The sequence below is a fragment of the Bacillus cereus group sp. BfR-BA-01350 genome, from assembly GCF_022663775.1.
Classification (GTDB): domain Bacteria; phylum Bacillota; class Bacilli; order Bacillales; family Bacillaceae_G; genus Bacillus_A; species Bacillus_A paranthracis.
The window spans coordinates 1-57671 of record NZ_JAKUGD010000016.1 but is presented as its reverse complement, the minus strand read 5'-3'; the positions used below and the strand labels follow the sequence as shown (position 1 = coordinate 57671).

Sequence of the window (57671 nt, the reverse complement as noted above, 5' to 3'; positions counted from 1 at the left end):
ATGTTTCCATTCTTCCGTTTCATACGCTACTTCCCAGTCGCCTTCTAAATCAAACTCTTCTAAAATCTCTTCTTTACTCCACCATAATAAATTTCGTGCTTCATTATTAGTAGCAAGCATACGCATGAAATATGTTGGATAAGACTCTATCGTTTGTATTTCTATTCCATGATTCACATAATCTTCTTCTGTAAATTGATATTCAAAATGATGCTCGCGAATTTTCACACTGTCATTATAAATATTTGGCATAAATTCACCTTCATCATCAAACAACTCATACTCTCCATCATTTAATTGTAAAATTCCATCATCACCAATTGAATGGTTTATTCTATCTCCATATACTTGAATATCATTACATACACCTAATGAACCTACACCGACAACTTGAAACACCATTAACCAATCCTTATTCTCTTTAAAGAAAAGAGAGAATTTCACTTGTGAAATATCCATATAATCATTATCAAAAGCAGGAAATTCATACTTACTTTGCTTTTTATCTAATAGTTTCAAAATATCTGTTTGCATCTGTAGCGTCTTCACCTCTATATAAACTTTTCAAATTTACTAGAGTATAACATAACTATACTTACCTCTGACATTATAATAATCCTACTTAAAAATAGCAGAATGGTCTATTTGCATCCTCTAGTTATTTTTAGATACAATTAAGAAAAGAAGCACCTTCATATAAGGGAGAGGGCATACTTTGTTCAACCAACAATTAGTGAATTTACGCATTGATTTTGCATTTAAACAATTGTTTGGTACGAATGGTAGTGAAGATATTCTCATTGCCTTTTTAAACGCGATGTTACAAGAGTCTTTAGAGTCACCTATTGCTTCTCTACAATTAGAAGATCCACATTTACACCGAGAACACGCAAATGATAAATTATCAATTCTAGATATTTCAGCAACATTAGACACAGGGACAAAAGTAAATGTAGAAATACAGCTTAATAATAATCACGATATGATGAAACGCAGTTTATATTATTGGGGATAATTATACACATCTCAGTTACAAAAAGGGATGCCCTACAGTGCACTTCGTAAAACCATCACCATTAATTTATTGAACTTCATCATGTTTTTAGATCACAAAGAATTTCATACTACACATAATCCCAATTAATATAAGACTAACAACGAGTAGCATACCTCTCACTCCTCCCCTTTAAATTTTACCATAAAATAACAAACCCGATTCTCTCATCGAGAATCGGGTTTATATTTACAATCCTAACTTTTCCTTTGCACCGTCAGGAATTTTATCTATCGTTACTTGCACTTTGTCATGTAAAACCTTTCCTCTTGTCAGCACATGCCAATACGAACCTTTTTGTAATTCACCTACTCCATCAATCGTTACTTCTTTTTCTTTTCCATCCTTATCATAAGCTTTCACCGTATATTCACGGCCTTTATTTCCGCCTAATTCTTTTCCATCATTATCAATAATTGCGTAATGATTCTCTATATCAAGAAATGGGTTCATCTGATCTAATAGCTTACTCCCACTTAATAAATATGTCGCTCCTGCGACGATAACAATCATTGCTCCAAAAATAAATCTTTTCATCTATATTCCGCCTTTCATTATGTTTTCTTGAGAACATTTCTAAGTATAGAGCGCATTTCTTAATAAAAACTCGTACAGTTTCTTAACTTTTTCTTAATGTAGAAGAAATGTGGCGTTACATCCAGGTACATGAAATTATATCGACGATTTTTCGAATATATCGAACACAACTCAAAATATATCAACGATTTTTCGAATATATCGACGTTTCGACAAGGAATATCGACTTACCGACAAAAACTGACAGTAGAAACAACAAAAAAGGCTGTCCAAAATGGATTTTGGAACAGCCTCCGCTACTTACTCATTACTGCACTTCTTTTTACATAAAACAAACTACCAATTAAAACGACAATTACGCCAAAATATACGCCATACTCTATCGCAACTGCTACAATTCTTTCAATATGTTGTCCGAATAAAGAACCGAGCACGAAATAAATGAGTGTCCAAACAAATCCTGTCGTATAGGAATACAAAGCATATATCCGAAATGACATGTTATTCATTCCAACTAAATACGGTACGATATGTCTTACAACTGGTATGAAGTAACTTGTAACTAACGCATAATGACCATATTTCTCTACCATTTGTTGAGATTTCAAAAGATATTTTGCCTTTTTCTTTTTCATTAGTTTATGAAGTACTTTTGTACCAAATATTTTCCCTAGTATATAACCTAAAGAAAGTCCGGATACAACTCCTAAATACGTTAATAAAAATGCAGGAATGATACTTAATATCCCTAGTGAAGAGACAAATCCGCCACTCATTACAATCATTTCGTCTGGAATTGGCATACCGATAATACCTAACCATAAACAGAAAAATAACGCCCAATAACCATACTGCTCAATATAAGATAATAATTCATGCAATTCCATTATGCATATACTCTCCTTAGCTCTTTTTTACAACTAAAGACGTACGCTGGCGGAAAATTGAGCCACACTTTTTCTAATGTAATTTGAGGAAAGAAATGCTGTATAAATCCTTTTTTCACAAGTGAATATTGAAATGTTATGAATTCCCCATTCTCATGTATTGCTTCCATTGCATTATTTAAAATGCGTTTTGAAACTTCTTCTGGTAAAGAGGTAAAAGGTAATCCCGATAAGACATAATCCACGCATTCTATATGGAACTCTTCCATATACTTCTTTATATTTTCAGCTGAACCATGCACAACAATGACGTTCTGCTCATCTTTAAACTTTCTCTTTAGCTCTTTGCAAAACACTTCATTTATTTCAATAAGAAGAAATATTGTTTCCTGTTTCTTTCTCTTCATAATTTCTTTCGTAAAGACTCCTGTACCAGGCCCTAACTCTACAATGCATTTTGCTTTATTAAAATCAATTACATCTACCATTTTCTTTGCTAATATTTTTGAACTTGGCGCAACTGCACCAGTATGTTTCGGATGTTTAATAAATTCATGTAAGAATGTTATGAGCTGCATGTAAACTTCTCCCCATTCGTTCAATAGTTTTTAACTTGTTTCTAAGTATAACTATCGTTTCTTAACAAAAATTGAGGAGATTTCTTAAGATTTTATGAAGAATGTATCATTTGCTCTTATATATAAATATCCCTTTTATATTTATTAATTCGGTATAATGGATATAAAAATAAATTTTATGAAAGGTACCATCACATCTGCAGAAATAAATCTGTCAATTACCTTTCATTATTATCCAACATATGTAATTATTTTGTATGAGCAAAGAAATCCCAATAATAAGAAATTTATATTTTGTAGAAACGAATGTAGATTTAAATATATTTCAAAACGATTTAAAAGGAGAAGATCATGAATAATTATATCGACATACAGCACTTATGTGACCTTGTACATAGTACTTTTCATGTACCCGTTCAATTCTTAGCTACTAATAAAAAAATTGTATATGAATCTACTTCTCATACGATTGGTAGTCCTTTTTATACTTCTAAAGAAGAACATCTGAATGAACTTTATCAAGAAAATGCTCCTTGTAATTTTCCAATTTTCAAAGGGAATAAGTACCTTGAGAATTTCATTAGCATTCATATAACTGATCATGAACATATAAAAGGAACAATTATACTCGGGCCTACTACTTATCCAAAAGTATCAGATGAAATGGCTATTAAACTTATGAAGTATTTCAACTGTAATCATAAAATGCAGCAAGGAATAGACTACTATCAATTTCTACCAGAGATTAAAAAAAGTACGCTAATTGATATAAGTATTTGGTTACATTACGTCATTTTCAATGAAAAATTAGATCGCGATATTGTTTGGAAAAAAAATAAATTGCTCGAAGATGTTTCTTATAAAATCGTAAATCCTGATTTATACATTTCAAAACGTCGCCGGCATGACCCGCAAAATTATGACATATCATTGGAACGTAAATTTTTTTCAGCCATTAAAGAAGGCAATAAAGAAAAGGTCATACAATATGCCTATTCCTTCCCACAAGAAGACGCAGCAATTTCATCTAAAGGAGATCAACTGAGAAACCAAAAAAATAACGGTATTATCGCCATTACACTAGCTACTCGATATGCGATAGATGGTAATCTCCCATCACATATTGCTTTTTCACTCGGCACTTTATATATCCAAACCATTGAAAAGCTAGACAACATGTATTCCGTAAATAGATTAATTGAAGATGCATTATGTACTTTTGCAGAACGTGTAAAAGAATATAATAATCAAGCATATTCTAATGCCATTACTACATGCTTAAATCATATTCACAAACATATTTACGATGAAATAACTCTTAATGACCTTGCTAACCTTTTACATATTTCCCCTACTTATTTATCAAAATTATTTAAAAAAGAAGTGGGAATTCCTTTAAGTGAATATATCCAGAGGGAACGAGTAGAAGAAGCAAAAAAATTATTAACATTAACGACTTATCCACTATCAGATATTTGTGCCTGGCTCAACTTTAATGATCAAAGCTATTTCACGAGAGTTTTCAAAAAAATCACTAACATGACTCCTAGACACTATCGTGAAAATCATACTGTTATATAAAAACGCTTTCTTAATAGAGGGTGAGATAGTTGCCATACTTGCTCACCTTCCTCGATTTGATTTCCTCTCCTTCATCCAAAATAAAGTTTTAATCCTCTTCAAAAAAGTACAAGAATGACAAATAAATTACTATAAATAAGTGAATGAATTTGATAATTTTTTAGTACTAAGCAAATTCAGCTCCAAATCAGACATAATAAAACTAACACAAGGTACTTCGGAATGATCAGCAGTAGTTACTTCCATAGTGATTAACCTTCCTATATAGAAAATATATTGTTAGGAGAATAGAAAGCATGAGTAGTACAAATATATCAAAATCAGTTCAATTGACTATTATGTCTAAACAATCTGCTCACATGAAAGAATCGCGAAAAGTATCACCATACGATGATAGAGAAAGAATTGAAGACACTTTATTACGCTCATTCATTTCAGAAAAAGAAATATTAATCACTTATTATAAAGATAGTTATTTCCCTACAAGTTATATGACTGTAATTGAATTAAACCCTTTGAAACGTTCTTTAATATGTATAGATACCTTTGGCCGTAAACATACTTTTAGTTTTATAGACATAATCGATGCGCGTTAATTATTGCTACACAAAAAAGCCACTCACCTCATAAAAATTAGGTAAATGGCTTTTTCCTTCCTCACAGCTTCACTTATTATTTCGCACTCACAATCTTATAATAAGAGCGAACTGTTAAGAAGTAATATCCGATATAAATAGCGCCGTATACTCCAATACTAATTAGGAGTGGGATCATGATTTCATACGGTAATATGTTCCCTAAACCTTTTAGTGCAAACAAGCTGTGCAAGATTCCGATTACTAACGGGATCGCAAAGATAAAGCTTACTTGTTTTGCGATAGCTTTCTTCATCTCTTGCTTCGTTACACCGACTTTATGAAGAACGACGTAACGATCACGGTCAGCACTTGCTTCTGTAAGCTGCTTGAAGTAAATGATTGAACCTGTCGCTAATAGGAATACTAATCCTAAAAATAGTCCGATGAACATCATTAAACCTGTCGTTTCAAGTCCCGTTTGGAATCCTGTATAGAAATCATGAAATGGTTTTAAAATTTCTGATTCACCAGCTGGCATAACGCTTGCCAATTTCGCTGTTAACTCTTTACTATTTCGCTCACCTTTTACATCAATATTTTTTACAATGCGCGTTTCGTTTACTTGTTTCGCCTGCTCATATGTTTGATCTGGAACGATTACAAATAGTTCATTTAAGTTTGTAACACTTCTACTATTTACACCTTTAATCTTTAACTCTTTCGATTCATTTCCAACAGGGAATACAGCTGTATTTCCTGTGTAAAGAGGACCAAAATCAAGTGTTTCAATATATAGGCTATCATATACAAAAGCTTCATTCGCATTTAAATTTACAGGTTCTATATCTAAATGTTTCGCGATTGTATTAAAATTTGATTGAGAAATAAGCTGGTACTGCTTCGTCACATTATAGTGTGTGTTCAGAACTTGATCCGCTCTTTCACCTTTAAATGTTCCTTTCACAGGAATCATTTCAAATTCTGATTCATATGTCACTGGATGATTATTCTTTTCTCCAGCAAGTATTTCATTTACTTTTTTATCTAATGCTTCGTCTTTTTTCTCATATGAATAACTATACGGCGCAGCAACTTTTGATTGCGTAAATGTATTGTAATACATCGTAACTGACGTACCAACCGCCGTTAATGTTACTGCACTTAAAATCGCAATTGTCGCAAGTGATTTCGCATTTCCTTTAATACGATATAGTAACTGCGATGTCGTTACCATATTCATACCGTTATAAAACGCTGATTTATTATTTCTCGCACGTTTCAATATAAATACTGTGAAGAACATGAACAATAAATAAGTTCCTGCTACTGTCGCTAATAAAATGTATAATGCAACGACCATAAAGTCTGCATACATAACTGCTTTCATGTACATTAACGCTAAGAAATAACCTGAACCGATTAAGAAAACTGAAATTAATGCCATAATAACAGAGCCCTTCGGCATTGCTTCTCCTTCACGTTCTGCACGGAAAAGTTCAATTAGCTTGAATCGATAAATTAGACGATATCCTTGAAGTGATGTATATAAAATAATCACAAAGAAAATAATTGCTGTATCAATAATGGCAGCCATCGGTACTTCAAAATGAACATTTAAATTTAATCCCATCATATTTACTAATAACTCAAGGAATAATTTTGAAAGGACACTACCAATCGCAATCCCGATTACTAATGACATTAATCCCATTAACATATTTTCATAAAAGAGCATTTTACCAATCTGTCTTTTACGAATACCTAATAAAGAATATAACCCAACTTCTTTTTTACGTTTTCTTGTAAAGAAACCGTTCGAATATATAATAAACACCGCTACGAAAATAATAAGCATCACACTGGAAACTTGGAATGCCCCACTAATTTTTTTAGAAGCTTCCGCTGCTTTTTCCATTTGTGAATTATATTGCAGTGCTTTAAATGTAAAGTAAATAACGATACTAAAAATCATAGATGCAAAATATACAAAGTAGTCTTTAAAGTTCCGCTGTATGTTGCGGAGGGCAATGCTAGATAAGGTCATCAGCCATACCTCCGGAAATAGAAGACATTACATCAACGACTTGTTGGAAGAACTGTTTACGCGTTAACTCGCCGCGGTGCAATTCTTTATATAACTCACCATCTTTAATGAAAATAACTCGCTTACAGTAACTTGCTGCAAATGCATCGTGCGTTACCATTAAGATTGTTGAGTTATCATACTCATTTAGCGACTTCATACTTTCAAGTAAATCTGTCGCTGATTTAGAATCAAGTGCTCCCGTTGGCTCGTCCCCGAAAATCATACTTGGATTTGTAACGATTGCACGTGATGCCGCACATCTTTGCTTCTGTCCACCAGATACTTGATATGGGAACTGACTTAAAATATGATCAATACCGAACTTTTTCGAGATTTCAAGAACGCGGCGATCAATTTCATTTGCCTTTACTTTCGATAACGCAAGAGGTAACGCAATGTTCTCTTTTACCGTTAACGTATCTAATAAGTTATAATCTTGGAAAATGAAACCTAAATGATCGCGGCGGAATAACGCTAACTTATCATCATTCATTTTTACGATATCTTTTCCATCAATTAAAATCTCACCGTTCGTCGCATTATCAATTGTAGAAAGAACGTTTAGTAAAGTCGTCTTACCCGAACCAGAAGGTCCCATAATTCCAACGAACTCACCTTCTTTTACTTGTAAGTTAATACCTTTTAACGCTGCAAATTTATTACCACCCGTGTCATACACTTTTTCAATATTTTTTGCTTCTAATACTGTTTTCATCTCGACATCCCTCATTTCATCTATTCTCTATTTTCACTATATACATTCTCTACTTTTTCCACTATCGATGTTTCTTACACAAACATGACAGTTATGTAAGGCCGGTAAGCAAAGAAATCAAAATTTAACCTAATGAATCAAAGTACTTTGTTACTATAACATTGGGATATCATGCCATCCATTCATTCTCCTTACAGGAACATTACAATTTTGTAAGGTTAAAAATATACCCTACAAAGTTGTGCATGAAATGTCGGATGGAGCTATTTTTTTCCTGCTATTCTATTTAACAAGGAGGTTATGGTTATGGATTCACTTAAAAACATGAATGAAGCAATGCAGTATATTGAAGAAAACCTTACACATGAAATTGATTTTAAGGAAGTCGCAAAAATAGCTTACTGCTCCGAGTATCATTTCAAAAGAATGTTTTCTTTCCTAGCTGGCATATCACTATCAGAATATATTCGCTGTAGACGTCTTACTCTCGCTGCTTTTGAACTAAAAAATAGCGATGCAAAAGTTATTGATGTCGCTATAAAATATGGCTACAATTCACCCGATTCATTCTCTCGTGCCTTTCAAAACTTGCACGGCATAACACCTTCAGAGGCCCGAAATAGTAGCCATTCTTTAAAAGCCTATTCACCCATGACCTTCCAATTATCCATCCAAGGAGGAAATGAAATGAATTATCGAATTGAAGAAAAAGAGCCATTTCGAATTATAGGTATTACAAAACGCGTACCGATTGTATTTAGCGGTGTAAATGAAGAAATTGCTTCTATGTGGAAAAGTTTAAATCCAGAGGCTATTCAAACATTAAAGTCCCTTTCAAACATGGAACCTACTGGAATCATTAGTGCTTCTACTAACTTTTCTGAAGGAAGAATGGAGGAAAAAGGAGAACTGGATCACTATATTGGCGTAGCCACAACAAAGGATTGTCCAGAGCAGTTTAAACAGCTTGAAGTTGCAACTTCAACGTGGGCTGTATTTGAAGCTGTCGGTCCATTTCCTGAAACATTACAAAATGTATGGGGACGCATTTATTCCGAATGGTTTCCTTCCTCAAACTATGAACTAGCGGAAGGACCAGAAATATTATGGAATGAACAGAAAGATATATCTTCTCCAAACTTTAAAAGTGAAATTTGGATACCGGTTTTGAAGAAATGATACAAAATAAAGCAGCTCTTCCTTAAAAGGAAAAGCTGCTTTATTTACATTTTCAACTCTTCTTTATAAATGCTATATGACTTTATTGTTGATACGATAATGCATATTAATATCATTCCAATCCCCATAAAAATATTAAACGGATCTGGAAGCAAAGCCCCGGCATATATACAAAGTGAACCTATTACAAATACCCTCGAAGCAAATCGGTGTGTTTTTCTCCAAACTATAGGATTTTCTAATGTCCAGTCCATTCGAATACCTACTAACCCGTTCGGCTTCGTTTGTTGCATGTAATTACCTAATACAAGAAACAATGTTCCAAGTCCAAAATTAAATGCAATGGAGCCCGATGCAATATAATTAGATACTGCTAATAGTGCAAATATGTTACATCCAAATCCGATAAAGAGAATAGCATAATTAATCGCTGAAAGAACTTTGGATTGCTGTATAGACTTATCTTTTATGAATCCAAAAACTAGCCATATTATATAGAGCACTACCATACTACCTATCGAGAATGAACTTGCTTCTATTTTAGAAAAATATCCATCTACTACTCCTGCTGCATTATAATGGCGTGGAATTTGTTCTGGTAAATACGGCCATACAATATACCACCCAATTGCAACTCCAATTATTAAACTCCATGGTAATACGTGTCTTCTCATCCTCTCTCCCCCATATTTTTTATTAAGTCCCTATCTCTTTCTTATAAGTAACATAGGAATACACCATCGTACCAACAACCAATACAGCAACAACACTTAACAAACTAATCACTTTCCACATTCCCGGTAGAAACGCCGAAATCATAATTACAATACCACCAATCATCATAATCTTTGATCCTAACCGATGTGTTTTTCTCCACACTTCCTCATTACTTAACGTCCACGGCGTTTTAATACCTATGAAGAAATTTGGTTTACATTGTTGCATATAATTGCCGAGTACAACAAAAAGGATACCGACCATTACGTTCACAAAAATTCCAATTGGAACGTTATACCCTAAAGCATTTGCTAGTGTCATCATATTAATAGTAAATAAGAAAAATAAAATTGCTCCATTAATCCTTCCAAGTGCTTTAGGAAATTTTTTATAGTTCTCATACTTTGGATCTATCTTAGGCAATACAGTTACTAATACATATATAAAAATCATAATTGCTACATCAAAAATCAACATTCCCATTTTTGACATATGTCCATTTACTTCACCATCAATGTTCCAATGACTCGGAACCTCTCCCGGTAAATACGGCCATGCAGCGCACCATGCAATAATCGTTAAAGCAATTAATAATAACGGAAATACATGCTTTCTCATTTCCCCTCTTCCCCCTTATTCGTAAATGTAAACACCCAAGTCAACAAATCTTGAAAGACCGTTGTGTTTAAAGAGTACAAAACGAATTGCCCTTTCTTTTCATCTTGAATAAGTTCAGCATTTTTAAGTGCGTTTAAGTGATGTGAAATACTTGGTTTTGTCATATTGAAATGTTCAGCGATCTCACCAGCGGTTAGATCACCTTCTTTTAATAAGTCCAAAATTTTTCTCCTTGTTGGATCTGCTAATGCTTTGAATGCTTGATTCAATGTCTTTCTTCCTTTCACTAATTAGACATTTAGATATTTATCTAAATGTTAAAACAATTACTATCATTTGTCAATTATATCCAGCACCCTTTTTACTTTTTACGCTTTTGCCCTATACTGTTTATTAGCTTATCTTTCAACATAATGAAAAGACTTGAAACACATGATACACTATATCTACAATTGTTTTTTAGGAGGAATATACATATGTATAAAATTTTAATCGTTGAAGACGATCCAAATATTTCATCATTACTACAATCTCACATTCAAAAATATGGCTATGAAGCTGTTGTTGCAGAGAATTTCGATGATATTATGGAATCGTTTAACGCTGTGAAACCACATCTTGTTTTACTTGATGTAAACTTACCGAAATTCGATGGGTTCTACTGGTGCCGCCAAATTCGTCATGAATCTACTTGCCCTATTATTTTCATTTCAGCTCGTGCTGGTGAGATGGAGCAAATTATGGCGATTGAAAGCGGTGCGGATGATTATATTACAAAACCGTTCCACTATGACGTTGTAATGGCAAAAATTAAAGGTCAATTACGCCGTATTTACGGTGATTATGCGCCAAATATTTCTGAACGTATCGTTGAAGTAGAAGGCTTAAAACTATTCCCAGAACGTCCAGAAATTCATTTTGGATCTGAACAAGTTCTTTTAACGAAGAAAGAGGCTATTTTAGCAGAAATGTTATTATCTAAATTCCCTCGTACAGCGAGCCGTGAAGATTTATTAGCTGCTCTTTGGGATGACGAGAGCTTCGTTGAAGAAAACACATTAAACGTAAACATTACGCGTCTTCGTAAAAAGTTCAATGAGCTTGGTATTGAAAATGCTATTGAAACAGTGCGCGGACTTGGGTATCGTTTTAACGCAACTTGGAGTGAATAAGCATGAAGCTATTTTTACGTGATCATTTTGCATTTTTTCTACTGTACATATTAAACTTCGGTATCATCTTCGTTCTCTATGATGCAGTAGATGGATTCCAAAATAATAAATTTTACTTCGTCGTTTTAAGTTTATACTTATTTATTTGTTTCCTCGCTTATCGTTACGTTCGCAATCGTAGAATGTACCATAGATTAAGTGAACAACCAGAAAAAATGGAAGATGCGTTTATTGAAAGAGCAACTGCTCCGATGCCTCACGGTGTAAATGAACTCGTGCGCACGCAGTATCGTCTCTTCCAAAAAGAACTACAATCGTATGAAGTAAAACAACAAGAACATCAATTATTCATTAACCACTGGGTGCATCAAATGAAAACGCCCGTTTCTGTTATGCAACTTATGGTGCTTGAAATGGAAGATGAACATTTAATTCCGAAATTCAAAAAAGAATTAGAACGTCTAAACCAAGGGCTTGATATGGCTTTATACATGGCAAGGTTAAATAACTTCCATGAAGACTTCCATGTTGAGACGATTTCATTAAAAGATACGGTAACGAAAAATATTAATGGATTAAAAGAACTATTTATCCGAAACGGAGTCTTCCCTGTTTTAGAAGTTCATTCTGATTTAAAAGTTGCTTCTGATGCGAAATGGCTAAAATTTATCATCTATCAGTTAATGACAAATGCCGTTCGTTACTCTGGTGAGCGCGGAAAGAAAGTATTCTTATCCGCTTATCGAAACGGAAAAGATATTATTTTAGAAGTTCGTGATGAAGGTGTTGGTATTCCGCAAGAAGATATTCGACGAGTATTCGAACCGTTTTACACTGGGAAAAATGGTCGTACATTCGGAGAATCAACTGGTATGGGACTTTATATCGTAAGTAAAATTTGTGATTATTTAGGTCACTCTGTCAAACTAGATTCTGAAGTTGGTAAAGGAACGACGATTAAAATCATCTTCCATAACGCTGCAAATAATCAATCAGAACAAACGGAGAAGGTGACCGAAGCATGATCGTGACATATGCAAGCAAAATGTATGAGAACTCACTCTCATACATTTTTTGCAATAAAACTACTTCTATATCTTCTAACCGGAGGTATAATTTATGACCTTTTGGCAGTTTGCCTTTAAAAATGTAACACGTAATTCTAGAGCTTATTTTGCTTACTTTGTAAGTAGTTCTTTTTCGATTGCCGTTTTCTTTTCATTTGCTGTTTACTTATTCCATCCGAAATTACAAAAATTTGGCATGGTCTCTGAAATTTCAGGATTAATGATATTTTCAGAAGTAGTAATTGTATTTTTCTCTTTCTTCTTTTTACTATATTCCATTGGCACTTTTTTAAAAGTTAGAAAAAAACAATTCGGCGTTTTGACCGTTTTAGGAATATCTAGAAAACAATTACATCGTCTTGTTTTTATGGAGAATATGTTAATCGGTATTTTATCTATCTTTTTCGGTATGCAGTTTGGACTTGTCTTCTCGCAATTTTTCTTATTAGTGACAGCAAAAATTACGCACGTACCGGGCATATATTTATACTTACCTATTAACGCATTTATTTTAACGACAATCGTCTTCCTTAGTCTTTTTATCGTTGTATCTACATTGACACCGATGCTCATTCGTACAAAAAAAGCGGTACACCTTTTAAAAACAAATAGTAAAAAACGAAAAGAAAGAAAACCGTCCATACTTATTTCTTTATTTGGTGCGATTTGTTTATTTGGTGGCTATGCGTTAGCTGGAAATCCTAAATATTTCGTATCAGTAAGCCCACAAATTGGTGTTATATATATGGTTTCAAGTATTTTCGTCATTCCAGCGCTTGTTACAATCGGTACATATTTCTTCTTTTCACAAATTAGTTTCTTACTTATTTATATTTTAAAGAAAAGAAGAAAGTTTTATATGAAACAGATTAATATGCTTTGGATTTCTGATTTAGCAAACCGTATTCGAACGAATATTAATATGCTTTTTATTGTAGCAATGCTATCTACTATCGCTTTCACAATGATTACGTTCCTATATGGGTTCGGAAAATTTATTAAGCTAGACGTTAATCGAACTTCACCTTTCCCAATTTCTTATTTTTCTTATGATGCGAATCCTTTTGTTACAGAGCATTTAAATTGGCTTGAGCAACAATTACAAAAAGAGCATTTTCCTTATGAGAAAATAACAGCTGATATATATGAAACACCGCTAGAAGAAGATAAAGGTATAGCTATTTATAATGACGTATACACAATTAAGCAAAGTGACTATAACAAACTTGCGGATTCTTTACGAATGAAACAACTATTTATGAATGATAACGAGGCATATGTTTTAACGGGGACGTCTTATATCACTATATTTAATGAATTTGAGCAAAGCTACAAAAGAGATTACATTACACTCTCTAGTACAAATACGAAATTAAAAGTAAAAGGCTATGAACAGATCCATGCAATTCCATCTAATTTTTCATATCAAACGATAGTTTTGCCTGATATTATCGTGAACAACTTACCTAACACGGTAAAGCATATATCGGCATATAATTACAAAATCCAGAACTGGGAACAGACATATGAAATTGCTAATACTTTTATAGAAAAAGTGCAAAAAAATCGAAATAAATCTCAGTATGAAGAACCTCTTATTCGCTCCTTTGAATCAGCAGGATCATTATACAGAATAACATCTGGTAGTGCTGCATACTTCCTAATTGGAACATTTTTAGGAGTTATTTTCTTCATTGGAGCCGGTAGCGTTCTTTACTTTAGAATGTATACCGATTTGACGAACGAACAAGAGAAATATATAACGATTTCTAAAATCGGTATAACAGGTGCAGAGATGAAACGATCTGCAACCATTCAACTTAGTATTTTATTTTTCGTTCCGTACATTATGGCATCCATTCATACAATGTTCGCAACGAAAATGCTACAAGATGTAATTGGCTTATCTTTGTTCAAAGAAGTTTCAGCCGTTCTTATTATTTTTGGATTCGTTGAAATCGTATTTTTCTTATTCATTCGTTCACTTTATATGCAAAAGCTATCACAATATACTAATACACATTAAAAAGGTTATTACATGAAAAAGGTGTGATCTCTTCCCTCCTTTTTCATGCCCATTATATTAGGAGGTTTAGGTGAATGACATTTTGGCAGTTTGCATTTAAAAACGTCACACGGAACGCCAGAGCTTATTTCGCCTATTTTGTAAGCAGCGCGTTTTCTATTGCAATTTTTTTCTCGTTTGCAGTTTACTTATTTCATCCTAAATTGCATATGACAGATGTAAATGTTGCTCTGAACATATTAATGACAATTTCAGAAATTGTCATCGTATTCTTTTCGTTTTTCTTTTTACTATATTCAATCGGTACTTTCTTAAAAGTACGAAAAAAGCAATTTGGGATTTTAACAGTACTTGGCATATCCCAAAAACAATTAAAGAGACTCGTATTTCTAGAAAACATGCTAATTGGTGTTCTTTCCATCTTTTTTGGCATTCAACTTGGACTTGTTTTCTCGCAGTTCTTTTTATTAGTTACCGCCAAGATTACACATGTTCCTGGTTTATATTTATATTGGCCAACAGCTGCCATTATTTTAACTATGATCATTTTTCTAGGACTCTTCATTCTCGTCTCATCGTTTACGCCGATGCTCATTCGGACGAGAAAGGCTGTACGTCTTTTAAAAGAAGGAACAAAACAAAAAGAAAGAAAAGCATCTGTGCTCATCTCTCTATTTGGTGCGATATGTTTAATATCTGGATACGTACTAGCAGCCAATCCGCTATATTTCATGTCGCTCGGCGACGTAGTTGGGCTTTTGTACGCCGCCACCAGTATATTTCTCATTCCGTCACTTGTTACAGCTGGAACATACTTTTTCTTTTCACAAATTAGTTTTTTACTCATTCGTATATTAAAAACGCGAAGAACATTTTATATGAAGCGAATTAATATGCTTTGGATTTCTGATTTAGCAGCGCGCATTCGGACAAACATTAACATGCTCTTTATTGTAGCGATGCTATCAACACTTGCTTTTACTATGATTACATTCTTATATGGATTTGGTAAATTTATGAAGTTCGATACAGTAAGAGAAAATCCTTTTCCTTTTACATATTTATCACATACTGAAAATACGTTGGCGGATGAACATTTAAACTGGTTAGAACAAAAATTTAATGAAGAGCACTTTACTTATACAAAATTTAAAACGGATATATATGAAGTATCTTCAGCTGAAAATAATACGCAGCTCTATTATGCCATTAAACAAAGTGACTATAATGTACTTGCTAAGGCTTTAAATTGGGAGACACTCACGGTAAATAAGAATGAATCTTATATTCTTATGAAAGACTTAGATGATCAAGTTATTGGAACACTTCACAATAAAGACAAGAAAAATACTCTTACACTTACGCAAAACAATTTACAACTACAAGTGAAAGAATATAAAAGTTATAATCCATTCCCAAATCGCTTAATATACCAATTACTCATACTATCTGATGAAAATGTAGAAGCATTATCCACTGTTTCAAAACAGATGAGTGTATATAGCTTTAAAGTTAAGAACTGGGAAAAAGCTAATAACATCGGCGCGGTATTCATAGACAAAATTAATACCGACGGGAACAACATTCAAGCAGAGCACCCTCCTTTCCATGCAAGTGAAGCGAGCGATTCTCTATACACAACAAAACAAAATGTCGCTTCGTTCTTCTTAATTGGTACTTTCTTAGGTGTTATTTTCTTTATTGGTGCTGGCAGTGTTCTTTACTTCAGGATGCATACAGATTTAACAAATGAACAAGAAAAGTATGTAACGATTACAAAAATTGGTTTAACAGAAGCCGAAATGAAACGATCTGCTACAATTCAACTTGCGATTCTATTCTTTGTCCCGTACATTATGGCATCAATTCATACGATGTTTGCGACAAAGATGCTGCAAGAAGTTTTACATCTCTCGTTCTTCGCTGAGATTACAGTCGTACTGATGATTTTTGGAACAGTTGAAGTTTTATTTTTCCTTTTAATTCGTTCCTTCTATATGCAAAAATTATCACACCATATTAAGTTTTAAAGGATAGAAAGGTGATTATTATGGAAGAAGTATTACACATTAAAAATGTCTCAAAAGTGTATGAAGGAAAGGTCCCTCATACTGCTTTAAAAAATATAAATTTACATGTAGATAAAGGTGAATTCGTTGCGATTATGGGACCATCTGGTAGCGGTAAATCTACATTTTTAAACGTTATTTCTACCATTGATTCTCCGACTGCTGGTGATGTCGTGATTAATGGAAAAAAACCACACACATTTCGTAGAGAGAAGTTAGCTATTTTCCGCCGCCAAGAGCTAGGATTTGTTTTCCAAAACTTTAACCTACTAGATACACTAACAATCGGTGAAAATATCGTACTACCTTTAACATTAGATAATGTTCCTTTAAAAGAAATGGATGAAAAGCTTGATAACATTTCAAAGAAACTTGGAATTGATCATATTTTAGACAAGCGTATCTTTGAAGTGTCAGGAGGACAAGCACAGCGTACCGCAGTAGCACGTGCTGTTATTCATCATCCGTCACTTTTACTTGCCGATGAACCGACAGGAAATTTAGATTCAAAAGCGGCAATTGACGTGATGGAACTATTTACGAAATTGAACAAAGAAGAAGATGCAACAATTTTAATGGTTACACACGATCCATTCGCAGCAAGTTATTGTAACCGCGTCATTTTCATTAAAGATGGCGAACTTTACAATGAACTACACCGCGGATTGTACCGTGAGAAATTTTATCAAGAAATATTAGATGTTTTAGCATTACTAGGAGGAAGACGTGGATGACATTTTGGCAATTCGCATTTAAAAATGTCTCGCGTAATTCGAAAGCATATTTCGCTTATTTTGTGAGTAGCGCGTTTTCTATCATGGTTTTCTTTTCGTTTACTGTATACGCGTATCATCCGCGCTTACAAATTATGAATAAATTACAGGAACAAGATCCATTGATGAACTTAGCCGGCATGGCACAGTTTGTTATCGTTTTGTTCTCGTTCTTCTTTCTCTTATATTCTATTGGGACATTTTTAAATGTACGGAAGCAACAATTTGGCGTTTTAACTGTTCTCGGTATATCTCAAAAACAATTAAAACGTCTTTTGTTTACTGAAAATATGATCATTGGAATGCTTGCTATCTTTGCTGGTATTCAAGGCGGTCTTGTTTTTTCTAACTTTTTCTTACTCGTTACTTCTAAATTAACAAACGCAAAAGGCCTCTATTTATATTGGCCAACAGAAGCTATTATCGTAACAACAATAACTTTTATTATTTTATTTCTTATCGTATCTACGTTTACACCGATGTTCATTCGTACTCGGAAAACAACTCGATTAATTAAAAATAATAAAAAAGAAAAAAACGAAAAAAGACCGTCTATACTCATCTCATTATTTGCTTTAATTTGTTTAGCACTATGCTATTATATAGCTGGTTATCCGCAAGGCTATATAACAGAAAAAAATGCACAAAATGGATCTGTATTCTTAATTATGCTATCTATTTTACCGCTCGTAGTGGTGGGAACATATTTATTCTTTTCACAAACGTTTCTTCTCTTTATCTTTATTTTGAAAAAGCGGAGAAAGTTTTATATGAAGCAAATAAATATGTTATGGATCTCAGATTTAGCTAACCGTACTCGTAGTAATATTAATGTACTCTTTATCGTTTCTATGCTATCTGCACTTGCATTTACGATTATTATCGGATTATTTGCTACTAATAATAATACGAAAGCAATGATATTAGAACGCCGTCCTTTCCCCTTCACATATACGTCTACAGGGGAAAATTCACTTGAACAAAAACATATTGCTACAATTGAAACGGAGCTTACAAATGCTAATTTTCAATACAACAAACATAAGTCTACATTGTTAAAAGATACCGCTTTAAAAGAAGACATTGCTCTTATGAAAATGAGTGATTATAACACGCTTGCGAAACAATTAAGAAGACCAGAAATACATCTTGATTCTACACAAGTTTATATTATTTCTCGTTACTCACCAGAGCTCTTAAATCTTGTATCAAATCCATTTGCAAAACAAAATACAATTACAATCGGATCTAATAAAAAAGAATTTCATATTAAAGGATTTATTAATAAATCAATTGAACCAGCCTTCGTATTCCCTTATTTAATAATTGTACAAGATGATGTATTCAATAATATGATTCCTCATATTGAAACAACCATAGTGTATAATTACTTCGTTGAAAACTGGGAAAATACGATTGCTCCTACGAAAAATATATTAAAACATATTAGAAATGATACAGATAACTTCTATGAGGCACACAAAGATGCGGAAGCTGATTTTCACCCCCCATTTAATATTTACACAGCGGCCGATGACCTAAAATACAGCAAAGGAAATTCAATTGCTACTTTCTTTATTTGGGCATTTCTCGGTTTTATTTTCTTTATCGGTGCAGCTAGTGTTTTATACTTCCGTATGTATAACGACTTAACAAATGAAAAACAAAAATACATTACCATTACAAAGCTTGGTTTAACAGAATCAGAAATGTTTCGCTCCGCAACGATTCAATTAGGAATTTTATTTTTCGTTCCTTACATCGTTGCTGGTATTCACACATTATTTGCGGTTAAATTTTTACAAAGCATGTTCGCTTTTTCTTTACTAAAAGAGTTATTAATTGTACTCACCTTTTTCGGGATTATCGAGATCATTTTCTTCTTCTTAATCCGTTCTCTGTACATTAATAAGTTATCACAGCATATCAAAATATGAATAAAATGGCCTTGTGCGTATTGCACAAGGCCATTTTCAATAGTTTTTAATTAGCAGCAATATCCGCCGTAGCCGCCGCCATAACCGCCGTAACCACCATAACCACAACCGCCGCCTCCACCGAAGCAGCTAGCACCGATGATAATTAATAAAATAAACAATACGATTAGAAGCGCAAAACCGCCTCCGCACCCATGTCTGCGGTTACAATCATCATGTCTGTGTTCACACTTTTCGCTCATTACTCTATTCCTCCTTTAGTATCATTCATAACAAGTTCACCTTGCTCTAAATGAGGGGATTCCATTTATAGTATGTTTTCAGGGCGAATAGGAAGCTTGGCTTACTTAAAAACGGGCTTGTTTTAGGAATTGAGCTTGATCAAAAAAAAGATACCAGTTAAGGTATCTCCTAAAGAAACATATTCAATAAAAGCGCAAAACCAAATGCGATAAATGATAACAATGTCTCCAGTACCGTCCACGTTTTAAACGTTTCCTTCACCGTCAAACCTAAATACTCTTTTACAAGCCAGAATCCTGCATCATTTACGTGAGAAAACATTAATGAACCTGCTCCAGTTGCTATAACGAGCAATTCTAAATTCACACCAGACATGTGCTGAATAACTGGTGAAACAATTCCTGCTGCTGTCGTTAATGCTACTGTCGCTGAACCTGTTGCAATTCGAATTAATCCAGCTACCATGAAAGCTAATACGATTGGTGATAACGATATATGTTCTGCCATTTGCGCGATCGCCGTTCCAACACCGCTTTCAATTAATATTTGTTTAAATCCACCGCCTGCACCGATAATTAAAATAATGGAACCGACCGGTAATAAACTTTCGTCTGTTAATTTTTTAATCATCTTTTTATTAATTCCTTGTCTTATTCCAAGTAAATAAAATGCTGCGAAACATGAAATAAGTAAAGCAATTACTGGACTTCCGATAAATACAAAAAATTCAGTCATCTTTTTCGGTAATGAAATATATGGTGCAACGACCGATAAAATCATCAATACAACTGGTAATAAAATAATAAAGAATGAAACTTTACGACTCGGTAAATCAGTTGAGACAGTCGTAACTCGAATAAGCTCTGGTTCATTTTCAGGTATAACCCTTTTATGTACCCACTTTGCAAATATCGGTCCTGCGATAATAGCTGTTGGTAACGCGATAAGTAATGAATATAAAAGTACTTTTCCTAAGTTCGCGTTATAAATACCGATTGCTGTCATCGCCCCTGGATGTGGTGGCACGAGCCCGTGAACAATAGATAACCCAGCAATGACAGGTAAAGCAATTAATAATATGTTTTGTTTCGTTGTTTTTCGAATTGAAATAACAAGTGGTAATAAAATGACAATCCCTACTTCAAAAAAGACGGGAATTCCTATAACAAACCCTGCAAATAACATAGCCCAAGGTAATTTTTTTACGCCGAAAAATCGAATAAAGAAATCTGCCACTTGCATGCCGGCCCCTGAATCGGACATCATTTTTCCTAAAATTGTACCGAGAGCTAAAATACCAACTAAATGCCCTAGTACACTACCAACACCAGTTTCATAGGCAGTTACTATCTTCGTTAAGTTCAGTCCAGACATAATAGCTAAAAATAAACTCGCAACTGTTAAACTAATAAATGCATGCCATTTCCACCATGATACCCCTAAAATAACAATCGCAATTGCAAGTAACGTGACGATTAATAAGTATATATCCATTTTTCATTCCCCTTACTTTATAAAAAAAGAGGGCGAATACCCTCTTTTTATACGTCATAATTCACTACATAATGCTGCATTTCTGTATTGTAGTAGCCCTCGCTATATTCAATTACTTCGCCAACTTCATCGTAAGAATAGCGCATACGTTTTAATAGCGCTCTCCCCTCTTTTTCACCTAACGCTTCGGCAACGAAACTAGGCGCAAGGCCAACAGCAAATTCATCTCTGAAGTTTTCTAAATGAATGCCCCGGTCCTCGACTAAATCGTAAAGCGATTGCAAATCAAAATCCGATAAATCTGTACTTGCCATGTGTGCTGAGAAATAGTGCGTATAATGAATGTACGGTGCATCATTTAACGTATATAAACGTTCAATACGAAAACTCTCTTTACCGAATAATCGAAATGGCACTGTTCCTTCTTCATTCTGAACGATTTCTGCTGTTAGCAATTTCTTTTGTACTTTATATCCTTCTTCCACTAACACTTCAGTAAATTTCTTACCCTTTGACAGTTTTGTCGCAGAAGTGTTACGGATAACTTTCGTTCCTTTACCGCTTTTCTTTTCCAAATATCCTTCTTGAGCGAGTTCTTTAATCGCATTTCGTACTGTAATTTTGCTCACTTTGAACTCTTCTTCTAACTGTGGTTCGGAAGGAATATTTGTATGAATTGCATATACACCATGCAATATTCGATCACGAATAATGTTTTTTATTTGTAAATATAATGGTCCTTTTTTCCTCGTTACGTTCACCGTTACACCCACTACCTTTCTACATCACCTACTGATGCCGTCATTGCCCGAAGTATATCCTTCTCTGATGACATTGGCGTATCACCGACGATTGTATGTGCAAGCATTCCAGCTGCTGACGCAAATGAAACAGCTTTCTCTGGTGCAAACTCTTCTATCTCGCCATGAATAATCCCGCTCGTATAAGCATCTCCAGCACCTATTCTATCATATACAGAAAACGTAAGTGTTTTTGCAAAAGTGAACGTACCATCTTTACATATAAATCCGCGAAGCGAGTGTGTATTATCGCTATTAATAGAGCGATGTGTACCAGCAATTGTAGCGATATGATACGTTTCAGCAACTTGTGGAATAAGGTCCACAAGTTGCTCCTCTCGCTCTGTCTCTTCTGTTTTCATCCCAAGAACGAACATCGCATCTTTTTCGTTCATCATAACGATATCAGCAAGAGCCAGCATTTCTTCATAATGCGGTTTCGCCTGTTCATATCCGTCTTCTCCCCAAAGAGATGGACGATAGTTACAATCAAAAACGACAGTGCCTCCGTTTTCTTTAACAGCTTTCGCTAAAGATTTCATATGATGGCGCACCGTGTCATTCATCGCAAGTGTAATCCCACAAAAATGAACAATATCAATTTCCTTCGCGATTTCTTCAAATTGATACATTTCTTCACATGCCGTATTAAAGCTACTTTCTAATCGATTCGAATATGTAACGCGGCTTGCACGTGCGCCAAATCCATTTTCTAAAAAGTACATGCCGACATATTTACCGCCTCTTGAAACAAGCGAGGTTTGCACGCCTAATTTTTGAATGTAAGATAATGCAGCATCTCCAACCGAATTTTCCGGTAAAGTTGAAATAAGAAGCCCTTCATGCCCGAGATGAGAAAGTGCTGCAGCAACGTTCACACCTGTACCAGAAAATGAGTATTTTAATGTATTAGCTTGCGATAACAATTCATATCCTGGTACTTGCAGGCGCATCATTACTTCGCCGAATGCTGCAATTTTCTTACGCATATTGATCAACTAACTTCTTCACGACTGCTAATAATTCACGCACATCTTCTACTTTCGTGTTACCAGTTTCTTTATCAATAATAGAAGAGTACACGTGCGGGATCACTTGCTCCACGTTAGCTTCAAGCGCAATACGTAAAATTGTTTCAAAGTTTTCTTTATCGATTCCGCCCGTTGGTTCTAATGCGAATCCTTCTTCTGCACAAGCTTTCGCAACTGCACGATATTCTTCTTCATGGGCTAGCCCTTTCATTGGGAAGTATTTCAATGAATTTCCGCCCATATCACGTACAAGTGCGATCGCTGTTTTAATTGGAACGATTGCTTTTTCTTCTCCAGCTGCACTAATTGGACCAGTAGAAATATTTACGTACCCTACTTTTCCTGTTGGCGATACTAAACTATTAATCCAGCTATCTTTTCCGCCAAGATTTGCACGTGTCGCTCCAACTGAAGGGAACACTTGGTTAATATGGCTACCAGAATAATGTTTCGCAATTTCAGCTACAACTGCTGCTTGGCGATTATCTCCTGCTCCTAGTCCGATCGATACAGCGTCATCAATTTCTTTTCCGTATGCTTTCATCGCTGTAACTGCTTCTTCTACTGTTGGATAATCTTTTGATAATACGCCTACTACTACATAACCTTCTGCTGCTTCAAAAATATCTTTTGCATTTTCGATATTGTTCGCTAATACATTTAATGCTACGCGGCCTTTATAAAAACGCTTTTGAATGTTTGTCATTTTAGTTTCCCCCTACAATTTCTCTCAATTTTTCTTCGATCACATGTATGTCATCACCTTGAAGTGGACGTGGATCAATATCAAAGAATCCTTGTCTTACTCCGTAATCACGTGTATAAATCGCGATTTCCCCGTCGCGTAATGCCGCCACAACGTCTTTTGCCGATTTATTTAACTCTTTTTCGTTAATATGAATACGTGCTCTAAAGATTGCTCTTCCCGCTTCATCTTGAACGATCGTTACATTTACACCGTTTAATTCTTTTAGCGGCATAAGTACTTGTAACAACTCTTTTTCTTGCTCGCTCTTATCTTCTTTTACTCCGTACTCATCAAGCGCTTGAAGTAAACCAAATGTTGTTTCTTTCCCAACTTTCATACTTCTTCCGATGCAATGTAATTGCACTTTCAGCCACTCAATATATTTTCGTTTCCCGCCAACAATACCAGAAGTAGGTCCTTCAATTGCTTTTGAACCGCTATAAATGGCAAGGTCTGAATACTTCACATATTTTTGAATATCTTCTTCAGCTGCCGCATCGACGATAAGTGGTACATTATTTCGCTGCGCAACTTCCCATGCTTCTTCAACAGAAATCATATTTTTTTGCACGGCATGATGTGATTTTACATAAAGAATGGCTGCTGTATTTTCACCAATTGCATCTTCAATATGCTCTGCTTTCCCTTCATTTGCGTAGCCAACTTCTACAAGTTTTCCTCCGCCTAAGTAAATCATCGTTTCAACAGGAGCACCATACTGAACGTTATGACCTTTTAACATAATTACTTCGTTTTTCGCGATGACCTCTTGATGAAGTCTTTCACTTTTACGACGATTTCCTTCTGTCACAATTGCTGCGATAGAAAGCGCAATTCCGCTCGATGCTGAATTCACAACAACCGCTGCCTCTGCATCTAGAATTCTCGCAATATGGTCTCCTGCTTTATCTACTAAATCAGCAATTTCCACATAATTTTGTCCCCCATGTTTCATTGCATCCATAACTGTATCTGTCGGAGCGGATACACCTAAAATACTCATTCTACCGCTCGCATTAATCACTCTTTTTAATCCGTACTTAGCATTCAATGAATGACCCATTGATTACAACCCCTTTCGTATCAATCCTTCTTTCAGCAACGCGCTGATCCCCTTCTGAATCAATTAACGTAATCTTCTCATCTTTCACCGTAAATAAAGTTAAATTTGCAATATCTCCTTCTTGAATGCGGCCAAGTTCAGGTTTCTTAAGCCATTCTGCCGCATGTTTCGTAACCGCATCAATCACTTCTTCTAGCGGATAACCTAAGTAAAGGAATTTCGAAAGAACGTGAGCCATACTATACACGGGACCGTGCACACGATTCTTCCGGTAAATATCTGTACTAATTGTATTAAAGGCAATATCGTGACGCTTTGCTGCCTCTGCTACTTTAAAAGAAAAACTAGCATTACCATGCCCAACATCTAAATGAACACCGCGATTCACTGCATCTAGTAACACAGGTAACGGTTTGCCTTCTTCATCAAATAAATTATTTTCTTTCCCGTTTAAGTAATGTGTAATAACATCATCTTTTTCTAAAAGAGGTACAACTTCCTCAATGCGAGGAGGAGCTGAACCGATATGTACCATAATCGGTAATGATGTTTCACGGGATAAAGAGCGCGCTACATGCAGCGGTTCAATTCCACTATCACAAACGACGCTTTTACTCATTCTCGCCTTTAACCCAACGATTACATCTTTATACTTTTCTACTGCTTCTATTACTTTCTCTTTATCGATCCATTCCATATTGGATAATTCATCAATTCGTTTCAAACCGATGCGAGAAATATTTAAAAAGGCAAATAAATTCGTTTTCGCCTGCTCTCTACTTTTTACTAAATCTGCAATACGATCAGCTCCGCAGCTACCCGCATCAACAATTGTCGTTACCCCTTGCTTAACGCCAATTTCATCCACCTCATCGCCATACGGATCAAACTCTGGAAAAGCATGAACATGTAAATCAATCCAACCACTCGATACGTAAGTACCTGAGTAATCAAGAATCTTTCCACCCTCGCCAGCACCAGCTTTCGTCACCTGTGCGATTTTATTATTTTCAATTACAATGTCAATCTCTTCCCCGTTCACACGTTTCACATTACGTAGTACGAATCGTTCTGTCATTGTACTTCCACCCTTTTCTATAAGAAGCCATAAGAATACGCTTACATTAAAATTTCATTTTTTATATCTCTTTCACACGTTTAGCGTAACACAAAAAAAGGCAGAAGTAAATATAACGTTATAATGTTTAAGAGTAAAATACTCCCCAAAAGGCTGATAGTACAGGAAATTATATCAACGATTTTTCGAATATATCTATCGTAACTCACAATATATCAACGATTCTACAAGAAATATCGATCCCTTTCTTATATACGAAAAGGTCGCTCCAAAGCGGAACAACCTCTTTTTCTATTCCTGAACCGTCACAATAACCCCATCCATATTGTTTCCCGAAATTTCATACTGCTTATTCACCGGAACATTCACTTTCATGTTTCCGGAAACTTTATAATAAGAAACCGTATATTCCTTACCTTCCACATCGGTTGTGATTTCTTTTTGCTCTTTTAAGAAATCTAAGTATTCCTCTAATGTAATTTTCTTTTTTTGCATAATTGCACTATGAGGTAGGCCGACATAACGGATGTGCCACGGCTCATATTGAATGCCTGTAATGTTACTTTTATTTTTCGGATAGCGTAAAACAAAGCCGTGCTTCCATACGTTCTCTTCAATCCATTTTCCTTCAGGCGCTTTTTCCATTTTCTTTTGCGTTGAACCAACGTCCAGTGATAACCCTAAATTATGTTCACTATATCCTGCTGGGAGTGCATAATCAGATCCCATTTTTTCATATAGCTGTCTTTGCTCTTGGAAATCTCGATAGCCGCTATTCATTAAGAAATGTTGTACGCCATCTTTTCCAGCTGCATCGACAACGTTCAAAAACTTTTTTACAACATTTTTTGATAAACGAAGGTTTCTATCAAATATTACGTAGCCTCTCACTAATTCACTATTATGATTTACATTTATAATATCAGACCTAATACTATCTTTTTTAACTGGATAATCCCTGTTAACTAATAATAAATCGCCCTTATAAACTTGTTCCTTCGTAATCTCTTTCTCCTCGGTATTTGCTGCCTTTACTAGCTCATCTTTCTCGACAATTTTAACGTCGATTTCCTTTTGAAATAACGGTGATATATAAACGCCTACACATACTGTGCACGCTATAAAAAAAGAAATAAATACCCACTTTTTCATTTCTAGTTCCTCCTTAACGTAACTTACGTATAGAATAGAAAAAACTATTAAAATAAAAAGTGGGGTAAAGTTTAAATTTTTATTAAATTGTTACGTTTTCGTCTTTTGGCAATCGCACTTCAAACATTGTTCTAACTACATTACTTTCAGCAGAAATCGTACCGTTATGCTGCTCGATAATATTTTTTGCAATAAATAGCCCAAGGCCCGTCCCGCCACGGTTCTCTGACCTCGCTTTATCACCTGTATAAAACATATCAAAAAGATACGGTAGGTCTTCTTCTGGAATGCTATCTCCGTAATTCATAACTTGTACGACAACTTCTCCATTATCGATATACCCATTCAGATCAACAAATTGCCCATCATATCCGTATCGAACAGCATTTGTTAACAAGTTTTCAAATACTCTAGCTAACAATTTTCCATCACCGTTAATCGGCAAATGAGGATCAACATTCAATCTAGCTTCTAAATGGTGTTTTTCTAGTAACGGATACAATTCCTCATCTAGCTGTATAAGCAGCTCACTTATATCAATCGGCTTTTTATTTAGTTGTAACATGCCATAATTCATACGTGTAATTTCAAATAATTCATCAATTAAGCTTTCAAGCCTTTGTGATTTCGTATATGCAATTGTGGAGAAATGTTTAATTTGTTCTTTTGTTAAATTCTCATCTTTAAGAATTAAATCTAAATAACCTAAAACAGATGTTAACGGCGTTCTTAAATCGTGAGCTAAGTTAACAATAAGCTGGTCTTTACTACTTTCCGCAAAGTCTCCTCTTTCCACCGCTTCTTTTAACTTTTCACTCGCAACATTTATTTCACGTGCGATGTCTCCAAATTCATCATTTGATGAAACTTGAACTCTATTCGTAAAGTTACCGTTCGCAAGATGATGAATCCCGTTAGAAATCTCACTAAAATACTTTAAATACGGTTTTGTCAAAAAGAAGAAAAAGATAATAGACAACGGGATAAAGAAAATTAAAAAGAAGTTAATATCTCCAAATTCCCTTACGATTGACCTAAATTGTGCTAAAGGCTCTTCATAGCGAACCATCGTTTTATAATACAACTGCAATCCTTTATAAATTATATAAGTTACAGTTGCAGCGAGCACCATACTTAACGCAAATAAGGCAATCATTTTAAATCGAAAGCTTTTCATCATGTTATCCATTGAAAGTATACCCTACTCCCCACACTGTTTTTATTAGCTTATCTTTTCTTTTATCTTCCCCAAGTTTTTTCCGCAACGTACGAATATGTACCATAACTGTATTTCCGCCTTCATAATAATCATCTGCCCATACTTGCTGAAAAATATTTTCCACATTGTATACTTTCTTCGGGTGACTCGCTAATAAATATAAAATATCAAACTCTTTCGGTGTTAATTCAACTTGTTCTCCGTACACATTTACTGTTCTTCGCTCAGGATCAATCACGACCCCGCCTATCGCTAAAGCAGATTTATTCTCCGCTACTTTCGGCTGATTTAACGTAAGAAACCTACGTAATTGTGCATTTACACGTGCAACTAATTCAATCGGTGTAAAAGGTTTCGTCATATAATCATCTGCACCTAATACAAGACCTGTCACCTTATCAAAATCAGACGTTTTCGCACTTAAGAAAATGATTGGCATATGGTGCTTCGCGCGAATTTGACGCGTCACTTCATACCCATCCATTTTCGGCATCATAATATCTAAAACCACTAAGTCGATTGGCTGCGTTTCAATAATATGAACTGCCTCTTCCCCGTCCGCTGCCTTTACGACGTGGTACCCTTCTTTTTCTAAATGTATCTCAATTAAATCAGCAATTTCTGCCTCATCATCCGCTATTAAAATGGAAATGCGCTTCATTTTACTCCCCCTTTATACGCTCGATTGTAAACTAGTCTATGCAATTTGTACAATGCGAAAAGGTTACTCGCGGGAGTAACCTTAGTAAATGAAATTATATCGACGATTTTCCAAATATATCGAACACAACTTGAATTATATCGACGATTTTTTTAATATATCGACGTTTCGACAAGGAATATCGACTTACCGACAATTAACGACGAAATTCGCCCACTATTTTAAAGACTCAACCTACCGCTCAAAAACAATCCGCTGCTTCGTGATTTCCGCCAGCCTTCCGCGATCTACCTCATACTCAGTATCAACGCTTTGCGGCACCATCACTTTCCCTCCCTCAAGCATCACTTCCGGCGAAATAATATCCTTCTCCCAATGTCTACTAGAAGCGGATATATCGCCTGGAATCGTAAAGTTCGGCAATGAGGCGAGGGCAACATTTTGTGCTCGTGAAATCCCCATCTCTACCATACCGCCGCACCAAACTGGTATGTTATGCTCCATACAATAATTATGGATTTGGATTGATTCTGTTAATCCGCCTACTCGCCCTGGTTTAATGTTAACGATTTGGCAACTGCCAAGTGTAATCGCAACACGCGCATCTTCTAAACTATGGATACTTTCGTCCAAACAAATTGGCGTTTCTATTTTCTTTTGCAACTGTGCATGATCAAGAAAATCGTAATCCGCTAGCGGTTGCTCAATCATCATCAATTGGAATTCATCTAGTCGTTTTAGACTCTCTGTATCCGCTAATGTATACGCTGAATTTGCATCAGCCATTAACGGGATATGCGGAAACTCTTTACGAATTTCTTTCAATAACTCATAATCATGCTCTGGCTTTATTTTCACTTTAAAACGCTCGTATCCTTCTTCCGCGTACTTCTCGATTTGTTTTAGCATAACTGGAATCGTATTAAGCCCAATTACAACACCAACTTCAATTTCAGCCTTCATTCCGCCAAGCACTGTCGCTAGCGATTTGTTTTGACGCTTCGCATATAAATTCCAAACAGCCCCTTCAATTCCTGCCTTTGCCATTCGGTTTCTTTTTATATGCTGGAACAAACTCGGCACTTCATTCGGATGAGAAATTTCAGCCTTTAATAAATCTGGTAATAAAAAGTCTTGCAGTACATGTAGCGCCGTCTTCACTGTTTCTTCCGTATACCAAGGTTCAGAAAATGCAACGACTTCGCCAAATCCAATGTACCCGTCCTCATCTTCTAATTCAATGACGATACTTTCACGCTTTTCATACGTTCCGTAGCTTGCAGCAAACGGGATGACGAGTGGCATTTCCGTTATATGAAGTGTCGCTTTTTTTATCTCCACTTACATCTCCTCCACTAATTGTCTTAACTCTCGTCTTAACAATTTTTTCGAAGCATTTCGTGGTAATTCCTCTAAGAAACAAGCTTTTTTCGGCACTTTATATTTCGCTAATTTCTCTTCGCAAAAGTGAAGAATTTCTTCTTCTGTTACCTCTCCACTTTTTACAACAAAAGCAGCGGGTACTTGTCCCCATTTATCATCAGTCATACCGACAACACCAGCTTCCGCTACCGCCGGATGAGAAAGCAACACTTCTTCAATTTGAGCCGGATATATATTCTCTCCGCCAGAAATAATTAAATCACTGCGGCGATCTAATACGTATAAAAATCCTTCTTCATCTAAATAACCGAGGTCACCAGTATGAAGCCATCCGTTTTGAATTGTTTCGCGCGTCGCATCTTCACGGTTAAAGTAACCCCCTGTTACGTTCGGTCCTTTTACTACGATCTCGCCTTCTGTAAACGCCGGCACTACTACGCCATCTTTTTCAATACGCAGTTGGCACTGGAATAGTGGTTTTCCAGCTGACCCTACTTTCGTTAACATATAATCTGCGGATAACGTACAAATTTGCGAAGACGTTTCTGTCATACCGTACGTTTGATATACAGGAATCCCTTTATCAACACACGTTTCTAATAACGGTTTCGGCGCTGGTCCTCCGCCAAGTAACATGCATCTTAAAGAAGGTGGATATGTCTCTGCCCCAAGTCTCTCTAATAAATCAGTTAACATTTTAGAAACGACAGAGATAATTGTTACCCCTCTCGTTTGAAGTGCTTTATGAATAAAATCAGCATCATATTTCGGAACGAGTAAAATGCGCATGCCGTACATAATATTTTTCATTAAAAGAGATAGCCCGCCAACGTGGAACATCGGCATACAAGCTAACCAACAATCATCATCACGAAGCCCTAAATTAAGCGAAGAACCAACCGCGCTTGCCCAATGATTGCCGTACGTTAAAATAACGCCTTTCGGTTTGCCTGTCGTCCCAGACGTATAAATAATCGTCATCGCTTCTTCTAAAGAGAACTCTTCTTGTATAGAGGCCTCCGCCTTCGGTCCATTCATCACCTCTACGAATGAATATACAGGAACATCTTTAGCATCAAAATCTTGATCCGTCACTAAACAAATAACTTCAGCATCATCCATTTGCCAAAGTAGCTCTTCTCTTGAAAGACGCGTATTTAAAAGCACAGCTACTGCACCTACGTAAGATAGGGCGTGAATAACTGTAATCATCTCCATACCATTTTTCATCAGAACAGCCACCTTTTGCCCCCGCTTCACTCCTATATGTGTGAGGTGTTCACAAACAGATACTACTTTTTCATGTAGCAGCATAAAAGTAACTTTCTCTTCCTCTATTTCAATTGCAGTGCGATCTGGTGTTAAAAATGCACGTTGCATTAACCAATTTGGCATCGTCTCCATCACTCATTCTCCTTTCATGAAAGAAAGAGACTTGATATGACATCAAGTCTCTTAGTTGTTTTGTTTCCATCTCACACTCTGGACGAACCGCTTTCGCTTTTGGTTTCATCCAGCTACAGCGGCTAGAACAGTCGGTCGTTTCACGCCTTCCTACGAGGCTAAACAGTCGGCTCCGCTTTTGGTTTGATCACGGGAAACGAGGGAATTGACCGAAGTCCGGACGGCGTTTTTCTTTGAACGCGTCGCGACCTTCTTTTGCTTCGTCAGTTGTGTAGTACAATAACGTTGCATCTCCAGCTAGTTGTTGAATACCAGCTAGACCGTCTGTGTCTGCGTTGAATGCAGCTTTTAGGAAACGAAGTGCCATTGGGCTGTTTGCTAAAATTTCTTGTGCCCATTGTACTGTTTCTGCTTCAAGTTCTTCTAATGGTACTACTGTGTTTACTAAGCCCATATCAAGCGCTTCTTGAGCACTGTATTGACGGCATAGGTACCAAATTTCGCGAGCTTTCTTGTGGCCTACCATACGAGCTAAGTAACCAGCTCCGTATCCACCGTCAAAGCTTCCTACTTTAGGACCTGTTTGTCCGAATACAGCGTTGTCTGCAGCGATTGTTAAGTCACATACGATATGAAGTACGTGTCCTCCACCAATTGCATAACCTGCTACCATTGCGATAACTGGTTTAGGAATTGCGCGAATTAGACGTTGTAAGTCTAATACGTTTAGACGTGGGATTTGGTCGTCACCTACATATCCACCATGACCGCGAACTTTTTGGTCGCCGCCAGAACAGAATGCACGTCCACCTTCACCTGTTAAAATGATAACGCCAACATTTGCATCATCACGAGCATGTGCAAAAGCGTCGATTAACTCCATTACCGTTTTAGGACGGAATGCGTTATGTACTTCAGGGCGGTTAATCGAAATCTTTGCGATACCATTGTATGTTGAATAAATAATATCTTCGTAATTGCCTTCTTTTACCCATTCAATAGCCATTACAACTACCTCCTTGTATATTTCTGATCTCCTCTATAAGTGTAACTTCATTCTTAATTGAAAAAAGCATCACTGCATAGTTTTTAGAAATCCCTTTACTATTGTATCAAACTTTTCCGGTTGTTCCACATGAATTGCATGGCCAGCACCATCAATTTTGACAAATTTCGCGTCAGAGACGCATTTTTCGATATTTTTTAATATGCGAAAGAACTTTTCATCATGCTCACCGTTCATTAAAAGAACAGGCATTTTTAAGTTTTGCAGCTCATTCCACCATGAAGGCTGAGCCCCTGTTCCCATGCCGCGCAAGCTATTTGCAAGTCCTTTTGAATTGTTAGCAAGTCGTTCTTTTCGCACTGCTTCTTGTACGTTTTGTGCTAAACTTTTTTGCGTTTCAAACAGCGGAATATTTTCCCACATCGATACAAAACTTTCGATGCCTTCTCGCTCGATTTTATCGGCAAGTCGCTCGTCTTTTTCACGACGTTCTTCCCGCTCATCTTCACTTTCAAGACCAGCTGTACAATTTTCTAATAAAAGAGAACGTACATATTCTGGATATAGACATGCCATCGTAATCGCCAGTCTACCGCCCATTGAATAGCCGAGTATGTGCGCTTTTTCAATATGAAGGAAATCTAGTAGTTCTTTCATTTGCAATGCTGCATTTCGAATATCATAATGCGTCACATCTTCAGGGCTTTCTGTTTTTCCGTGCCCAACAATGTCTACTAAAATAACTTGAAATTGCTCGCTCCAAGAAGGAACGAATGAACGCCACGTTTCCATGCTTCCCGTAAAACCATGAAGAAGTAGAAGTGGTTCTCCGCTTCCGACTACTTCATATTCATACGATACACCTTGCAGCGTTACGTTCATTTTGATTCACCTTGCAACGATGTAGTAATTACGTCCTGTGTTTTTGCCCATAACGTACGGTGCAATGTTAAGTTTTCATCACGGTTCGTACAAATTTCCACAACGTGTAAACCTTCTGTCGTTGCTCCCTTTTGTACTTCTTCACGGAATTGCTCCCAACCATTTACACGGCTAAATGAACCGCCATACATTGTAACAACATGCTCATAATCAAGCCCAATTGGAGTTCCGAATAATGATTCGAAGTGCTCCTTTTTCTCATATTGCGGTAAGAATGAGAAAATACCACCACCGTCATTATTTACAACGACAATTGTTATATTTAATTCATGTAATTTTGCGGCTAGTAGTCCATTTAAATCGTGATAGAATGATAAATCACCGATTACTAATACGAGCGGATCGCAAATCATGCTCGCTCCTAAAGCTGTCGAAATGATCCCATCAATCCCATTTACACCGCGATTTGCCATTACTTGAATGTCTTTATCCGATGTGAAGAAGAAAGAATCTGTATCACGAATTGGCATACTATTACTTGCAAATAACGTTGCCCCTTCTGGTAATACGCGGACAATATCTGTAATGACTCTTCCTTCAAATGCCGTATCATATGTTTCCATTTCACGAAGTGCTTCCTTCGTTTTTTCGTTTATATGTTGCCACATTTGGGACCAATCATTCTTTTTCATAACTGGCATTTTTTCTATTAGTGCACTGCAAAATGCAATATCACTCGCTTGGACAACTTCTGTTGCAACGAGAGCTGGATCTCTCCATTGTCCAGATTCGTCAACTACGATATGAACAGCTTTCGTTTGTTTTTTGATGAACTGCGTTAATGCTTTTGAAACAGGCATACCACCGAAGCGAATTAAAACGTCCGGCTTCCACGTTTCTTTTAACAATTCATTGCGTAAAAATGTATCGTAACAGTCGATTACCATCGTTTTATCATGGTGTCCGCTACGAATGTTAGAAAGTGGATCCGCTAATATTGGATATCCCGTTTTTTCAGCTAGTTGCGTTGCAAACGTTGCGATTTCTGAATGACTATCATCTCCACAAATAATAAGCCCCTTTTCCATATGTGAAAGGCGCCCTACAAGAGAATCTACATATTCACTCGGCATCACCGCGTTCCCTCGCTGAACTACTCCTGTATATTCTCCGCGTCCTTTATCCCATAAACTTTCTAATGAGAAGTCCGGGATAAGCGGTTCGCGAACCGGAAAATTAAGATGAACAGGTCCTTGCGGCGCTAAACAAGCACTTGCTATCATGCGCTGCGTTGTCATGCGAGCATAGTGGTACATCGCTTCACTCGCTTCTGGAAGTGCCATCTCTGTAAATTGCTTCACAAACGTACCGTATAAATTAAATTGATTCATCGCTTGTGGTGCACCGACATCTCTTAATTCATGCGGTCTATCTGCCGTTAAGACGATAAGCGGTACTCGTGAATGGAAAGCTTCACATACAGCTGGATAGTAGTTCGCTGCTGCCGTTCCTGACGTACATAATAATGCAACTGGACGTTTTTTCGCTTTTGCGATACCGAGCGCAAAAAATCCTGCAGATCTTTCATCTACATGTAAATATGTGTTCATTCCTTCGTGTTGTTCCATTAGTAGAGCAATCGGCGTTGACCGTGAGCCTGGACTAATGACAACATCACATACATTTAGACGCGTCAGTTCATCCACGAACGCGCCTAAATAATATGATAATGCTTCTATATGATTGTTCATTTCATTAATTCCTCCAAAGCACCAAGCATCGGTCTAAACTTCAAACTTGTTTCTTCATATTCAAGTTGCGGTACTGAATCAATTACAATCCCGCAACCGGCAAATAAGGATGCTTTCTCGCCATTTAATAATCCGCAGCGAAGTGCAACCGCAAATTCACCATTTCCTTCATCATCTATCCAGCCAATCGGTGCACCATATAATCCTCTGTCTAACAATTCAACATCACGAATTAGTTTCATCGCTTCTAAACGAGGTGTTCCGCCAAGAGCTGGTGTTGGATGTAATTCTTCTACCATCGTTAAAAGACTCGCGTCGCCTTTTGCCTCTACAGGCGTATATAAATGAATTAAGTTTTTCGTTGTTAATAGACCTGGACTTTCCGGAATATTAACGTATTTGCAGTGCTCATTTAATACCGACCTGATCATATTCACAACATAACCGTGTTCAGCTAAATTCTTTTCATCATGAAGAAGCGCATTACTATTTCGCTTACTTTCTTCTATAGATTGACCATGACCAGTTGAACCAGCAAGACACATCGAAGTAAACTTCTCATCTTCTTTGCGAATTAATCTCTCTGGCGTCGCCCCTAAGAAGCATGCTCCTTTATAATCAAAAGAAAATACGTAACAATCTGGTTGCCCAATGCGAAGTGCTTCTAAAACAAGAGCAGAATCAATATGATGATCCATCTCTACTTTTAGCTCCCTCGCTAATACAACCTTCTGCACGTTCCCCTGCTTCATCTCATCTTGCACTTTCTCAATGGCCTTCATCCAGCCTTTCGGATCCACTTCTACTTTAGAAGTAACTGTTAATTTTGATCCTTCTAGTGCACATTTACTCTCCTCAAAAATTTTCTCTTCTAAAGAAACAATTTCGTTATAAAGAGTTTCTGCACAATCTGTTGCTGAAACGAATGTATTCATTGTTAACCATGCTTTTTCATTTTTTACCGTTAATAAAAATGCTGGTAGTGAAAATGTCGTATCATCAAATTCTTTCCATAAATCTGTTTTCTCTTTTTCTTGGTCAAATGAAAATCCACCAAATAAAAGAGGACCTGTTCCAAACTCGTATTTTTCCCTTTGTACAAATGCTTTCTCTTTTACTTTATCCCACTCGTCACGAGCAGTTTGAAAGCGTTTGTGAGAAGCAGTTGCTATAGTGAAAACAGAGCCAATTCCAGCAAATATTACATGCTGCGCTGGGTCTGCAAAATAACATCTATTTTCGAATGCAATCCTTTTTCCTGCTGCATAAAACAGAAGCGGATCCATCCAGTCTATTTGTTTTACGAAGCTCACCAATATTTTTTCATCAGTTGCACGCTTAATGGCCGCACTTAGAACTTCTTGCAAGCCTATTTGTTTCGTTTGAATCACAATTGTCTCCCCCCTATGGGCGAAAAATAGTCATAATTACGCTTGATTTTAAGATACACCTCAAACGAAAGGCCTGTCAACGTTTAGCATTTCTGAGAAATTCACCTTCTCTTCCTAGAAAATAAACGTTGACACTAAATGATGCTTTTTCTACACTTAGTTGTGTACAATATGTGACCAAAGGAGGATTCAACATGGAAATGAACGTCGAAACGAATTCCTCTCCTACGGCGCCAAAGCCAAGCAAGCAAACAGGCTGGCGCATTTGGTGGAGTTTACTACGTCCCCATACATTAACAGCAGCTTTCGTTCCTGTTTTCATCGGAACAGCCTATGCAATGCAGGTCGGAGGTATAAATCAAATACATCTCCCTCTTTTCCTTATAATGCTTCTTGCTTGTCTTCTCATTCAGGCAGCAACAAACATGTTTAATGAATACTTTGATTATAAAAGAGGACTTGATCACGAAGGTTCAGTCGGTATCGGCGGCGCTATCGTTCGCGATGGCATTCAGCCAAAAACAGTACTTAACTTAGCATTTGGATTTTTCGGCATCGCAATACTATTAGGTGTTTATATTTGTATGAATTCTAGCTGGTGGCTTGCTGCAATCGGTCTTGTTTGTATGGCCGTTGCTTATCTTTATACAGGCGGTCCACTTCCAATTGCCTATACACCATTTGGAGAGTTAACAGCCGGATTATTTATGGGTGTCATTATTATTGGGATTTCATTCTTTATCCAAACTGGAACTGTAACATCAGAAGTCGTTTTACTATCTATTCCAAGCTCGATTTTAATTGGTGCCATTTTACTAGCTAATAACATCCGTGACTTAGATGGTGATAAAGAAAACGGTCGTAAAACGTTAGCCATTCTTGTTGGACGCGAGCGAGCGGTTGGTGTACTTGCTTCTATGTTCATCGTTTCCTACATTTGGACAATTGCTTTAATTATCGTGGGCATCGTATCACCATGGATGCTTATCGTATTTTTAAGTGCACCGAAAGCATTTAAAGCGACGAAAGGCTTTATCGGCAAAAGCATTCCAATGGAAATGGTACCTGCGATGATAGCAACAGCAAAAACAAATACAATCTTCGGTCTCCTCATGGGAATCGGATTATTGCTTGGATATTTCCTTTAAAAGGAGCTGCTAATGCGGCTCCTTTTTATATACCAATTTCAGCTCATAATTCCTACTCGCAACGCTCATACTATGTAAAGAAACTGAATTGTAGGAAGGTGGACGACTATGTTAACTCCACAACAAATAAATCAATTTAAATCCGTTTTAGAAAAACAAAAACAAGAACTAGAGCAAACGATACAAACACACGAAAATGAAGATCGTGCATCTGAACGTGAATCTGTTGGAGAATTATCTAGCTACGATAACCATCCGGCTGATATGGCAACAGAGCTATATGAGCGTGAAAAAGACTTCGGGCTTATTGAACTTTGGCATAAACAGCTAGAGGATACGAAACATGCCTTGCAGAAAATAGAAGCGGGTACGTACGGCATTTGCGAAGTGTCTGGCGAAGAAATTCCATTTGAAAGATTAGAAGCAATGCCAACCGCTACAACATGCATCCAGCACGCGACAAATAAGTTAAATATGAATACGCGACCAGTTGAAGAAGAAGTGCTGTCTCCTTCTTTCCACAAACATGATGAAGATCGTTCTGTTGAATACGATGCAGAAGATGCATGGCAAGATGTTGCCAATTACGGAACATCTGAAACACCATCTGATTTAGAAAGACAAGATTCGAAAAACTATAATGGCATGTACGTAAATAGCGAAGAAAACGTAGGCTACGTAGAGGATTTCGAAAACTTTATCGGTACAGATATGTATGGAAAAAATCCGCAAGTTTTCGCTACGGAAGAACATGAAGAATATGAGCAAATGCTTGATGACTTTGAAGACCGCACCTTTAAGGGCGAATTATCTTCAAATGAATCGAGTCCTAAAGAATAAAAAAAAGCATTCCGAAAATCGGAATGCTTTTTATCGCTAGCTAATTAGTTTTTTGTAACGTTAGCAGCTTGTGGTCCACGGTTACCTTCAACGATTTCGAAAGAAACTTCTTGACCTTCTTCTAAAGTTTTGAATCCGTCACCTTGGATAGCTGAGAAGTGAACGAATACATCGTCTCCACCTTCAACTTCGATGAAACCGAAACCTTTTTCGCTGTTGAACCATTTAACTTTACCTGTTTGCATGTCATGTACCTCCTAAATAAAAATGAAACTATGAATCCACATGAAAAGGTGGATATAAAGGACATGAATGTATAACAAGCTTACAGCCTTTAATTCAACGTGCTTTATTTCCGTACCACATTATGTAGCTCAATAGTGACTTCACTATATCACGCTATATCAAAAACGTCAAATGAGAACACTTTCATTCCATCATTTTTTTATAATTTTAATATAATGTTGAATTTCCATATTCATATTTTATTGGAAAATTAACAAAACTATAGTGTTCTAATTCTAATAATTTCTGTACAATATAATTACTACATATTTATGAGGTGAAAAAAATGCAAGCACATGAAATCGAGTATAAATTATACGGCGATGATATGCAGTTTGTTGAAATTGAGTTAGACCCAGAAGAAAGCGTTATCGCAGAAGCTGGCGCAATGATGATGATGGAAGATTACATCGAAATGGAAACAATCTTCGGGGATGGTTCTGGACCATCTGGAGGTTTATTCGGAAAGTTAATGGGCGCTGGTAAGCGTCTCGTTACAGGTGAAAGCATGTTTATGACTGTATTTACAAATACAGGTCACGGCAAGCGTCACGTATCCTTTGCTGCTCCTTATCCGGGTAAAATTATTCCTGTAGATTTAACAGAATATCAAGGGAAAGTAGTTTGTCAAAAAGATGCGTTTCTTTGTGCCGCAAAAGGCGTTTCTATCGGCATTGAGTTTACGAAAAAAATAGGAACTGGTTTCTTCGGTGGTGAAGGTTTCATCATGCAAAAACTTGAAGGTGATGGACTTGCTTTCATGCACGCAGGCGGAACTGTATACAAACGTGAATTAAAGCCTGGCGAAAAACTTCGCATTGATACAGGTTGTCTCGTTGCCATGACAAAAGACGTTAATTACGATGTCGAGTTCGTTGGAAAAGTAAAAACAGCTCTATTTGGCGGCGAAGGTTTATTCTTCGCAACGTTAGAAGGCCCTGGAACAGTTTGGATCCAGTCCTTAACACTTAGCCGCTTATCAGCACGCCTGACAAGCCCAGCTGCTCAAGGCAGTGGTGAAGGTAGCGTTTTAGGTGGACTTGGTCGTTTATTAGATGGAAAAGAGTAAAAAGTGCCCTTATGGGGCGCTTTTTATTTTGGTAAACTATACTTTTACTCTTTTCCATCACGTAACTGAATGTATACGCCTCATTTTCAAAACTCTCCAAAAGAATGAATCAAGTCCCTCACTGCATATATTGAACTATACCTTTTCTTAAGGAGGCTCCCTTAATGCGTACTCCTTTATCCTTTGATAAAGATACTGCCATACTGTTAGCTTCTTGTTGTGAGTTAACATATGAACAATATAAACAAAATGGGATTTTCGAAATACCAGATGGTTTTCAATATGTACAAGGCTTTCAAGGAAAAACCATTCAAACGACAGAATGGTTCGGATTCATACTAGAATCTGAGGATACCGTTATTGTAGCTTTTCGCGGGACACAAACAGATACAGACTGGATTATCGATTCACTCGTTAACCAAAAACCATACCCATATGCTTTAAATAGCGGAAATGTCCATAACGGCTTTCTTTCCATTTATGAATCTTGCCGAGATTCTATTATGGATATGCTCGTATCATTACCAGCCCATAAGAAACTTCTTGCAACAGGTCATAGTTTAGGCGGCGCGCTCGCTACACTACATATACTCGATGCGCGTATCAACACTGCCTTTGCACAGTACGGTCTGTATACATTTGCCTCCCCAAAAGTGGGAGATATCGCCTTTCGGAATTATTATAAACTGCAAGTAGCTAGTAGCTTTCGTTTCGTCAATTTATTTGATGTCGTTCCACTTCTTCCTCCTCGAAACATAAATTTTAATGACCAAGACTGGGAATATGCACACGTTCATCACAACATGACTTTTACAAAAAACACAAAATCTATTACAAATAATCATGCTATGACAACATACAAAACATGTCTGACCTCTCATTTTTAACCAGTAAACAATTGGAAATTAAATATCCTTATACTATAATAATATATGAAGTTATTTTTGGATGAGGGGACCTTACATGCTAAAATTTATCTTTGCACTTTTTCTCATTGTAATTTTTTCGTTGACGGGTTTCTTTACATTTTCATACTTTGCGACAGGAGAATATGATGGAACAGGTATCATATATACTGCTATCCCATTTCTTTCTTAAGCAAAAAAAGAAAACCGAGCTTAATGAGATTAAGCTCGGTTTATTTATTAATTTCAATTTTTTTCGGTAAATCGGTATATCTTAAAAATCGCCGATATAAATTTCATATAGCCTTTTCCGGCCTAGCAATCTCTTTAAATTTGCGTAACTGTATTACCAATACCCCAAATCTCATTACTATACTGTAAAATCGTTCGATCGCTCGCAAAATGACCAGATTGTGCAATATTTAAAATCGACATTTCGAGCCACTCCGTTCGGTTCTCATAAGCTCTACCAACAGCTTCTTGCTTTTCCGCATATGGGCCAAAATCTCGCAGAACGAAATATTCATCATTTTGAATAACGAGAGAATCGTAAATTGCTTCAAATTCAGCTCCCGACTGTGCAAAGAAACCATTCGTTAACTGATCTACTACCTTTTTAATGTGCCCATTGTGGTGATAATAATCACTTGCACGATATCCACCATTTTGATAGTAATGAAGAACTTCTTCGGCCGTTAAACCGAAAATGAAACAGTTATCCTCACCGACTCTATCTTTTATTTCAATATTCGCTCCGTCTAACGTGCCGAGCGTAATCGCACCATTCATCATAAATTTCATATTCCCTGTTCCGGATGCTTCTTTACTCGCTGTTGAAATTTGTTCACTGACATCGGCCGCTGGGAATATATCTTCCGCTAAAGACACTCGATAGTTTTCTAGAAAGATAACTTTCATATACTGGCTTACATACGGATCATTATTCACTTTTCTTGCGAGTTCATTAATTAATTTAATAATCTTTTTCGCATAGTAATAGCCAGGTGATGCTTTCGCTCCAAAGATAAAAGTACGCGGATAAAATGTAAAACTAGCATCCTCTTTCAAACGGTTATACAAATATAAAATATGAAGAACGTTTAACAATTGTCGTTTGTAAGCATGTAGTCTTTTTACTTGCACATCAAAAATAGAATTAGGATCAATTGTAATCCCCATTGTATTATGAATACGCTCCGCTAAAATCTCTTTACGCTCTCGTTTTACCTCTGCAAATTTCTCTTGGAAACTCGCATCGTATTGAACTAATTGTAGCTCTTGAAGCTTAATCGGTGCTTTCTTCCACTCTGTTCCAATCGCCTCTGAAATAAGATTTGTCAGCTGCGGATTCGCCTTCATTAACCAGCGTCTATGAGCGATTCCATTCGTTTTATTATTAAACTTATCTGGATAAAACTCATAAAACAATCGCATTTCACGTTGTTTTAAAATTTCCGTATGAATTTTTGCTACACCGTTTACACTATGGCTACCGACAATTGCCAAATGAGCCATTTTCACAAGATCATGCGCAATAATCGCCATCTCTTCAATACGATGCCATTCATACGGATAACGTTCCCAAAGTTCATGACAGAAACGTTCATTAATCTCTTCAATAATCATATAAATTCTCGGTAATAACGGTTTAAAAATGTGAATTGGCCACTTCTCAAGCGCTTCTGATAACGTCGTATGATTCGTATAAGAAATCGTTTGCGTCGTTATGTGCCAAGCTTCTTCCCATGCTAGTTTTTCCTCATCTAATAAAATACGCATTAGTTCTGGAATCGCCAAAACTGGATGTGTATCGTTAATATGAATCGCAATTTTCTCATGTAATTGACGAAGGTCACCATATCTTTCTCTATGCATACGAACGATATTTTGCAAGCTTGCTGATACGAGGAAATACTGTTGTTTCAAACGAAGTATTTTCCCCTCATCATGCGTATCATCTGGATATAAAAACTCCGATACCGCCTCTGTTTCACGCTTATATTTCAAAATATCTTTGCAATTTTGCGGGAAAGGAACTGGTTCCGCATTCCAAAGTCTAAGTGTATTTACAGTACTCGTCTCATAACCTACTACTGGAACGTCATATGGTACTGCCATAATTACTTCTGCATTCGTATGCCTGAATTCTAAACGTCCATCAATATAGAGTGGTTCAACATTGCCGAAATAACTTACCTCTACAGCTTGATCATGCCTTCTTACTTCCCATACGTTTTCATGAAGAAGCCACTGTTCTGGAAACTCAACTTGATAACCATCCACAATTTTTTGATCGAATAAGCCGTGTTTGTAACGAATTCCACAGCCATGACCTGGTAAGTTTAAAGATGCAAGTGAATCAAGGAAACAGGCTGCTAATCGTCCAAGTCCACCATTTCCAAGACCCGCATCTGCTTCCACCTCTTCTAACTGTTGCAAAGAAATACCAAGCTCAGAAAGTCCCTGCTCACATACATCCCTGATACCTAAATTTAATATGTTACTTCCAAGCAAACGTCCAAGTAAAAACTCAATGGATAAGTAATACATTTGCTTTCGCTCTCCAGATCGATAACTTTCGTTCGTTGCAATCCATTGACTATTCATATACTCACGTACCATGTACCCAAGCGTATTGTATTGATCACGAGTTGTAGAGTCTTTGAAACTTTTACCATACATCGTCTCTAACTTTTCTAGAAAAGCTGATTTGAAACTTTCAACATGAGTAAACATTTCTTCACCACCTACATGTTATTCCATGAGACTTTTATACAATTTCTTATAAGCAAGAGCTGATTTCTCCCAGCTATAATCTTCAGTCATCGCTTGTTTTACAAGCTGATCCCATACCGGTTTATCATGATAAAATTCAATTGCACGAAGAACCGTGTGCAACATATCATGTGCATTAAAGTTCGTGAAACTGAAACCATTTCCTTCTCCAGTTTCTTCATCATAAGATTGTACCGTATCATTTAATCCGCCTGTTTCCCTTACAATTGGAATCGTACCATACGCTAATGCGATAAGTTGTCCAAGGCCACACGGCTCAAACAGTGATGGCATTAAAAATAAATCACTTCCCGCATACACTTGGTGCGCTAACTCCTCATTAAAGCCGATATACACTTTTACCTTCTCAGGATACTCATATGCCATCCACTCAAAGAATTGTTCATATTCAGAATCACCTGATCCTAAAATAATACATTGTACATCTTCTTCCATTATTTCTCGGAATACAGTACGTACTAAATCAAGACCTTTTTGCTTCGTTAATCTCGTTACCATTGAAATAATTGGTGTATCTTCTTTTTCTGGCAAACCAAAATAACGCTGCAATGCGCGTTTATTTTCACTTTTTTCATATAGTGACTCTGCATCGTACTGAGCAGTAATATACGAATCCGTTTCTGGATTATATACGCTCGTATCAATTCCATTTACAATGCCACTAAGCTTACCGTTATATTTTCGCAACAATCCATCTAACTTCTCACCGAAAAATTCATATTGAATTTCTTCTTTATATGTCGGGCTAACCGCTGTAATTTGATCAGAAGCGATAATACCGCCCTTCATAAAGTTCACATTTCCATAAAACTCTAACTGCTCACTATGAAAATATTCATCACCAAGTTCTAACAAGTCGTACATCACTTCAGGAGGAAATACACCTTGGAACTGCAAGTTATGAATCGTATATACCGTTTTAATATGCTCATATAACGGGTTATCTTGATACTTTTCACGCAGTAAAAAATTCACCATGGCTGTATGCCAATCGTGGCTATGAAGAACATCCACTTCGAAATCAAGATGCGGAATACACTCTAATACTGCTTTCGAGAAATAAGAAAAACGCTCTCCATCATCATAATGACCATACAGAGAATCCCTCTTAAAATAATATTCATTATCTATTAAGTAATACGTAATCCCGTCTTGCTCACCTTTTAAAATTCCACAATATTGATTTCTCCAGCCAAGCGGGACGTTAATTACTTTATGTAGCGTACATCCGTCCCTTAATTTTTGCGGAATAAGACTATAATTCGGGAGTATAATGCGAACTTCCACACCTAATTTTTTTAGCTCTTTTGGGAGCGCACCTGCTACATCAGCTAATCCTCCCGATTTCACAAATGGTACACATTCTGATACTGCAAATAAAATATTCACTTGTTGTCCCACTGCACGAAAAGCTTATACTACTTCCCTTGCAGCTTCCTCCCTTCGAGTTTTCATTTAAATTAAAACTTTAATCAGTGGAGGAAAGACCCCCACTGATTTCTTAAGAATAACTATTAATCGTACTGTTTTGAACGCTTCCTTTTTCTACAACGTATGGCTCATCGGCGTTTCCTTTTAAGACAACACCGTCACCAATTTTCACGTCTTTATCAATAATAACACCGTCTATTATACAATTATCTCCAATTTGGCTCTTTTGCATAATAATGCTATTACGAACAATTGAACCTTTCCCAATTTTAACAGAACGGGAGACAACACTATTTTCTACTTCACCTTCGATAATACTGCCGTTTGCAATCATTGTATTTTTCACAGCTGCACCTTTTACATAACGAGTTGGTGGTTCATCTTTTACTTTCGTAAAGATTGGTGCTTCTTTCTTAAATAGTTGCTTCCAAATAGCAGGCTGTAAAATTTCTAAGCTATGTTTATAGTAACTTTCAATGGAATCAATAATAGCTACATATCCTGTATGCTCATACGTAGCAATATGCAGTGATTTCCCGCGCTTTTCTCTCACTACATCGAATAAGCTATATTGCTCCATATCTTTATATGCCTCAAATAAGTCTAACAATAATTGTTTCTTTAACACGTATGTTTGAAGCGAAACCCCTTCATGGCAAACTTCCGTAATATCAGCTGCCGTATGTATATGTCGCTCTAACACTGCTTGAAAATTTAATGCTGTTACGAGATGGCTATTCGTAATCACGACGTACTCTTCTCTGCTTCTTAGAAAATAATCAATATGTCTTCTAAAATGTGCAAAAGATCCAAATTCATCTTGATCACATTGGCAATTTGGCGGGAATAAAAACAGTCCGTCTCGTTTTCTATCTAAATCCCACTGTTTGCCTGAACCAACGTGATCCATTAGTGAACGGTTTTTATGGCTTGTAAAAACTGCCACACTATGAATATTAGAATTCACCATATTTGAAAGCATGAAATCAATGAGTCGATAACGGCCCCCAAACGGTAACGCCGCTAGTGAACGATGCCCTGTTACTTTCTTTAAGGAAGGAAAACTTCCCGTTGCATTAATAATTCCTAACATTTTTTCTCCCATTCATTTCATCCCCCTTTTCTATTTCCCTTCAGCAATGAGTACTACATCGTCAACATTCTTTTCCGGACGAATAATTGTTCCATCTTCAATAACCATTTCCGATCCAACAATTGCCCTTTCAATCACAACATTTTTGCCAATCTTCGCTCCTGGCATAACGACAGAATCAATAACCATACTACCTTCTTCCACCGTCACCCCTTGGAATAATACAGAATGCTTCACGTCCCCTTCGATGACGCATCCTTCGTTAATAAGTGATTCTTCTACTTTTGCCTTTTCAGCAATATATTGAGGCGGTTCGTTTGGATTAACAGAATAAATACGCCAGTCACGGTCGTTTAAATTCAGTGATGTTTCATCGCGCAGTAAATCCATATTGGCTTCCCATAAGCTCTTCACTGTACCAACATCTTTCCAATATCCTTCAAACGGATACGCCATTAGCTTCTTCCCTTCATCTAATAAAAGCGGAAGTACATCTTTTCCGAAATCATTACTAGATTCAGGGTTTCTTGCATCCATTTCTAAATACTCTTTTAAAATTGCCCAGTTAAAAATATAAATTCCCATTGATGCAAGATTACTTCTTGGAAATTGCGGTTTCTCCTCAAATTCAACAATCTCCATCTCTTCGTTCGTATTCATAATGCCAAAGCGACTCGCTTCATCCCAAGGCACTTCAATAACAGAAATCGAAACGTCCGCTTCTTTCTCAATATGGTAATCTAGCATTTTACTGTAATCCATTTTATAAATATGGTCACCTGATAAAATGAGAACATACTCTGGCTCATATTGACTTAAATAGTTTAAGTTTTGATAAATGGCACTTGCCGTACCTGTGTACCACTTCACACCTGAAGACTCCGCATAAGGAGGTAATACTGTGACTCCACCGCTTACTCGGTCTAAATCCCACGCATTGCCAATTCCGATATAATTATGAAGTTCTAGTGGTTGATATTGCGTTAAAATCCCAACCGTTTCAATACCAGAATTCGCGCAGTTACTTAGCGTAAAATCAATAATGCGATATTTACCACCAAATGGAACAGCTGGCTTGGCTAAATTTTTTGTTAATGCACTTAATCGACTACCTTTTCCCCCTGCTAGTAACATTGCTACGCACTTTTGTTTTTGAGCCATCTTGTTTTTTGCTCCCCTTTCTCGTCTTCACTGGTCGTAATATGGATACGCCAAATGGTGGAATTGTAATTTCTACATGTGCTGCTTGATTATGATACGGTTCTTGAATCGCCTTCAGACGTTTCTTATTTACTTGCCCTGATCCGCCATATTGCTCAGCATCACTGTTTAAAATCTCGTTATAATACTCGAAATCTGGTACACCTACTTTATAGTTTTCATATGTAGCTTTCGTAAAATTACATACGACAACTAACGCATCTTCTTGTTTATCCCCTTGGCGGATAAAAGAGAAAATACTTTGCTCATTATTATTAGCATCAATCCACTGAAAACCTTCAGGCGAATGATCAAGCTGCCAAAGTGGTTTAGAGCGCTTATACAATGCTATGAGCTCTTTAAAGTAATCATGCATATAACGATGCATTTCAAAATCATGTAAATTCCAATCTAAATCTTCAAGGTCTTTCCACTCATCAAACTGCCCGAATTCTCCTCCCATGAAAAGTAATTTCTTTCCTGGGTGAGTAAAGAAATATCCATATAATAAACGAAGTTGAGCAAACTTATCCCAGTAGTCTCCTGGCATTTTATTTAATAACGACTTTTTCCCATGAACGACTTCATCATGAGAAAGCGGTAATATGAAATTTTCAGAGTAAGCATATAGTAAAGAGAACGTCATTTTATCATGAATATATTTTCTGTACTCTGGCGCACATTCCATATATTTCAGCACGTCATTCATCCAGCCCATATTCCATTTGTAATTGAATCCAAGCCCACCTTCATATGTTGGAGCTGTTACAAGTGGCCAAGCTGTTGAATCCTCTGCTGTCATAAGAAAATCTTCATCCTCTGCAAACACCGCTTCATTTAACTCTCGTAAAAATGAAACAGCGTGCTCATTACTTTGCTCTTGTCCTTCTTTATTCCAGTACAGCATGTTCGCAACTGCATCCACCCTGAAACCATCAATATGGAAATATCTCATCCAAAATAACGCATTTGAAATTAAGAAATTACGTACTTCCCTCTTTCCTAAATCAAAGTTGACAGTTCCCCATACTGGATTTTCTTGCACATCTTTATCTTTATATTCATAAGTCGGTGTCCCATCAAACAAATATAAACCGTGAGCATCTTTACAAAAATGCCCCGGCACCCAATCTAAAATGACACCGATTCCATATTTATGACATTCATCGACAAAATGCATCAAATCATATGGCGTGCCGAATCTACTCGTTGCTGCATAATATCCCGTTCCTTGATATCCCCAAGAACGATCATATGGATGCTCAACAAGCGGCATAATTTCAATATGTGTAAATTGATGTTCCACCACATAAGGAATGAGTTCTTCTGCCATTTCCCTGTAAGAGTACAGTGTTCCATCTTCTTTCTTTTTCCAAGAACCGAAATGTAATTCATAAACTGTCATCGCTTCTTTATAAACCGACTTTTTCTTTTTCTTACGGCTCCAGTTTTTATCATTCCATTCGTATCCCTTTATATCAAAAACTACAGATGCCGTATTCGGTCTTACTTCTGCATACACAGCATACGGATCTGCCTTGAGAATGACATCACCAGCCATCGTTTCAATCGCATATTTATATATTTCTCTTTCTTCTATATGCGGTATAAATAGGGACCAAATTCCCTCTTCTGTCACTTGCAGCATCTTATGTTGCTCATAATCCCATTCATTAAAATCTCCAACAACACTCATTGCTTTCGCATGAGGAGCCCATACTGTAAATCGTACACCTCGCATCTCATCTTCCGTCACAATATGTGCGCCAAAGATGTTATAACTTTCATAGTACTTTTCGGTATGAAACTCATCTCGTTTCACTTCTTCACAATTTATTACACTCAATATGCTCACCTCACTAAGATGACAGAATTTTTTATACTTTATCAATTCTGCGAAAAACTGAAATATCCTTGTTAATTTATAAAAAATATACGTTTTTTTCTTAAAAATGTTTAATTTTTTTCACATTTCTATATAAAATATCGAATTTTGACGAATATTCATTGAAAACGCTTCATTTTTTACTAGGCTTTCATCTTACTATTTATTTCTCAACCTCTATTTTATTCGCTTTATCCCCTTTTTCACGCTATTTTCCACTTAAAATCGTAACAAAATAATCTACCATAAAAAATGTTTCTCAACATTTTTCGTCACAATTGTATTGAAATGGAAAATTGATAAGCATATACTTGTTCTCAATAAAGAACAGTAACTTTTCGTAACTATAATTCATAGCGGACTACTATGTTTACTTATTTATCCTTGTTACGAACAGTCGCTATAAAAATTTAATTAGGGGGCTTTCTTATGTCATTAAAACAAAAGGTTGGAATGGGAGTTGTCACAGCAACGCTTGGCTTATCCCTTACATTCGGCGGTGTATTCGCCTACTTCAGTGATTCTGAAACATCTAGTAACTCATTTCAAGCTGGAACACTAGATCTTTCTATTAATCCAAGTGTAATCGTTGATGTGAAAGATTTAAAACCAGGTGACTTTATTGAAAAGAATTTCACGCTTGAAAATAAAGGAACATTGGATATTGCAAAAGTAGCACTTGAAACATCCTATGAAGTTACAGATGCAAAGAAAAATAATGATGGTGAAGATTTAGGCGATTACATCATCGTCAAATTTTTAGTGAATGATGGAAAGCCATCTAATCCAAACGATGATCATGAAATTTTGTGGGAAACAAAACTATCACAATTAAAAACTATGAAACCTGAGGATGTGGCTACTTCTCTAGAACGTCATAACTTAATAGACGGTATTAAATCTGGTGAAACAGATTATTTACACGTGCTCTTCTCCTTTGAAGACAACGAACAAGATCAAAATAAATTCCAGGGTGATTCCTTACAGCTAAACTGGACATTCCATGCAAAGCAAACACCAGGCACGGAGAAATAAATTTTAAAATATAAATTATCGGAGGCTTATACATGAAAAAGAAAAATCGTTTTGTTACCGGAATTGTAACGGCTGGCGTTCTATTTTCAACTGCCCTTCCGTTCAATGTACTTGCTGAAAATCCTATTAACCAAATTGACTCTTCAAACGCCCAGTCTTTACTATCAAAACTTTCTAAAGAACAGCGTCAGGCATTACAAACGTTAGATGCCAACCCTGGTTTTACTATCTCGCCAGATATTAATACGAGTAGTTCTGAACCTGTAAATATCATTGTAGAATTTCAAACAGCTCCAGTAAAGATTAATGAATTAAAACAAAAAGAAAAAGGGTTACAAGCTGCTCCTGAAAATATAAAAGCACGTATTGATCAAGAACATGAGGAATTTCAAAAAGGACTAAAACGTCTTTATCATTTCAGCCCATCAGTAAAGTCAGGGAATTTCCAGTCTGTACAAATTAAACGTTCTTATAAACATGCGATAAATGGGGTTGCGCTGACATTACCTGCAAATACAGTAGAAGAATTGTTGCGGATTGGTGTTGTAAAACGTATTTGGAAAGATTACGAAGTGAAATTAAATTTACCAAAACACTCTGAGCAAAAAGCACCTCAAAAACTAACAGATAGCATTCCGCAAATTGGGGTCGATAAGTTACATAGCGAAGGTATTACCGGAAAAGGAATTAAAGTTGGTGTATTAGATACAGGTATTGATTACAATCATCCTGACTTAAAAGACGTGTATAAAGGCTATCGCGCAAAACCTGGCGAAGATTCTAGCAAGATAGATCCAAACTCCGTAAAAGGTTGGGACTTTATTAATAACGACGCAGATCCGATGGAAACAACTTATACAGAATGGCAACAATCTGGCGCTCCTGAATTTGATGATCGTGGCTCTTCCTTCTACACCGCGCATGGTACTCACGTAGCAGGTATCGTTTCTGCGCAAAAGAAAAACACATCAGATTCCGCAGTAAAAGGTGTTGCACCTGACATTGAACTATATAACTATCGTGTACTCGGTCCATACGGAAGTGGAGCTAGTTCAGGTATTATTGCTGCAATCGATAAATCTATTTCTGACGGTATGAACGTCATTAACTTATCGTTAGGTGATGAGAGCAACAATCCGCTTGATCCAACATCTATCGCTGTTAACAACGCAATGCTTTCTGGTGTCGTTACAGTCGTTGCCGCTGGTAACTCTGGACCAAATCCAGCGACACTCGGATCACCAGGTGCTTCTCCCTTTGCGATTACGGTTGGAGCTAGTGATAGCTCTATTTCCTTACCGAAACTATCAAGTCATGCTGGACAAGTACAATTCCCTAACTTGATTTTATTTGGCAAAAACTTCACTGATAAAATAGAAGATTTCAAGGGACAAACGTTATCTATCGAATCGGTAGGAATCGGTACGCCTGATGAATTTAGTAAAAAAGATGTAAAAGGAAAAATCGCTCTCGTTGCACGCGGTACACTCTCATTTGATGAAAAAATCGCAAATGCAAAACAAGCTGGTGCAAAAGCCGTTATTATTTATAACAATGTGGATGGAGAGATTCCTTTCTATGTTGGCGAAAGTACAAAATACATTCCCGCATTCCGCCTAACGAAAGAAGACGGTGAAAAACTAAAAGCTCAAATCGAACAAGGTAATACATCCTTTACTTTTGACGAACTTAGTTATATTCAAACAGAAGGCGATCATCTTGCAGACTTTAGCTCACGCGGCCCTGTTACATCAAATGATGATATTAAACCTGACATTACAGCTCCTGGTGTTGCTGTACTTTCAACAGTACCTGAATATATTAACGACCCACAAGAGGGCGAAAACTATGACGTTTCCTACGAGCGTATGCAAGGAACATCTATGGCTTCTCCTCATATCGCGGGCGTTGCTGCTCTTATTTTACAAGAACACCCAGAATACTCTCCATTCGATGTAAAGGCATCTCTTATGAACACAGCTGATGATTTAAAAGAAAAGTATTCCGTATATGAAGTTGGAGCTGGACGAGTAGATGCGTACAACGCCGTTCATACGGAAACTAGTTTTAAAGTGCTAGATACAACAAAAACAGTTGTAAATGATGAAGTAATTGAAGTCCCTGAAGAAACTGGATCCATTGCATTCGGAAAGTTCTATCAAAAAGACGGTGAAGCTCTTGAACAAAAACGAAATATAAAAGTGGAAAACCATAATAAACAAGAGAAAAAAGAATTTAAAACAGAAATTTCTTATACACCAGCATCTTCTTCTATTAACGATGCTACCGCAAACGGTGTAAAAGTTTCTGTTCCAGAAACAATTACACTTGATGCTGGCAAATCAGGTGAAATTGAAGCAAAAATTAATGTTCCAGCCGGTGTAAAACAAGGCCGATATGAAGGATATATTCATATTACAAATACGAAAAATAAAGAAGAAACGTACCAAATTCCGTTCTCTATTCGTGTATCAGAACCTGGTATTGAAGACGCTGTTCTATCTAGAAAATCTATTTCAACGGATACAACTAAATTTAATCCTTACCGCGAATCATACGTGCACGGGGCATTCCAATTAAACAGCAATCTGGAAACGTTAGACCTTATCGTGAAAGATTCAAAAACAAATAAAGCGCTTGGCTTCCTTGGGACGTTAAACACGAGTGGACTGCAAACGGATGTTTATTACTACTTAGATGCATTCTTTAGCGGAAAAGTATATCCTTTTACAAATGATCCTGCAAAACCAATCGGTGATGAGAAAATTGATTTACCAGAAGGCGATTACACAATTGAATTTGTTGGCTATGATAAAGATGGGAAAGCACGTGTGAAAGGTGATTATGTCATCATCGATAACACACCGCCAGAAGTGAAATTAACTGGATTAAAACCTGGTATTTACGAGTTAAATGAAGAAAATTATACAGTAGAAGATGGTAAAAAAGCACTCTGGATTAAAGGAAATGTGTATGATTCAAACGTTGACTACTTAAAAGGAAAAGGGGTAAACATTACGCAAGAAGCAAACGGAGTTATGTATTATGACTATTCTCCATACTTGCATAAGTTTTTACCTATTAATGCAAATGGTGACTTTAAAGTTGGCATTACTCCTGAATCCTTTAAAGTGGAAGGTCCAATGAACACAGGCGTGTATATTTTCGATTATGCAACTGCAGGTCCTGACTATCCAAGCGGTGTAAATAATTATTGGTTTATCCAGCAAGGAGCTCAATATGCAAAGGCTAATTATGATAAAAAAGAATTATATAAAGGGGACGAGTTCACAGTAACCCTAAACGCGAAACACGTAAAACAATTCGTTGCTGGGGAATTTAACGTAAAATTCCTAGAGAAGAACTTCAAATTTACAAATGCGAAATTGAATCCTGCTTTTGAAAAACTCCTTTCTGAAAAAGGGGTAACAGCAAAAGTAAATGAACCGAAACTAGAAGAAGGTTCTGTTACAGTAGGCGGTACTATTGATGACAAAAACTTCGCTGGATTAGATGGTGATTTCCCATTCATTGATGTAACATTCAAAGTAGAAAATGATGAGTTTTATGAGGCAAATGCTCAATTAGAGTCACCAGTGTTTGTATACTGGAAACCAGGAGAAACAGAGCCAAATAGAATGCGTGTCCTTCAAGATCAAACATTCTCAGTTATGTCTTTAAACTCACTAGTAGAAGGAAATATTAAACCTGGTGCATTCTTAAATGAACGTGGCTATTTAGATGAGAAATTCGATTATACAAAGCTTGGCGTAAAAGTATATGCAACTGATTCTTACCGTCATAAGTTTGAAGGCTCACTAGACAAATACGGATACTTCAAACTAAATGGACTTCCTGTTAATAAACGTGACTATAACTTATTTGTAGAAGTACCAGGGCATTTAACAAGTCGCCTAACAACAAAATTAGGTACTGAAAAAGATGGTAAGCTGCTTGGCCAATATTATTATGCACGCCTTGATGAAAACCTTGCCGGTGATGTAAATGGAGATAAAGTAATTGATATAAAAGATGCTGAAATTATCGCTAGCAACTATGGTAAAAAAGGAGTATCTGTGAAAGACGGTGACCTAAACAAAGATGGTATTGTTGACGAAAAAGATATTCGCTTCGTTGAAAAGAACTTCTTGAAAAAAGGTCCCGATGCATCTAAATCACAAACAGCTGCTGAAAAATCAAAAAGCGGTACACTGGCAGATATTTTAAAGAAATTAGGATTAACGCCTAAAAAATAATAATAAAGAGCACTCTATATAAAGTAGAGTGCTCTTTTCTATAAACGACCCTGATCCAGCAAAAGGGGTATATTGGGGATATACAAGGAAAACCGGAAAAGGAATTTATATGAAATTATATAAATTCAGAGGTAGGAAGCAGTATCCCGCCCCTGAATGATTTAACAATTATTATAGTACTGGTGCCATTGTTTCTTTTAATACTTTTACAGAATGAGCGAATTTCGCTTTTTCATCTTCATTTAGCTCAAGTTCTACGATTTCACGTACACCATCGCGGTTAATAACAGCTGGAACACCTACGAAAGCATCTTTCTCACCGTATTGTCCTTCAAGGTATGCAGATACAGTTAATACGCTGTTCTCATTGCTTAAGATTGCTTTAGTTACACGAAGTAGTGACATACCGATTCCGTAGTAAGTTGCACCTTTACGCTCGATAATATGGTAAGCTGCATCACGTACGTTTTCGAAGATTTTGTCTAAGTCTTCTTGTTTGTACTGTTCGTTGTTAGCTAAGATTGTTTCTAGTTTTTGTACACCGATAGTAGCGTGGCTCCATACTGGAAGTTCAGTGTCACCGTGTTCACCAACGATGTAAGCATGAACGTTACGTGGATCTACATTTAAGTAGTCACCTAACATGTAACGGAAACGAGCAGAGTCTAAAGTAGTACCAGAACCGATTACACGCTCTTTTGGTAGACCAGATTCTTTCCAAGTTACGTAAGTTAAAATATCAACTGGGTTAGTTGCGATTAAGAAGATTCCATCAAATCCGCTATCCATAATACCGCGAACGATTTGTTTAAAGATCTTTGTATTTTTCTCAACTAAGTCTAAGCGAGTCTCACCTGGCTTTTGTGGTAATCCAGCAGTGATAACTACTAAATCTGCATCTTTACAATCTGCATAGCTACCGCTCCAAACTTTTGTTGGTGATGGAGAGAATGGTACCGCATGGCTTAAGTCCATTGCTTCCCCTTCTGCTTTTGCTTCATTAACATCTACTAATACGAATTCTTCAGCTACACCTTGGTTGATCATTGAGTAAGCATAACTACAACCTACAGCTCCTGTTCCTACTAATACTACACGATTGATACCTTTTTTCATGGTAATTTCCCCTCTCTATTGTTCACATCTATTTTTTTATGATTGTTTAAGTAATTAATTAAAATACTAATTTAATGTTGTTTAACTTCTTTACACTCATATTGTAGCACGTATTATTGTGAATTAATTCACAAATTATGACCTATTTGTGAACTTTTTCACATAGAGTGTAAAGTTATTGGATCAGGTATGGAATCCATTTCAACGGAGGCGTTTTCTTTAGATTGTGAACGTGAAATAGTTCCATTTTTATTGGTAAGTGAAATTATATCGACGATTATTTAAATATATCAACGATTTTTATAATATATCGACCGTAAATCAAATTATATCGGCGATTCGACAAGGAATATCGACTTATCGACAAGACTCGACAATAATGACAACATAAAAAAGCAGACTATCCAAAGTCCACTTTTACACAACAAAAAAGAGATAGCAGATTATGCTATCTCTTTTAGTATGACCCGTACGGGATTCGAACCCGTGTTACCGCCGTGAAAGGGCGGTGTCTTAACCACTTGACCAACGGGCCAGTTCTGGCAGAGAAGAAGGGATTCGAACCCTCGCACCGCGTTCGCGATCTACTCCCTTAGCAGGGGAGCCCCTTGAGCCACTTGGGTACTTCTCTATAAATATGGCTCCGCAGGTAGGACTCGAACCTACGACCGATCGGTTAACAGCCGATAGCTCTACCACTGAGCTACTGCGGAACAATTATGGTGGGCCTAAATGGACTCGAACCATCGACCTCACGCTTATCAGGCGTGCGCTCTAACCAGCTGAGCTATAGGCCCATAATTGAAAAGCGGGTGAAGAGAATCGAACTCTCGACCAGAGCTTGGAAGGCTCTTGTTTTACCACTAAACTACACCCGCATTAAATTGTAAATGGTGAGCCATGAAGGACTCGAACCTTCGACCCTCTGATTAAAAGTCAGATGCTCTACCAACTGAGCTAATGGCTCATTTTGAAAGTGGTGCCGGCTAGAGGACTTGAACCCCCAACCTACTGATTACAAGTCAGTTGCTCTACCAATTGAGCTAAGCCGGCTTGCGACTTCAAAATGGTGGCTCGGGACGGAATCGAACCGCCGACACGAGGATTTTCAGTCCTCTGCTCTACCGACTGAGCTACCGAGCCTTTATGTAAAAATGGCGGTCCCGACCGGGGTCGAACCGGCGATCTCCTGCGTGACAGGCAGGCATGTTAACCACTACACCACGGGACCTTGGTTGCGGGGACAGGATTTGAACCTGCGACCTTCGGGTTATGAGCCCGACGAGCTACCAGACTGCTCCACCCCGCGACGATAAAATATTTAATTTAGAAAAAATGGAGGAGGTAGAGGGATTCGAACCCCCGCGCGACTCTCGCCGCCTGTCGGTTTTCAAGACCGATCCCTTCAGCCGAACTTGGGTATACCTCCGAGATATAAACTTCTAATGGTGGACCTTGTAGGACTCGAACCTACGACCGGACGGTTATGAGCCGTCTGCTCTAACCAGCTGAGCTAAAGGTCCTTTATGGTAGCGGCGGAGGGGATCGAACCCCCGACCTCACGGGTATGAACCGTACGCTCTAGCCAGCTGAGCTACACCGCCATAAATGATATTGAAATAAGTGGAGCCTAGCGGGATCGAACCGCTGACCTCCTGCGTGCAAGGCAGGCGCTCTCCCAGCTGAGCTAAGGCCCCATGTTTTTGGGAATATCGGGAAGACAGGATTTGAA

Annotated in this window: 48 protein-coding genes, 14 tRNA genes and 1 pseudogene (1 of these 63 running past the window's edge); 17 read left to right on the top strand and 46 right to left on the bottom strand. The window is 36.8% G+C overall.

Annotation, left to right across the window (positions count from 1 at the left end; genetic code table 11):
• On the bottom strand, window positions 1–534 hold the 5' portion of the coding sequence (locus MR147_RS24195; protein ID WP_074606107.1) for a DUF7003 family protein. Its footprint begins 147 nt before the window's first position; the window shows 534 of its 681 coding nt (coding positions 1–534); its start codon is at window positions 532–534; its stop codon lies beyond the left edge, outside the window.
• Window positions 535–715: 181 nt separating this feature from the next.
• On the opposite strand from MR147_RS24195, the pseudogene MR147_RS24190 reads away from it, so the two are divergent.
• Window positions 716–1129 (top strand): annotated as a pseudogene (locus MR147_RS24190) (Rpn family recombination-promoting nuclease/putative transposase); the annotation flags it as partial.
• 114 nt (window positions 1130–1243) lie between these two features.
• Here the strand turns inward: MR147_RS24190 and MR147_RS24185 are convergent.
• From MR147_RS24185 to MR147_RS24175, 3 genes are all read right to left on the bottom strand, one after another.
• Window positions 1244–1591 carry a YxeA family protein gene (locus MR147_RS24185; RefSeq protein WP_074606109.1) on the bottom strand — a complete coding sequence of 116 codons (348 nt, stop codon included), beginning with the start codon at window positions 1589–1591 and terminating at the stop codon, window positions 1244–1246.
• Window positions 1592–1887: 296 nt separating this feature from the next.
• Window positions 1888–2478, bottom strand: a complete 591-nt coding sequence (locus MR147_RS24180; protein ID WP_074606111.1) for a DedA family protein — start codon at window positions 2476–2478, stop codon at window positions 1888–1890.
• Window positions 2478–3056 carry a class I SAM-dependent methyltransferase gene (locus MR147_RS24175; RefSeq protein WP_001176082.1) on the bottom strand — a complete coding sequence of 193 codons (579 nt, stop codon included), beginning with the start codon at window positions 3054–3056 and terminating at the stop codon, window positions 2478–2480. The genes MR147_RS24180 and MR147_RS24175 overlap by 1 nt, the downstream gene beginning before the upstream one ends.
• Before the next feature lie 351 nt (window positions 3057–3407).
• Between MR147_RS24175 and MR147_RS24170 the strand changes: the two genes are divergently transcribed.
• Both MR147_RS24170 and MR147_RS24165 read left to right on the top strand, forming a co-directional pair.
• Window positions 3408–4637 (top strand): helix-turn-helix domain-containing protein, encoded by a 1230-nt coding sequence (locus MR147_RS24170; RefSeq protein WP_074606113.1) that lies wholly within the window; start codon window positions 3408–3410, stop codon window positions 4635–4637.
• Between the two features lie 296 nt (window positions 4638–4933).
• A complete protein-coding gene (locus MR147_RS24165) occupies window positions 4934–5233 on the top strand; it encodes a YolD-like family protein (RefSeq protein WP_074606114.1) in 300 nt (99 codons plus the stop codon).
• 76 nt (window positions 5234–5309) lie between these two features.
• Here the strand turns inward: MR147_RS24165 and MR147_RS24160 are convergent, their stop codons facing one another.
• Complete coding sequence (locus tag MR147_RS24160) at window positions 5310–7259, bottom strand: ABC transporter permease (protein ID WP_074606116.1); 1950 nt, start codon at window positions 7257–7259, stop codon at window positions 5310–5312.
• Complete coding sequence (locus MR147_RS24155) at window positions 7246–8016, bottom strand: ABC transporter ATP-binding protein (protein WP_000859653.1); 771 nt, start codon at window positions 8014–8016, stop codon at window positions 7246–7248. The genes MR147_RS24160 and MR147_RS24155 overlap by 14 nt, the downstream gene beginning before the upstream one ends.
• Before the next feature lie 306 nt (window positions 8017–8322).
• Between MR147_RS24155 and MR147_RS24150 the strand changes: the two genes are divergently transcribed.
• A complete protein-coding gene (locus tag MR147_RS24150; RefSeq protein ID WP_242304806.1) occupies window positions 8323–9195 on the top strand; it encodes an AraC family transcriptional regulator in 873 nt (290 codons plus the stop codon).
• Window positions 9196–9239: 44 nt separating this feature from the next.
• Here the strand turns inward: MR147_RS24150 and MR147_RS24145 are convergent, their stop codons facing one another.
• From MR147_RS24145 to MR147_RS24135, 3 genes are read right to left on the bottom strand one after another with little or no spacing between them, the layout of a single operon-like run.
• Window positions 9240–9869 carry an SdpI family protein gene (locus MR147_RS24145; RefSeq protein ID WP_074606120.1) on the bottom strand — a complete coding sequence of 210 codons (630 nt, stop codon included), beginning with the start codon at window positions 9867–9869 and terminating at the stop codon, window positions 9240–9242.
• A gap of 22 nt (window positions 9870–9891) precedes the next feature.
• The gene (locus MR147_RS24140) at window positions 9892–10530 is read right to left on the bottom strand and encodes an SdpI family protein (RefSeq protein WP_074606121.1); all 639 of its coding nucleotides are present in this window, start codon (window positions 10528–10530) and stop codon (window positions 9892–9894) included.
• Window positions 10527–10799 carry an autorepressor SdpR family transcription factor gene (locus MR147_RS24135; protein WP_074606124.1) on the bottom strand — a complete coding sequence of 91 codons (273 nt, stop codon included), beginning with the start codon at window positions 10797–10799 and terminating at the stop codon, window positions 10527–10529. Before MR147_RS24135 ends, MR147_RS24140 begins: the two co-directional genes overlap by 4 nt.
• Window positions 10800–11006: 207 nt before the next feature.
• Here MR147_RS24135 and MR147_RS24130 point away from each other — a divergent pair, with 207 nt between their 5' ends.
• From MR147_RS24130 to MR147_RS24105, 6 genes are all read left to right on the top strand, one after another.
• On the top strand, window positions 11007–11702 hold the full coding sequence (locus MR147_RS24130) for a response regulator transcription factor (RefSeq protein ID WP_000276737.1): 696 nt from the start codon (window positions 11007–11009) through the stop codon (window positions 11700–11702).
• Window positions 11703–11704: 2 nt separating this feature from the next.
• Window positions 11705–12727, top strand: coding sequence for a sensor histidine kinase (locus MR147_RS24125; RefSeq protein WP_000765330.1), 1023 nt, complete (start codon window positions 11705–11707; stop codon window positions 12725–12727).
• Between the two features lie 94 nt (window positions 12728–12821).
• On the top strand, window positions 12822–14795 hold the full coding sequence (locus MR147_RS24120) for an FtsX-like permease family protein (protein WP_242304805.1): 1974 nt from the start codon (window positions 12822–12824) through the stop codon (window positions 14793–14795).
• Window positions 14796–14869: 74 nt separating this feature from the next.
• The gene (locus tag MR147_RS24115) at window positions 14870–16825 is read left to right on the top strand and encodes an ABC transporter permease (RefSeq protein WP_242304804.1); all 1956 of its coding nucleotides are present in this window, start codon (window positions 14870–14872) and stop codon (window positions 16823–16825) included.
• A 20-nt stretch (window positions 16826–16845) separates the two neighbouring features.
• The gene (locus MR147_RS24110) at window positions 16846–17598 is read left to right on the top strand and encodes an ABC transporter ATP-binding protein (RefSeq protein WP_000393244.1); all 753 of its coding nucleotides are present in this window, start codon (window positions 16846–16848) and stop codon (window positions 17596–17598) included.
• Window positions 17595–19574 carry an FtsX-like permease family protein gene (locus MR147_RS24105; protein ID WP_242304803.1) on the top strand — a complete coding sequence of 660 codons (1980 nt, stop codon included), beginning with the start codon at window positions 17595–17597 and terminating at the stop codon, window positions 19572–19574. Before MR147_RS24110 ends, MR147_RS24105 begins: the two co-directional genes overlap by 4 nt.
• A 50-nt stretch (window positions 19575–19624) precedes the next feature.
• Here the strand turns inward: MR147_RS24105 and MR147_RS24100 are convergent, their stop codons facing one another.
• From MR147_RS24100 to MR147_RS24025, 16 genes are all read right to left on the bottom strand, one after another.
• Window positions 19625–19816 carry a YjcZ family sporulation protein gene (locus tag MR147_RS24100; protein WP_001290393.1) on the bottom strand — a complete coding sequence of 64 codons (192 nt, stop codon included), beginning with the start codon at window positions 19814–19816 and terminating at the stop codon, window positions 19625–19627.
• A gap of 169 nt (window positions 19817–19985) precedes the next feature.
• Window positions 19986–21311 carry a gluconate permease GntP gene (gntP, locus tag MR147_RS24095; RefSeq protein ID WP_074606133.1) on the bottom strand — a complete coding sequence of 442 codons (1326 nt, stop codon included), beginning with the start codon at window positions 21309–21311 and terminating at the stop codon, window positions 19986–19988.
• Between the two features lie 47 nt (window positions 21312–21358).
• A complete protein-coding gene (locus tag MR147_RS24090; protein WP_074606135.1) occupies window positions 21359–22084 on the bottom strand; it encodes a GntR family transcriptional regulator in 726 nt (241 codons plus the stop codon).
• On the bottom strand, window positions 22084–23100 hold the full coding sequence (locus MR147_RS24085; protein WP_074606137.1) for a sugar kinase: 1017 nt from the start codon (window positions 23098–23100) through the stop codon (window positions 22084–22086). Before MR147_RS24085 ends, MR147_RS24090 begins: the two co-directional genes overlap by 1 nt.
• A complete protein-coding gene (gene dagF, locus MR147_RS24080; protein WP_000181920.1) occupies window positions 23093–23848 on the bottom strand; it encodes a 2-dehydro-3-deoxy-phosphogluconate aldolase in 756 nt (251 codons plus the stop codon). The genes MR147_RS24085 and dagF overlap by 8 nt, the downstream gene beginning before the upstream one ends.
• 1 nt (window position 23849) lies before the next feature.
• Window positions 23850–24953 (bottom strand): DgaE family pyridoxal phosphate-dependent ammonia lyase, encoded by a 1104-nt coding sequence (locus tag MR147_RS24075; protein WP_242304802.1) that lies wholly within the window; start codon window positions 24951–24953, stop codon window positions 23850–23852.
• Window positions 24931–26031 (bottom strand): amidohydrolase/deacetylase family metallohydrolase, encoded by a 1101-nt coding sequence (locus tag MR147_RS24070; protein WP_074606141.1) that lies wholly within the window; start codon window positions 26029–26031, stop codon window positions 24931–24933. Before MR147_RS24070 ends, MR147_RS24075 begins: the two co-directional genes overlap by 23 nt.
• A gap of 291 nt (window positions 26032–26322) precedes the next feature.
• On the bottom strand, window positions 26323–27183 hold the full coding sequence (locus MR147_RS24065) for a M15 family metallopeptidase (RefSeq protein WP_242304801.1): 861 nt from the start codon (window positions 27181–27183) through the stop codon (window positions 26323–26325).
• 82 nt (window positions 27184–27265) lie between these two features.
• The gene (locus tag MR147_RS24060) at window positions 27266–28372 is read right to left on the bottom strand and encodes a HAMP domain-containing sensor histidine kinase (RefSeq protein WP_242304800.1); all 1107 of its coding nucleotides are present in this window, start codon (window positions 28370–28372) and stop codon (window positions 27266–27268) included.
• Window positions 28365–29063: a response regulator transcription factor gene (locus tag MR147_RS24055; RefSeq protein ID WP_200730837.1), complete on the bottom strand. Its 699-nt coding sequence runs from the start codon at window positions 29061–29063 to the stop codon at window positions 28365–28367. Before MR147_RS24055 ends, MR147_RS24060 begins: the two co-directional genes overlap by 8 nt.
• Before the next feature lie 234 nt (window positions 29064–29297).
• Window positions 29298–30404, bottom strand: coding sequence for an o-succinylbenzoate synthase (gene menC, locus MR147_RS24050; protein WP_242304799.1), 1107 nt, complete (start codon window positions 30402–30404; stop codon window positions 29298–29300).
• Complete coding sequence (locus tag MR147_RS24045; RefSeq protein ID WP_139302687.1) at window positions 30405–31850, bottom strand: o-succinylbenzoate--CoA ligase; 1446 nt, start codon at window positions 31848–31850, stop codon at window positions 30405–30407. It abuts the gene before it with no gap.
• A gap of 187 nt (window positions 31851–32037) precedes the next feature.
• Window positions 32038–32856, bottom strand: a complete 819-nt coding sequence (menB, locus tag MR147_RS24040) for a 1,4-dihydroxy-2-naphthoyl-CoA synthase (protein WP_000963878.1) — start codon at window positions 32854–32856, stop codon at window positions 32038–32040.
• 69 nt (window positions 32857–32925) lie between these two features.
• On the bottom strand, window positions 32926–33738 hold the full coding sequence (menH, locus tag MR147_RS24035; RefSeq protein ID WP_074606150.1) for a 2-succinyl-6-hydroxy-2,4-cyclohexadiene-1-carboxylate synthase: 813 nt from the start codon (window positions 33736–33738) through the stop codon (window positions 32926–32928).
• Complete coding sequence (gene menD, locus MR147_RS24030) at window positions 33735–35489, bottom strand: 2-succinyl-5-enolpyruvyl-6-hydroxy-3-cyclohexene-1-carboxylic-acid synthase (protein WP_074606151.1); 1755 nt, start codon at window positions 35487–35489, stop codon at window positions 33735–33737. The genes menH and menD overlap by 4 nt, the downstream gene beginning before the upstream one ends.
• A complete protein-coding gene (locus MR147_RS24025; protein ID WP_074606153.1) occupies window positions 35486–36880 on the bottom strand; it encodes an isochorismate synthase in 1395 nt (464 codons plus the stop codon). The genes menD and MR147_RS24025 overlap by 4 nt, the downstream gene beginning before the upstream one ends.
• Before the next feature lie 194 nt (window positions 36881–37074).
• Here MR147_RS24025 and MR147_RS24020 point away from each other — a divergent pair, with 194 nt between their 5' ends.
• Together MR147_RS24020 and MR147_RS24015 are read left to right on the top strand one after the other, a co-directional pair.
• Entirely contained in the window at window positions 37075–38028 is a 954-nt protein-coding gene (locus MR147_RS24020) for a 1,4-dihydroxy-2-naphthoate polyprenyltransferase (protein ID WP_000425747.1), read from the top strand.
• A 108-nt stretch (window positions 38029–38136) separates the two neighbouring features.
• The gene (locus MR147_RS24015) at window positions 38137–38868 is read left to right on the top strand and encodes a yteA family sporulation protein (RefSeq protein WP_242304798.1); all 732 of its coding nucleotides are present in this window, start codon (window positions 38137–38139) and stop codon (window positions 38866–38868) included.
• A 44-nt stretch (window positions 38869–38912) separates the two neighbouring features.
• Here the strand turns inward: MR147_RS24015 and cspD are convergent, their stop codons facing one another.
• Window positions 38913–39113, bottom strand: a complete 201-nt coding sequence (gene cspD / locus MR147_RS24010) for a cold-shock protein CspD (RefSeq protein ID WP_001193054.1) — start codon at window positions 39111–39113, stop codon at window positions 38913–38915.
• A gap of 326 nt (window positions 39114–39439) precedes the next feature.
• On the opposite strand from cspD, the gene MR147_RS24005 reads away from it, so the two are divergent.
• The 3 genes from MR147_RS24005 to MR147_RS27075 all read left to right on the top strand — a co-directional run bounded on the left by MR147_RS24005 (window position 39440) and on the right by MR147_RS27075 (window position 41320).
• Window positions 39440–40222 carry a TIGR00266 family protein gene (locus MR147_RS24005; protein WP_001147838.1) on the top strand — a complete coding sequence of 261 codons (783 nt, stop codon included), beginning with the start codon at window positions 39440–39442 and terminating at the stop codon, window positions 40220–40222.
• A 164-nt stretch (window positions 40223–40386) separates the two neighbouring features.
• Entirely contained in the window at window positions 40387–41109 is a 723-nt protein-coding gene (locus MR147_RS24000) for a lipase family protein (RefSeq protein ID WP_001260123.1), read from the top strand.
• A gap of 76 nt (window positions 41110–41185) precedes the next feature.
• A complete protein-coding gene (locus tag MR147_RS27075) occupies window positions 41186–41320 on the top strand; it encodes a hypothetical protein (protein WP_033694819.1) in 135 nt (44 codons plus the stop codon).
• Between the two features lie 134 nt (window positions 41321–41454).
• On the opposite strand, the gene glgP is transcribed toward MR147_RS27075, so the two are convergent.
• The 5 genes from glgP to glgB form a co-directional block, all read right to left on the bottom strand.
• On the bottom strand, window positions 41455–43863 hold the full coding sequence (gene glgP, locus MR147_RS23995; RefSeq protein WP_242304797.1) for a glycogen phosphorylase: 2409 nt from the start codon (window positions 43861–43863) through the stop codon (window positions 41455–41457).
• Between the two features lie 18 nt (window positions 43864–43881).
• The gene (glgA, locus tag MR147_RS23990; protein ID WP_074606163.1) at window positions 43882–45312 is read right to left on the bottom strand and encodes a glycogen synthase GlgA; all 1431 of its coding nucleotides are present in this window, start codon (window positions 45310–45312) and stop codon (window positions 43882–43884) included.
• 112 nt (window positions 45313–45424) lie between these two features.
• Window positions 45425–46459, bottom strand: coding sequence for a glucose-1-phosphate adenylyltransferase subunit GlgD (gene glgD / locus MR147_RS23985; RefSeq protein WP_074606154.1), 1035 nt, complete (start codon window positions 46457–46459; stop codon window positions 45425–45427).
• A gap of 18 nt (window positions 46460–46477) precedes the next feature.
• Entirely contained in the window at window positions 46478–47608 is a 1131-nt protein-coding gene (gene glgC / locus MR147_RS23980) for a glucose-1-phosphate adenylyltransferase (RefSeq protein WP_000057611.1), read from the bottom strand.
• A complete protein-coding gene (glgB, locus tag MR147_RS23975; protein ID WP_074606156.1) occupies window positions 47556–49493 on the bottom strand; it encodes a 1,4-alpha-glucan branching protein GlgB in 1938 nt (645 codons plus the stop codon). Before glgB ends, glgC begins: the two co-directional genes overlap by 53 nt.
• Window positions 49494–49961: 468 nt before the next feature.
• Here glgB and MR147_RS23970 point away from each other — a divergent pair, with 468 nt between their 5' ends.
• The gene (locus MR147_RS23970) at window positions 49962–50567 is read left to right on the top strand and encodes a CalY family protein (protein WP_074606158.1); all 606 of its coding nucleotides are present in this window, start codon (window positions 49962–49964) and stop codon (window positions 50565–50567) included.
• A gap of 32 nt (window positions 50568–50599) precedes the next feature.
• Window positions 50600–54823 (top strand): S8 family serine peptidase, encoded by a 4224-nt coding sequence (locus MR147_RS23965; protein WP_074606160.1) that lies wholly within the window; start codon window positions 50600–50602, stop codon window positions 54821–54823.
• A gap of 171 nt (window positions 54824–54994) precedes the next feature.
• Here MR147_RS23965 and MR147_RS23960 read toward each other — a convergent pair whose 3' ends face one another.
• The 15 genes from MR147_RS23960 to MR147_RS23890 form a co-directional block, all read right to left on the bottom strand.
• Window positions 54995–55939: an L-lactate dehydrogenase gene (locus MR147_RS23960; protein WP_071736687.1), complete on the bottom strand. Its 945-nt coding sequence runs from the start codon at window positions 55937–55939 to the stop codon at window positions 54995–54997.
• A 463-nt stretch (window positions 55940–56402) separates the two neighbouring features.
• Window positions 56403–56474 (bottom strand) — tRNA-Glu (locus MR147_RS23955).
• A 5-nt stretch (window positions 56475–56479) separates the two neighbouring features.
• Window positions 56480–56570: transfer RNA gene (locus MR147_RS23950), tRNA-Ser, on the bottom strand.
• 7 nt (window positions 56571–56577) lie between these two features.
• Window positions 56578–56652, bottom strand: a tRNA-Asn gene (locus MR147_RS23945).
• Window positions 56653–56659: 7 nt separating this feature from the next.
• Window positions 56660–56736: transfer RNA gene (locus MR147_RS23940), tRNA-Ile, on the bottom strand.
• A 10-nt stretch (window positions 56737–56746) separates the two neighbouring features.
• Window positions 56747–56817 (bottom strand) — tRNA-Gly (locus MR147_RS23935).
• Window positions 56818–56830: 13 nt separating this feature from the next.
• Window positions 56831–56906: transfer RNA gene (locus MR147_RS23930), tRNA-Lys, on the bottom strand.
• 10 nt (window positions 56907–56916) lie between these two features.
• A tRNA-Thr gene (locus MR147_RS23925) sits at window positions 56917–56992 on the bottom strand.
• Between the two features lie 14 nt (window positions 56993–57006).
• A tRNA-Phe gene (locus MR147_RS23920) sits at window positions 57007–57082 on the bottom strand.
• Window positions 57083–57094: 12 nt separating this feature from the next.
• Window positions 57095–57170: transfer RNA gene (locus MR147_RS23915), tRNA-Asp, on the bottom strand.
• Window position 57171: 1 nt separating this feature from the next.
• Window positions 57172–57248: transfer RNA gene (locus tag MR147_RS23910), tRNA-Met, on the bottom strand.
• Window positions 57249–57275: 27 nt separating this feature from the next.
• Window positions 57276–57368: transfer RNA gene (locus MR147_RS23905), tRNA-Ser, on the bottom strand.
• A 17-nt stretch (window positions 57369–57385) separates the two neighbouring features.
• Window positions 57386–57462, bottom strand: a tRNA-Ile gene (locus MR147_RS23900).
• Window positions 57463–57466: 4 nt separating this feature from the next.
• Window positions 57467–57543, bottom strand: a tRNA-Met gene (locus tag MR147_RS23895).
• Window positions 57544–57563: 20 nt separating this feature from the next.
• Window positions 57564–57636 (bottom strand) — tRNA-Ala (locus tag MR147_RS23890).
• Window positions 57637–57671 lie beyond the last annotated feature (35 nt).

Bases quoted from the DNA above. Each gene is read 5' to 3' on its own strand.
- MR147_RS24185 (WP_074606109.1), bottom strand. From the start codon at position 1,591: ATGAAAAGATTTATTTTTGGAGCAATGATTGTTATCGTCGCAGGAGCG.
- MR147_RS24180 (WP_074606111.1), bottom strand. From the start codon at position 2,478: ATGGAATTGCATGAATTATTATCTTATATTGAGCAGTATGGTTATTGG.
- MR147_RS24175 (WP_001176082.1), bottom strand. From the start codon at position 3,056: ATGCAGCTCATAACATTCTTACATGAATTTATTAAACATCCGAAACAT.
- MR147_RS24170 (WP_074606113.1), top strand. From the start codon at position 3,408: ATGAATAATTATATCGACATACAGCACTTATGTGACCTTGTACATAGT.
- MR147_RS24165 (WP_074606114.1), top strand. From the start codon at position 4,934: ATGAGTAGTACAAATATATCAAAATCAGTTCAATTGACTATTATGTCT.
- MR147_RS24160 (WP_074606116.1), bottom strand. From the start codon at position 7,259: ATGACCTTATCTAGCATTGCCCTCCGCAACATACAGCGGAACTTTAAA.
- MR147_RS24155 (WP_000859653.1), bottom strand. From the start codon at position 8,016: ATGAAAACAGTATTAGAAGCAAAAAATATTGAAAAAGTGTATGACACG.
- MR147_RS24150 (WP_242304806.1), top strand. From the start codon at position 8,323: ATGGATTCACTTAAAAACATGAATGAAGCAATGCAGTATATTGAAGAA.
- MR147_RS24145 (WP_074606120.1), bottom strand. From the start codon at position 9,869: ATGAGAAGACACGTATTACCATGGAGTTTAATAATTGGAGTTGCAATT.
- MR147_RS24140 (WP_074606121.1), bottom strand. From the start codon at position 10,530: ATGAGAAAGCATGTATTTCCGTTATTATTAATTGCTTTAACGATTATT.
- MR147_RS24130 (WP_000276737.1), top strand. From the start codon at position 11,007: ATGTATAAAATTTTAATCGTTGAAGACGATCCAAATATTTCATCATTA.
- MR147_RS24125 (WP_000765330.1), top strand. From the start codon at position 11,705: ATGAAGCTATTTTTACGTGATCATTTTGCATTTTTTCTACTGTACATA.
- MR147_RS24120 (WP_242304805.1), top strand. From the start codon at position 12,822: ATGACCTTTTGGCAGTTTGCCTTTAAAAATGTAACACGTAATTCTAGA.
- MR147_RS24115 (WP_242304804.1), top strand. From the start codon at position 14,870: ATGACATTTTGGCAGTTTGCATTTAAAAACGTCACACGGAACGCCAGA.
- MR147_RS24110 (WP_000393244.1), top strand. From the start codon at position 16,846: ATGGAAGAAGTATTACACATTAAAAATGTCTCAAAAGTGTATGAAGGA.
- MR147_RS24105 (WP_242304803.1), top strand. From the start codon at position 17,595: ATGACATTTTGGCAATTCGCATTTAAAAATGTCTCGCGTAATTCGAAA.
- MR147_RS24100 (WP_001290393.1), bottom strand. From the start codon at position 19,816: ATGAGCGAAAAGTGTGAACACAGACATGATGATTGTAACCGCAGACAT.
- gntP (WP_074606133.1), bottom strand. From the start codon at position 21,311: ATGGATATATACTTATTAATCGTCACGTTACTTGCAATTGCGATTGTT.
- MR147_RS24085 (WP_074606137.1), bottom strand. From the start codon at position 23,100: ATGCGTAAGAAAATTGCAGCATTCGGCGAAGTAATGATGCGCCTGCAA.
- dagF (WP_000181920.1), bottom strand. From the start codon at position 23,848: ATGACAAACATTCAAAAGCGTTTTTATAAAGGCCGCGTAGCATTAAAT.
- MR147_RS24075 (WP_242304802.1), bottom strand. From the start codon at position 24,953: ATGGGTCATTCATTGAATGCTAAGTACGGATTAAAAAGAGTGATTAAT.
- MR147_RS24070 (WP_074606141.1), bottom strand. From the start codon at position 26,031: ATGACAGAACGATTCGTACTACGTAATGTGAAACGTGTGAACGGGGAA.
- MR147_RS24065 (WP_242304801.1), bottom strand. From the start codon at position 27,183: ATGAAAAAGTGGGTATTTATTTCTTTTTTTATAGCGTGCACAGTATGT.
- MR147_RS24060 (WP_242304800.1), bottom strand. From the start codon at position 28,372: ATGGATAACATGATGAAAAGCTTTCGATTTAAAATGATTGCCTTATTT.
- MR147_RS24055 (WP_200730837.1), bottom strand. From the start codon at position 29,063: ATGAAGCGCATTTCCATTTTAATAGCGGATGATGAGGCAGAAATTGCT.
- MR147_RS24045 (WP_139302687.1), bottom strand. From the start codon at position 31,850: ATGGAGACGATGCCAAATTGGTTAATGCAACGTGCATTTTTAACACCA.
- menB (WP_000963878.1), bottom strand. From the start codon at position 32,856: ATGGCTATTGAATGGGTAAAAGAAGGCAATTACGAAGATATTATTTAT.
- menH (WP_074606150.1), bottom strand. From the start codon at position 33,738: ATGAACGTAACGCTGCAAGGTGTATCGTATGAATATGAAGTAGTCGGA.
- menD (WP_074606151.1), bottom strand. From the start codon at position 35,489: ATGAACAATCATATAGAAGCATTATCATATTATTTAGGCGCGTTCGTG.
- MR147_RS24020 (WP_000425747.1), top strand. From the start codon at position 37,075: ATGGAAATGAACGTCGAAACGAATTCCTCTCCTACGGCGCCAAAGCCA.
- MR147_RS24015 (WP_242304798.1), top strand. From the start codon at position 38,137: ATGTTAACTCCACAACAAATAAATCAATTTAAATCCGTTTTAGAAAAA.
- cspD (WP_001193054.1), bottom strand. From the start codon at position 39,113: ATGCAAACAGGTAAAGTTAAATGGTTCAACAGCGAAAAAGGTTTCGGT.
- MR147_RS24005 (WP_001147838.1), top strand. From the start codon at position 39,440: ATGCAAGCACATGAAATCGAGTATAAATTATACGGCGATGATATGCAG.
- MR147_RS24000 (WP_001260123.1), top strand. From the start codon at position 40,387: ATGCGTACTCCTTTATCCTTTGATAAAGATACTGCCATACTGTTAGCT.
- MR147_RS27075 (WP_033694819.1), top strand. From the start codon at position 41,186: ATGCTAAAATTTATCTTTGCACTTTTTCTCATTGTAATTTTTTCGTTG.
- glgP (WP_242304797.1), bottom strand. From the start codon at position 43,863: ATGTTTACTCATGTTGAAAGTTTCAAATCAGCTTTTCTAGAAAAGTTA.
- glgD (WP_074606154.1), bottom strand. From the start codon at position 46,459: ATGGGAGAAAAAATGTTAGGAATTATTAATGCAACGGGAAGTTTTCCT.
- glgC (WP_000057611.1), bottom strand. From the start codon at position 47,608: ATGGCTCAAAAACAAAAGTGCGTAGCAATGTTACTAGCAGGGGGAAAA.
- MR147_RS23970 (WP_074606158.1), top strand. From the start codon at position 49,962: ATGTCATTAAAACAAAAGGTTGGAATGGGAGTTGTCACAGCAACGCTT.
- MR147_RS23965 (WP_074606160.1), top strand. From the start codon at position 50,600: ATGAAAAAGAAAAATCGTTTTGTTACCGGAATTGTAACGGCTGGCGTT.
- MR147_RS23960 (WP_071736687.1), bottom strand. From the start codon at position 55,939: ATGAAAAAAGGTATCAATCGTGTAGTATTAGTAGGAACAGGAGCTGTA.